Raw genomic sequence first — 57,671 nt, 5'->3', positions numbered from 1 at the left:
AAACTCGACCAGCTGATTGCAGAGATGCGCGACTCTAAGAAATCCGATCAAAAATCAGCTGACGAAGCAGCTCCTGGCCCAATTCAGCTAACCGTTCAGCAGGGTTTAACGACCCTCATGGGATTGGCAATGGGACGCACGGATCTCTCAGATTTAGATGTGCAAACCATCTTAAGTTCACTCTCCAAAGCTAAAAACAAAGTAACCGAGCAAACCGACAAACTAGCGACACAAGCAGGAGTTAAACCAGAACTCCCCTACAGCACCATTCGAGCCGATGTAGAAAACTATCTGCTCAACACCTACTCCTGGCAGATCACCCGACCAGGACTCAACCGGGAATTCAAAGAAGTTATCTACGATCCCCAAGCCGATCCGGGGACAATTCGCCGCGAATTAGAGCAAGTAGACAGGGGATATTTTGCCAACCTGCTGCAACAGCGGGGCGTATTTACCCAAGACAAAATCAACGACATTGCCGATCAATTAGAAGGTATCCGCCAAGAAGTTTTGGTGACAGTCCGAGCAGCTGAGGAAGAAGAAAAGACGCAGGATCTGCGTCGCCGAGTGGAAGAATATATCCAAACGGCTCCCACAACTGAACTGACTGCACAAGGCATCAACGACAATTTCAAACGGGTGCTGGAAGATTCAGATGCCGACCACGACACACTTGAGCGTCGCCTTGCTTTGTACGATCGCTATGCTTTAATGCAATTGCTCCGGGGACGTACAGACATTACCGAGGCACAAGCCGATCAAATCAGTACCAATTTGGAACAATCGCGCGATCGCGTCCTAATTGAATCCCAAGCCTTGCAAGACCGGGTAAAATCCGAAACAGAGGCGCTGTGGGTGAATTTAGAGTCCTATCTGCGGAACACAGGTAAAGACGAACTGAATCCGGAAGGCATCCAGCGGGATCTAAAAACTCTCCTTTCCGACCCGCAAGCCGGACTATCGGCGCTACAGGCAAGGGGTTCTCGCTTTGACCGCGATACCTTAGTCCAGCTACTAAGTCAGCGGCAAGACTTGAGTGAAGATCAGGTAAATCAAATCATCGATCAGGTACAAAATTCTTGGAGCAACGTTGTCCATGCACCGCAAATGGTCATGGATAAAGCCAAACAGCAGGTAGACAAAACCAGCACTGCTCTAACAGAATACCTGCGAAACACAGGCAAGGATGAACTGAATCCCGAAGGCATCCAGCGGGATTTGACCAGACTGCTCTCTGATCCCAAACAAGGTGCGACCGCACTGCGGCAACGTCTCTCTCAAGTAGACCGCGATACCTTGGTGAAGCTACTGAGTCAGCGGCAAGACCTCAGCGAAGATCAGGTAAATCAGATCATCGATCAGGTGCAGGGTACGATCAAAAGCATCGTCAGAGCGCCCCGTCGCCTTGCCACCCGGACGCAGACACAAATTCAGGATTTCCAAAGCACCCTGGAAGACTACCTGCGGAATACTGGCAAAGACGAACTCAACCCAGAAGCAATTAAGCGCGATTTGCAGTTGTTGCTGCACGATCCGCGCACCGGAGTTGAGAGCATTACAGATCGTCTATCCCACATCGATCGCGATACGATGATCTCCTTGCTGTCGCAACGCCAGGATATCTCCGAGGAAGAAGCTGCTCGAATTGTGGATCAAGTCCTCTCGGTACGCGACCAATTTGTTGAGCAAATTCGCAGCATTCAGCGGCGAATTCAAAGCACGATTGACGGCATTTTTGCCCAAATTCGCAACTACCTCAACTCCTTGGATCGCCCGGAACTCAACTATGACAGCATCAAGAAAGATGTTCGCCAGTTGTTTGACGATCCGCAAGCTGGGTTTGATTCGCTTAAAGATCGGCTGTCCCATTTCGATCGCAACACTCTGGTTGCCATTATGTCTTCCCGCGAGGATATCTCCGAGGCAGATGCGAACCGACTTGTCGATCAAATTGAAGGCGCACGCAACAGCGTACTGCAACGAGTGGATCGCCTCCAACAGCAAGCTCAAAGCCGCTTAGACGAAGTGAAGTATCAAGCGCAGCGACAAGCGGAAGAAACCCGCAAAGCTGCTGCCTCTGCTGCTTGGTGGCTGTTTGGAACTGCGGCAGTTTCAGGTATTGTCAGCGCGATCGCTGGCGCTTTAGCCGTCGCCGGAGTCGATTAAAAGTTACCGATTTTCTTTGCTAATCCATAAACGTAGGGGCAGGATAACAATCCTGCCCCTACTGTTTTTTTTAGAATCCTAACATCCGATTCACTTGATCGGAGGTTAAGGGTTTAGGCGAAATTTTGGGATCGTAGTCAAGCTGTCGCAAGCGATCGCGCAGAGCTTTAAAACTCGTCGTCTCCAGCAATACCAAATTCTGATAGACAGATTCTTTTGGCATTTCCACTCTTAAAATCACGTCTTGTAGCTTCTCTTGTTCTATCGCGTGTAAAATTTGCTTGCAAAATAATTCACGCTTCGACACCTGAGTTAATGTCACTAAATACCAATTTTTTTGGACAGGAACATTCGGTGAATCATCTTGAGGTATGTTCTGCACGGGTATAGATTTAGGGATATTGGGTAACGGCAGATTGATGGAGTGCTAGGGACACGGCACAGCAGCGCCCCTACTAAGAAGAAACTCTGGCTTCACCCATTTATAAAAATGGTTTCAATTAGCTTAAGACGATTAATCACTTTTTGAAAGTTCTGAAAGTTATTATTAATAGTCACTCACTAATCCAGCATCCAGAAAATCTTTCATAGCTTCATTCCCCACAATAGTGTAGCAGGAGTCTGGGAAAGCTTCATTTTCTTCACTATCTTGAGATAAATGAAAATAATTTTTCTGTGCTTTCTAAAGGCGAGATCCCCGACTTCTTAGAGATCCGGAATCTGAAGCGCTGACATCTGACAACTCGGATAGGATAGCGATACCTACTCAACCAAGATACCTACCCAACCAGATTGATTTAGCGCTTGAGAATTTAGGCTTGAGAATTCAGGGCTTGAGAATTACAACCGCCGCAGCAATTCCGGCAAGAGCTTACCCGGAACCTTAGAAAGGGCGAGATTTTGCCCTTGTAAGCCACGTTCGCGGAAGAATGCCCGAATTGTCTGCACAACGTAAGACAGAGTGGATTCGTAGGCATCGGGTTGATGACTAAAGCCCCGCAACGCTTGCAAATGGTTGTGCAACGCTGCCTCTAGATGCTCTAACAGAGAACCCTGAGCCAAAGCGAACTGCTTATCCGTCGCCATCTGGTAATGAGCCAACCCCAAATTATTGTAGGTGGCAGAGGCATCAAACGTAACCGGCACTGGAGGACTGTTTTGGCTCAGCTGGTGGACAAGCGCGATCGCAGTTTCATAGGCTGTAATACACAACTGCAAATATTCTTGTCGCGCCTCCAGCTTAGTTTCTATCTGGCTTGCCAAATGCCAGTAAGCCGTACCCAAATTATTCTGCGTCGCCGCACAAGCTGCCGGGACGACATCCGGTGTCCGATATTTCAGCCCATTCAAGTAAGCTTCGATAGCAAATTTTAAATAGGTTGCGGGTTGTTCGTACTGAGCAAGATTCCAGTAGGCGGTGCCGATGTTGTTTTGCAGCATTGCCCAACTGAGCGACTCTTGCTCTGGATTGTAATACAACAGCGCTTCTGTATAAGATGCGATCGCTTGTTGTAAGTTTGTCACTGGCTGCTGCTGCTGCGCTAAATGCCAGTAAGCCGTACCCAAATTATTCTGCGTCGCCGCATATTTGAGCGGCTCCATCTGAGAGGAACGATAGCGCAAAGCTTCCTGATACGCACCAATCGAGTGTTGCAAGTTCTCGGCAGCATCTCGATAACGCGCCAAATCTCCGTATGCCGCCCCCAAGTTATTTTGAATCATCGCATAGGTGTGGGGCGATTCATCGGGATTGAAGGTGGTTAAAGCGGTTTGATACGCTTGAATCCCTTGCTCCAGATAGGCAAGCATCTCCTCAACTTTGCTTGGATAGCGAGCCAGCATCCAGTAGAGATTGCCCAAGTCATTGAGGGTATCAGCGACTAGGGGCGAATCTGCCTCCAACCAACTCAATGCCTGTTCGTAAGCTTGGATGGCAACGATCAGGTTTTCTTGTGAGGTATTAGATTGTTCGAGTTCAATGAGATCGCGGTAATGATTCCCCAGCCTCAGATAAGCTTCAGCAAGTGCCTCTGGCGGACAGGATTGCTGCTGTAATTGAGCAATTTCCTGCAACGATTGCACCTGCGGTAAACTCTCAATCGCCTGATGAGGGGCTTCGTGAGGGGAAGGATTAATGGATGCTGATTCATCACTCTTCTCTTTTGATTCTTGTAGGGGAGAAGCATGAGATTCCTCTCCCGGATACGTCGCTTCTACCTCTTCCTTGCCAGAATCATTTTCCTTGCCAGAACCATTGTCTGAAACTGACTTTTCCGAACGGGTTTCGCCATATTTCGCGAAGTCACGGTTCAGAATATGCCACAGATTTTCTTGGGGTACCGCCGTCTCTTGCTCAGCAGCTTGTTTGCGGGGTGCTGAGGATTGTAAGGACGGATACCACGTCTCTTCTGATACGGGCGTGGGTTCCCCTTCAAACTCAAAGAAGCCCGTGTGACACCGCCAAAACTCCGGTGCCGACTGCTGAATTGCTCGGAACCAAGGGCGAGGCATCCAGAGCAACAAGCTAGATTCCAAACGCGGCAAACTGCGCTCAATTCCCCTGAGAGAGCGCAGAAATAATCCCTGTACCGTTGCTGGGTGCTTGGTTAATAGCTCCACACCCAAAATCTGAAATCCGGGTGGGTTGTCGTCCGGGGGCGGGTGCTTGGCTAACCAGCGATTCATCTGAGCGATGGGATGCGGCTGGCTCAAGTTTAAGTTCAGGCTAACCAGTCGGGGATAGCCTTGGAAGGAGCCAGAATTCGGTAGGAAAGAGGAATGAATGCGATTAGATTTGTTTCTTTTTCCGTCTTCCGAAATCGCTAATTCTGCGTGTAATCGGGCAGCCAGACGATTTCTCAAGGTGAGATCGTCGCATACCGCCACAAAAATTTGGCGACGCAAACCAAGACTCAGCGCCTGTTTTAATCGCTGATAGATGATCCGGTTTCCATCGGAAATTCTTCGGTGAGCGGTATCCGTCACCGTCATGCTGGCAGGGTAGTGTCCGTTGGCTTGTGGCACCGACGTTTAGGAAGGATAAATAAGGGACTGAGGGCTGTTTGGGGGGTTTGATTCAACCATGTCATTTTGTCGGTTGGGGGGCGTGGAGGGGTGAGGTACGAAACCCAACACTGCAAATTGACTGCTGAAATTGACTGCTGAATCAGTAGCGATAAAAATTTTTGCCTGTCATCTTGAATCCGACTTCTGCCTTTTTTTGAAGTGGATACCCATTTCTTCCCTTTCCGGTTGCCTGGGTCAGGATTAAACGTAGCTTTTATCTATCAGTCAAAAGGATGATTTTAGATTTTATCTTTTTGAACGATCGCAATTTCGCATAACCGTAGCAATCTTGGCAATCACTGTATCTATCGTTACATCCTCTCCCCCAAGTTCCCTTATCTTCTGAAGATGTGGCAATTGGCAGCGATGGAAAAAGCCTAACTTAGACAATCATTGAGAGGCTCTTCCGCAACTGTTTTAAAAGCCTCGAATTTGCCAGAGAAAGCAGAAGAAAGCTTTGGGCACAAACAGACAGATATTCGCAATTATTTAGGTTTTTTAATTTGGATTTTCCATGAATTTTAGCTATATTGTTTATTATAATGACAATTGCTCTATTATTCTGCCGCTACAAATAAAATTGAAGTTTCGTAAAGCGGTTTCGACTAACTTGAGGCTAACTTGAGACACTGATATCGGGAAATGGCACCTAGAAAAGCAAATAGCGTCACGGTTCTCAGGGCGAACGTCATTTTCAATTTCGATACAATCGTGCATCCCAGCGATCCAGTGCTAATTTTCACTAAAAGGAATTCCCAAAAAAAATAGCGATGTGCCATCGTTAGGAGCCGGTGAATGGCTATGTTCCTAGAGCCATTGTTAAGATAATTTAGTGTTGGGAAGTCCTTTAGGATTAAAGGAAGCACAAGACGACAGTGGATGGCGAGAGTTGGCTGAATTCCGTCTGCAATCTTATTGGAACTATTTGACCGTACCGTGCCCACTACCATACCAGAGCTAGACCTCAAGACCTTATTTCCCTTTGAACTGGATCAGTTTCAGATGGAAGCGATCGCTGCGTTAGATGCCGATTGCTCCGTCGTGGTGTGTGCCCCAACCGGGTCGGGAAAAACGCTGATTGGGGAATACGCCATTTACCGCGCCCTGAGTCGCGGAAAGCGGGTATTTTACACCACACCCCTGAAAGCCCTATCGAACCAGAAATTACGAGATTTTCGCGATCGCTTTGGGGCTGACCGGGTAGGGTTATTGACCGGCGATACGTCCATCAACCGGGATGCTCCGATCCTGGTGATGACCACGGAAATTTTCCGGAATATGCTCTACGGCACCCGCATCGGCGAAGTCGGCACCTCCCTCACGGGTGTAGAAGCCGTGGTGCTAGATGAATGCCACTACATGAACGATCGACAGCGGGGCACGGTTTGGGAAGAATCCATTATTTATTGTCCCCGCGAAATTCAGCTGGTCGCGCTTTCGGCAACGGTCGCCAACAGCGATCAACTCACCGACTGGTTAAATCGGGTTCATGGCCCCACCAAGCTCATCTACTCCGATTTTCGTCCTGTTCCCTTGCAGTTTCACTTCTGCAATCCCAAAGGGCTGTTTCCTCTCCTGGATGACTCGCAAAAAAAACTAAATCCGCGACTCAAGCCCAAGCGCCCACAAACCAAAGAAAAAGGCAAAAGACAAGACAGCCCCAGCTTAGTTTATGTCCTGAGCCATCTGTGGAAACGGGATATGCTGCCAGCGATTTACTTTATCTTCAGCCGCCGGGGTTGTGACAAGGCGGTGGATGAATTGCGGGAAGTGACGCTGGTAAACGAACAAGAAGCAAAACTTTTAAAACAGAAAGTTGAAGCATTTTTAGCTCACAACCCAGAAGCAGCCCGTAGTGGTGGAGTTGAACCATTGCTGCGGGGGATTTCCTCGCACCACGCCGGAATTTTACCGGCATGGAAAGGTCTGGTAGAAGAACTGTTCCAGGACGGATTGGTAAAAGTGGTATTTGCCACCGAAACCCTGGCTGCGGGGATTAATATGCCTGCGCGAACAACCGTAGTTTCTAGCCTTTCCAAACGCACCGACCGAGGACACCGACTGCTGACGCCCAGCGAATTCATGCAAATGTCGGGTCGCGCCGGACGCCGGGGGATGGATACCACAGGTCATGTCGTGACCTTGCAGACGCCTTTTGAAGGCTCTAAAGAAGCAGCTTATTTGGCAACCAACGGCCCTGACCCGTTGGTGAGCCAATTTACACCCAGCTACGGCATGGTCTTGAACTTGCTGCAAACCCATAGTCTGGAAGAAGCGAGAGAATTAGTAGAACGCAGCTTTGGGCAGTATTTGGCGACCGTGCATCTCGAACCCACTCGGAAAGCGATCGCTGACTTATCCGAAGAACTGGCAAAAATCGAAGCGGATCTGGCATCAGTAGACAGTAAGAGCCTGCAACAGTACGAAAAGCTTCAGGAACGTCTCAGAGAAGAACGGCGATTACTGAAAATTTTACAAACTCAAGCCGAAGCCGAGCGATCGCGCGAAATTGCGATTGCGATCGCTTCTGTAGAACCCGGTACACTGCTGAGTTTAAAAGGGAAACATATCCCAGTGCCCTCTCCTGTACCCGCCGTCTTAATCGCCAAGACACGCGGTTCTGGTCAATCGCCCTACCTGATTTGCCTAGGTGCAGATAACCGCTGGTATGTCGTCACCACTGCCGATGTTGTTGCTTGCAGCCAACAACGCCGCGTGTCCAATGTCGAATCCGTACAGCCCCCGCCGGAAATGCCGATAAAGCCCGGTCATTGCAAGAAAGGCACGGAATCCACAGAGGTAATTGCCCGTCAAATTGGCTGGGCTTGTCGGAATGACGCTGGCGGTCGTCCAGACGCGGATCTAGAAGAAGAGACTGCCCCAGAAGTGGTCGCACAGCAGCAGCAGCTAGCCGCAGTGGAAGCGCAACTGCAAAATCACCCCGCCCATCAATGGGGCAATCCCGCCGCCCTCCTCAAGCGCCAGCAGCGCCGAGAGGGATTGCTAGACCAAATTTCCCAGCTTCAAAGCCTGTTCCAGGACAACTTGGCACGCCACTGGGAAGAATTTATGGATCTGATTGAAATTTTGCAACGGATGGGCGGACTGGAGGGAGTGATGCCGACCCCTCTAGGAGAAGCTGCCGCTGCGATTCGGGGTGATAACGAGCTTTGGATGGCTTTAGCCCTGCTGTCGGGGAAACTTGACGAGTTAGATCCTCACCATTTAGCCGCTGCTTGTGCCTCCTTTGTAACCGAAACAATGCGACCCGACAGCTGGACGCACTACGATGCACCGGCTGAGATGGACGAAGCCTTGGGAAGTTTGCGGGGCTTGCGGCGCAACCTCTTCCAGCTACAGCGGCGGTATCGCGTAGCGCTGCCAGTCTGGATGGAGTATGACTTAACAGGTTTGGTGGAACAGTGGGCGTTAGGGGTTCAATGGGATCAACTCTGCTCCAACACCAGCTTAGATGAAGGGGATGTCGTCCGAGTGTTGCGGCGGACAGTGGATTTCTTATCTCAAATTCCTCATGTGCCTCACATTTCAGATTCGTTGCAGCAGAATGCCTATCGGGCGATTCATTTAATTGACCGCTTTCCAGTTAACGAGGTCGTTGCTAGTTAACGAGGTCGTTTAGAACCAGCGGTTCGCTGTCAAAAGGTCATTGTGATTTGTCCTTAGCCATTCGTCATTAGTTTGTTGCGACTCACTGAAGTCGTTGCTTAGAATGAGCGATTAGCCATTCGCTGTTAAAAGAAAAGGTCATAGATGAATCGTCATGGGTCGTTAGTTTGTTACTAATGACTGATAACTGATGACTAAGGATGAAAAGCTAATCGCTAAAAGCTATTTCAGGAGTAGTCTGTGTTGAGGAGTGGTTTTAGTTTGAAACAGCAACGCTGGGGAAAGGAAAAATGCCAGACTTGGAACTTGGCGTTTTTAGTCTTAAATTTTTTCTGTTTAACTTTTAATTCTTTTCCTGCCGGTGCCGCACCGAGTGTACTGGGAGTCGTGAAAACCCAGGACAATGCCAACCAATGGGAGGGAATTACAACGCGCCTGGGACTCAGTGGTGTTGCCTACTGTGTGGTGGATTTACAGCAAGTCCGGCAGGCGGCAGATTTAGCAGGGACGCAGGTTTTATTTTTACCGAACGTTGAAACCCTAAGCGCGGTACAGGTACAAGCAATCCAAGAGTGGATGAGGAAAGGCGGACGTGCGATCGCGAGTGGTCCTTTGGGCACCCTTTCACAAGCGAACGTGCGATCGCAATTGCGATCGCTCTTTGGCGCTTATTGGGGATTCGGCTTGCAAAGCCCCTCCACCTTGGCACCCGCACCTGCCAACAATCAGGGCTGGGTACAACAGAACGGACTCGCTGGAACCGCCCAGGGAGGTGTGATCATTCCCGCCGGATTGACCAGTCAAACAGCTGCTGTTTGGAAGTCGGTTGAGAATCCACCGGCGGTCGTAACCACCGATCGCTCAGTCTTTCTGGGCTGGCGCTGGGGCGTCGATACTGCCTCTAGCCCAAACCTGGATAGCGCATGGCTGCGGGCATCCCTGAACCGCTACGGGGGAGTGAGAAAAGCCCAAAATTCAGCAACCGATGCGCCCCAGCAGTGCCCCTCCCCAGCCGGAACCACGGCGGCTGCCACACGACGCCCACCAACCGGGCAGCCAAGCTCTACAAATCCCGTTTCCCCAGGGACAGCGGCAGGTCGGACGCCTGCCACCTCCCCCACCCAACCGGGAAACACCCCTATCGTTTTCCCCCCTGCCCCAGCAGCCCAAGTTGCAGACGCCAACGCTGATGGTTTGGTGGCTCCACCTGGACTCGACGTAAAGCCAAGCTCCCTGCCCATCACAGGTGGACAAACAACCGTCATGCGTCAGGAGTTGGAAGCGCTCATCGGACGCTTTGAGAGTGCGATGTTAACTGCCAACGCCACAAACAAGGTGGGAACAGCAAACGGAAACAATTCCTCAACGCAAACCAAGCTCATCGCTGACACAACTTCACGCTCTAATCAGGAATCAGCCCTCAAAACTGCCCGGACAGGGTTGCAAAAATTTCTTCAGCTAGTTGTTCAACAAGACTACAGTGCTGCCCGACAGCAGTGGCTTCAGGCACGGCGAACTCTCTGGGACAACTATCCCATCGACCGGCCCCAAGGGCAGTCAGAAATTCGGGCGATGTGGTTAGATCGGGGCACCATTGTCAAGGCTGGTTCGGAGCAAAAATTAGCGAAAATTTTCGATCGACTGGCGGCGGCGGGGTTTAACACGGTTTTTTTTGAAACAGTCAACGCGGGATATCCCATTTATCCCAGCCGCGTCGCTCAGATTCAGAATCCCCTGGTGCGTGGCTGGGACCCCCTGGCTAGTGCAGTCAAACTCGCTCATGAGCGCGGCATGGAGTTGCACGCCTGGGTGTGGATTTTCGCCGTCGGCAACCAGCGTCATAATGCCTTAGTCAACCGTCCGAAAGAGTATCCCGGTCCGGTTCTCGATCTGCACCCGACTTGGGCAGGCTACGATAACCGGGGGCGTTTGTTCCACTTGGGTTCGGGGAAAACGTTTCTCGATCCGGCGAATCCGGAGGTACGACGCTACTTAATACAGATGTTGGGGGAAATTGCGACAAACTATAAAATAGATGGTATTCAGTTCGATTACATCCGCTATCCTTTCCAAGATCCTCGTGCGGGTTATGCTTTTGGCTACGGTACGGCGGCGCGTCAGCAATTTCAACAGTTACACGGAGTCGATCCGGCAAAGATTTCGCCAAAAGACCGCAATGTCTGGCAAAAGTGGACGCAATTTCGCACCAATGCGATCAACACTTTTGTAGCAGATGCATCGAGAAGCCTACGCGCCTTAAAACCGAACCTGATTTTGTCGGCGGCAGTGTTTCCTTATCCTGAAACGGAGCGTCTGCAAAAACTACAACAAAATTGGGAAGTTTGGGCGCAGCGAGGAGATGTGGATTTGCTGGTGCCGATGACTTACGCTTTGGATACGAACAAACTCCAGAGTTTGGCGCAGCCTTTACTGACTCAGGCTCTCCTCGGTTCAACTCTAGTTTTGCCCTCGATTCGCCTACTGAATCTGCCGGATGCTGTGGCAATCGATCAAATACAGGCGCTACGGGATTTCCCTGCCAGCGGTTACGCTCTATTTGCTGCCGAAAATCTCAACGAAAATCTGCAAGGAATCTTCCGCCGCGCTCAGGGGAGAGTCATTAAATCATCCACGGAACCGCTGCCTTATCGCCAGCCTTTCCAAGCTGCTGCCACTCGTTATGCGGCACTCCAAAAAGAATGGGATTTTCTGTTGGAAACGAACCAATTTGGGATTAAAGAACCAGCGCTCTCAGAATGGCACAAGCAATCAGATGCTCTCTCAAATGCACTGAATCAACTAGCTGCGAATCCTTCTGCAAATAACCTAACAAAGGCGAAAATTTCACTTCAATCTTTTAAATTTCAGTTCAATCAATGGATGAAACGGGAAGGTATAGAGCAGCCCTACCAAGTCCAAGTTTGGGACAACCGTTTGGCAACTTTAGAAAGGCTGCTGCGCTTTGGCGAGCGAGGGGTGAAGAATTAAAAAGTAAGAATTAAAAATTCAAAAATAGGAGTGATTTTTAATTCTCACTTCAACTGAAAATAAATTTCCCTTGCCCACAATTCGTTGTAGGCAAGAAGTCTTCTTGGGCTAAAATTGCCAAACTATCACCTATTGCTATCCAATTTTGAGGCGTATTGGATGGATTGCTGCTGTTTAGTTTATAGCAATCAGCTAAAAGAGAGAGGATGAAAGAGATAGCGATCGCGCAATATTTAAAAATGGATATATTGCTGATTCTTAAACTCATTCTCCATCCCCATGAACGAGCAAAAGTTCGTCATTGAGTAACCTGAAATACACCAAAAACTAGCGCCATAATGAGTGCAACAGCAACAAAAATGACCGCTATTAATATCAGCCAGTATTGCAGTGTATAAAGTTTTCTAAGTTCCCCAAGGGCACCTATCAAATTTTCCATGTCGCTTCCCTGAGTATTGACAATAAGCTGGAAAGAAGAAGCTGCTTTACTTGTCCAAAAACCAATAACGATTTGAACAACGCCACTGACAATGCCGCCTATTTCACCTTTCCGGATACTGACAATCCCATCTATAACCAGAAGCACCCCTAAAGCGATCAGAAAGTAGCTAACAAAGCGCATTTTCTGAGCAAGATCCCGAATCAGCTGGTTCTGCGTCTGGTCAAATTCGTATACTCGACTCTCCATTTCACGCTTTCTCCCACACGATTTCACTCAGATTCTACGATATTGCTGCCAGATTGAAATCACTTTAGATACAAATTTGTAATCTGCTGATGCAGGTTTCGTTTGTATGCTTCCTGTCGCTGTGCGGTTCCAACCGCTTAGTACCTTCTCCGAGCGGAAAATTTTGTAGATAATTAAAATACAAATTTATGATTGCACAACGGGTCGAGGAAGCCGAAACCAAAATCGTGAACCTCTTTCAGTACGGGGTGAATAACCAATACTGCCACCCCAGCGTTCAACCGTAATCCGACAAAAATAAAGTCCTAAACCCGCTTTGCCAGCTTTCTCTCTTCCTTGAGAAAATTTTTGAAATAAATTTTTAGAAAGCTCCGGCGGTACACCAAAACCCTCATCGTCCACGCTTACCAGAATAAATTCTCCATCTTCTTGGAGATTAACAGTCACAGTAGAACTAGCCGGACTATGTCTAAGAGCATTTTCCACTAAGTTAAAAAGAACCCTCTCCAAACGCGAGGTTTCCCCAACCACCTTCCAATCTTTCGACCGATTAATATCGGCAGCCAATTGCAACTGCTTTTTATTGAAGGTAAAAGTCGGTAATAAAGCATCCACAACTTCCATTGCACAAAGAATTGCATCCGGAGCGTGAACAGGATCAAGTGAAAAAGCTTCTAATGATTTTACTTCGGCAGAAAATGCCTTCAATATATCCTGAATCAACATCTGTTGCTTGGTACATTGCTTCCTTCCAATTTCTAGACGTTCTCTGCCTTTTGGTGTCAAACTTTCTAAAGCAAGAAGTGCGAAACAGCAGTTAAGTCCCGTTAGTTGTCCTGCTATATCGTGGACAAAGCAATGAAGTAAAATTTCTTTTTTCTGTATCTCTTTAATAAGATGTTGATAAGTTAAATTATTTTGCCTTGCCTTTTGGATTAGAGATTGTTTCTCTTCATAAGCAATCCCTAAACACTCAATCAAAAGTATTTTCTTGCCTTTCAGAAAAACGGCTGATGCCTCAAGATGGCATTCGTTTCCTAATATATTAATTTCAGTCCACAGCCCCGATTTTAGGGGTTCTGTACCTTTTCCCATCCAGAAATCTTCAGCGTCGATGAGAAAGTTGTCGAGAAAAGGGAATTGCTGACCTAAATCTAATCTATCCGGTTCCTGTGTAGTATCTCTATAGACATTATTAAACCAATCTGGCATCAGCCCAACGATTGAAAAAAAACCATTATCTAGACGTTCTAAAACTACAATATTCAGGGCTGCAAAAAGCTCGCTTGTAATAGATTCACTCATTATTTCAACCGCCAAGAATAAGTTGATATAGGTTCAACAAGTCCTTTCAACAGAAGGGGGTTTTTGGAAAACTTTTTTTTCATCTCATCAAGCTTTTGGAATGTATTGTCGTCGATGAGAATCTCGCTGGGACGCGCCTGACTTTCTAGGTGAGTCGCTAAATTAACATAGTAGCCGATAGCGCTAAATATCCTGCTACCTTTGCCACCCAAAACGCCCAAAGCAACCGCTCCAGAAGCAATACCAATACCAACTTCGAGCAGTGAACCAAGCTCTCCTTGTCTCGCTTTACCAATCTCTGCGATCGCCTCAATCATAGCTCGTGCAGCCTTGATTGCCTGACTTTTGGGACATCCCGTTGAGGGAATAACCCCAAAGAAAGCCGTTATTACATCTCCAGTTATTTTATTCACCATACCAGCTTCATCAACAAGTGCCTGGAGCATCGTAGGGATGTATAAATTCAGGGTTTTAAAAACCGCTTCCGGAGGATTGTTTTCACTGTAGGAAGTAAGTCCGCAAATATGGACAGAAAGAATGGTTACATCCCGCCGTTCTCCTCTCTCTTGAAGAATAGGAATCGCTTGTGGTGATTGGGTAACACCCTTTCCAAAATAGTGATTTAATATCTTACAGTGTTCCTCTCGCAGAAGGTTCAATTCGTTTCCTTGTTGTTGCATCAGGCGGTGCTGGCTTTCTTCTAAAGTTGCATCTAATAGCAACACCCAGTCCTTCTCTTCCCCAGGTACAAGATGGACATCTGCGGAAAGCCCATATTCTGTTTTCATGCAAGGGATACAGATAGGAGAACCGTTTAGAGGAAAAAGACCTTCTAGAAAAAAGACTTGTTTCCCGACGTATTCCCCTTTTTGCAAATCATTCAATCCATAGGCTTCCAGTTTCCCTCCCCAATCGGACAAGCAACCATCTTTTTCTACCAGTAGATAGGCTGGAGAACGATTTTCGACTGCCAAAGTGTGAATATAATTCAGAATTGGCGAAGGGAGGTCAAGCATCTATGCCTCCATCATTTTCTTCGCAAGCGTTAGAAAAGCTTCCTCTACACCTAAACCTGTTTTTGCGCTGCTTTTAATGACCAGCCAACCCCTTTCCGCCATTTCATCCATCGCCGTCTCATCAATATCCCATTCCTCCGTTAAATCCCATTTGTTAAGTACCAAAATGAAGGGAAGAGTGCCAATTGTATCTTCTACTCTTTTTTGCAGAGTAAAAGCTTTATCTAAGGTGGTGCGACGGGTTCCATCAGCTACTAAGAAATAGCCTGACGAACCCCGCAGATACGACATCCGAACCTTTTGGAATTCGTCTTCTCCGTAAAGATCCCAAAGGATGAGATTTAATTCTTTTCCTCCTACACTGAGCGATTTTTTGTCAATTTTTACTCCTACAGTGGTCTGATAAGTGTCCGAGTAAATACTTCTAACAAAACGCGCGACCAAACTTGTTTTTCCGGTGGCGAAGGCACCTACCATACACATTTTTTTCTGGATCATCGCCGGTTTATCTCTCTACTGGGGGTATCAGTTAAAATTACCTTGAAAGAGACGCTGCGGCTCAATGCTCGATCCTGTGGGCGTTTCTTATCCACAGTTTCTCCAGTACCCACACCTACGGCAGAAAGATTGGTTTTTTTGATTCCTTGCGAAACTAGAGTAGCAAGGATGGCATTAGCACGCCCTTGGCTTAGGATCAGATTTCTCTCTTCTGAGCCTATTTTGTTAGCGTGTCCTAAAATTTTAATCTGGATGTTTTTACTTAAATAGGGCGCGGTATTCGTAAGCTTTTGAACTTCTTTAATAAGGTTTTGTATCCTTGCCTCCTGTCCGGGTTGAAGTTGTGTTCTTCCCTCTGTAAAAAGAAGTAATTGTTTTTCAATCTCGTTTTTGCTGCGCTCAAGTTCTTTGAGTTCCATCTCAACAAGATTATTTTCGTCGAATTTATTAATTCCGGGAATGGCTCGCACCAGTTTTCTAGTTTCAACAATCCATTGATAAGGCGCAGAACCTTTAGCATGTAGAATTCCGCTTTCATCAACAATTAAAGATACAGTTACCGGAGGTTGGAGCAAGTCTTTAGCTCTGGTTTCGGTAAACTTTGGATAAAAAGATAAGTAAGGCTCCCAGCGGCTAATAACTGTTTTGGGATTAATATTTGATTTTTTCATTATCTGAATTGGATCTGCCGCTAAGGGATCTCGAAGCCCAGAAATAAAATATTTTCCCTGACGTTTTTCGGAAGTAACTACGGTCATTCCTGGCTGGGCATTTAATTTTTCCAAATACGCTGCCCAGCGCTGTTTGTCTGTGAAGTCAAAAAAGAACCAGCTACCCAAAGCTATTAATATAGAGCTTAATAAAATCCAGATAACAGGGGAAGGTTTTGTTTTTTTGGGTTGATACTGAGCCTGAAAGCAATCTTCAAGATAAAGCGTGCTGCCTTCAAAAGGAGCAGTATCTCCCTCAAACGAATTAAATTTCTGGTCGTATTTGAGGTGAATCTTCTCTATTATTTCTTGAAACACTAACTTTAATTCCTTAGGTGCAGTTCCCCGGATAATCCCTGCTAATATTGCCTGCGGACCAGGTTCAATCCAAATGGTGAGTTCACCAAACTGCAACGTTTCTAGAGAATCGCCGGTTTGGACGCTAAAAGAGTCTTGGACAAAATCCCGGATCGCTGTTAACATCGCTGAAACTAGGTCTGCATCCTGAGCGGCTACGTTTGGCGCTACTACGTGCTGAAGTAACAATCCAGTTTTTTTGTGAATCAAAAAAACTTGTTCAACTCGATAGAGAAGAGTACGGAGAAGAACAACTTCGGCAAATGATTTGCCTGTCTGTAAAGCTTCCAATCGCCACTTAAAGCTTTGTGGAGACAAGCTATGTTCCACTGTTTGATTGAGAGACTGGACTGTGGTTTCTAGAGCAGTTGCGATCGCTTTGCGAATGGCTGGACCGATTACAGGAAAAATCGCCTCTGAGAGGATATTCAGGTCTTTTTTGACCGATAAATGAATGGCTTCTTCGACTGTGGGCACGATTGCCTCGCTTAGCTGCTTATCTTGCAGTGTCCGTAGAATAATCGCTTCTGGAAGCAGTCGGCTGATATCCTCTGCGTGAATATCGGGATTATTCAGTCGCTCATGCAATTTATCAAGTTCGCTTTGCTCAAAACCAAGGAGCAGACTCCGAAGCTCAGAGAGATCTTCGTTAGTTGAAAGATTATTCTCTGGAGAATTGCTAGATAAATTATGGGCGGAATAGTCAGCCATTGCTCAAATCCCCCTATTCAACAACTAAATTTTTATGCGGACATTAGATGAGGGAGCTAGAGCGATTTAGTAACCTAGGGACGGATAATTCTGAATTCCCTCCTTAAAAACTTCTCTTCTAGAAGAATTATTCCTTGCCAGAAGTTCCCACTTGATTGTTCAGTCTCATCGCTAGTTCTGCAAACAGAGATGCCAGAGTAGAACGGTCTGTCTTATCATTACGAAGTTCTTGGGCTTCTCGTTCCAATGCAGCCAAAAGTTCTTCATATTTTTGTCGAATCTCATCGTCTAGATTTTTAGATTGCTCTAAAATCTGCTGACGCAAGTCTCGCTCTTTTGTTGTACTTTCTTCATCTAGTTGGGCAAGCTTTCTTTCCAAAGAACTGATTAAGTTTTTCAGTTCCAGTGAAAGTCCTTTTACGGACTCGTCTCGTTCTGATTGCTCAGTTTTTAATCGAGCTGTTATTGATTCAAGTTCTTTTCGGAGATAGTTTTCAATACTATCTAAGCGTTTTCTCGTATCATCGCGTAAGTTAGTGGATTCTTTCACTAAACGTTCTTCTAAACGAGCAAACCTTTTTTCGTATTCCCGCGTCTGGTTCCCGAAAAGAATATCTCTAACTTTATCGAGATTTCCACTTTCCGTCCCATTCATGCTAGTAAGCTGAGAATTATTTCTAGTCTGGATTGGGTTCGTTTGTTCTGATTCCAATTCCATGTATGTAATGTGTTTGTCTTCAGAGGGATTCATAAATTTAATCCTTTATTCAAGAGCTTTGTTGCTGTCTTGCTTCTTAGTCTTTCAGCAAGAAAGAAGTGATTCATGGCAGCGAACAAGTCAATCGGACTGGTTTCTAGCACGCAAAATATTCGCGTGTTCGTACATTACGACTTTACCCTAAAGGTCAGTCTCAGTAAATGCAAGGGCTAAAAGCACTGCCACAGGTATAAATAAATCTATATGGGCAGCGAACGGAAGGCTAACGTTTTGCATCTTCCGTCACCATTTCCACTGGGGGTAGACAAAGCCCAAGCTAAAGTTGTTTCTGCCTTTACTGCTATCTTGCCTAACAAAGTCAATACTTATGAGAAAGTTGTAACAAACAAAAACATATACTGATAGCCTCTGCGCCTAAGAAAACTCACCTGATAAATCGCAGCAAAGTCTCCCAGAATACATTATTTTTGTCTGTTGTTCTTCTTTCCTTTTGCACCCACTAGAGAAGCAAAGCCTTGGTAAACGCCAATCATTAACGCGAGGAGTGTTACCATCGGGTGTCTGGACTTTGGCGGCTCTACTTGCTGTATGGTGCTGGTAGACGTTCCAGAGGCGCGATCGCGTTGATCTTGTGCGCCAGATGCTTTGATGTCATCAGTGCGCGGCATTCCCTGCTGTGCCCTTGCTTCGTCGGTAAGGGGTACGGCATTTTTAGAGGGGACAATTCGAGAGCCGTACTTGTTGGCATAGACTTGGGTAAATTCGGCACCGAAAAAGAGAATCTGGGCGGAATAATTCACCCACAACAGCAGCACTACAAACGATCCCGCAGCACCGTAGGTTGAGCCGACGCTGCCATTCCCAAGATACAACCCCAGTAAGTACTTACCAACGGTAAAGAGTAAAGAAGTGATGGCAGCACCGATCCAAACGTCACCCCAGGCAATTTTGGCATCTGGCAAAATTCTAAACATCAACGCGAACAGCACCGTCACGACGCCGAAGGAAAGGAGAAAGTTTAGGACTTGCAGGAAGGGCAAGCCGGGTATCAAATGACCGAAATAATCGCCGACTGCTGTTAAACCAGCGCTCAAGATGAGGGAAACCAAGAGCAAAAAGCCGATGCCCAGTACCATCGAGAAGGACAAAAATCGGTCTTTGATAAAGCCTTTGATGCCGCGTCCAGGCTTGGGAGCGACTTCCCAGATGGTGTTTAGTGAATCTTGCAGCTGACCAAAAACGCCGGAAGCACCGAACAGGAGTAGACCAACGCTAATCAGGGTGGCAATTGTGCCTTGCTCTGCCTTGCGAGAATTCGCGATCATTTCTTCGACGGCTTCGGCACCCTGCATACCGAGTAAGCCTCGAAGTTGCTCTTCTATTCCGCCTTGAGCAGCTTCTTGCCCAAATACTAAGGCAGCGATCGCGATCGCAATAATGACTAGCGGTGCTAGAGAAAACACGGTGTAATACGCTAGCGCCGCCGCTAACCGCGATGCCTTATCTTCTTGCCATTCTGAAAATGTGTCTTTAAGCAGTCCTACTATATCTTTTGGCTTCATAACTAACTTCTAGTCTGCGCTACCACTCTTCTTTGAGTTTGCAGCGCCTTGTCAAGAAGTTAAAAGACCCGAAAGTTAGAGTTTTTCCAGAATTCCAGCTTACACCAGCCCTCGTTTTTTCAGTTTGGACAGTGCATCTTCAGCAGCAGCTTTCTCAGCATCTTTTTTGCTGCGTCCTTTACCTTCCCCGTAGGCTTTATCACCTACAAACACTGTGGCGATGAACTCTGGAGCATGGGGTGTTCCTCCTGCTTGTTTTGTGACATATTTTGGTGGCGCTGAGCCAAGATCGGGGTCTGCTTGCACCCATTGCTGAAACCGATTTTTTGAGTCCACATTGGAGAGAGACACTACAATATCTTCCGGAACGGAATCAAATAGCGGTTCTACAAAATCGCGGACTTTCTCAACATCTAAATTGTTATCTAGATAATAAGCGCCGACGACGGCTTCAAAGGTGCTACTTAGTAGATTTGGATTGTAGTAGCCTCCCTCGCGAATGGCTCCTTGACCTAACCGCATTTTGAAGTTTAAACCAATCTCGGTAGCGAACTTTGCTAGCTGCTTTTCATCTACCAACGCGGAACGCCTACGAGTCATTTGGTCTTCTCCCATTTTTGGATGACGACGATAGAGATATTCGCCACTTAAGAAAGTTAGCAAAGCATCACCCAAAAATTCTAGACGCTCGTTGTTTTCGCACTCTCCCGGGTTTTCATTGGCATAAGAACGGTGAGTAAGCGCATGAAGCAAAATTTTTTCATTCTGAAATGTTGGCAATTTCATTTTTATCTCTCCTGTTTTTGGGTAAATTAATTGCATGGAACTATCAGTACCAGTAATTGATGGTTGTTAATTAGGCGAACACGAAAAAGCCGCTAGTGGGCGGCTTTTGGATAAACTCGATTTCTGTCCAAACCGAGTTTTTGATAAGTAGCGATCGCTTGATTCTCAACCTTTCAGTAATCGGCTTAACTATACTAACAATATTTCATCATTTTGTAATTTTATTTTGCCCTGTTTTACGACAGCCGCAACAAAATTTTTGAAGCTTGAAAATTTCGTCCCATCAGGTTTATGAATCGTGGAAACCCCTTTATAGTTAGGAAACCGCTGACTTTGACACATCAGGCTGGCAATGATGGAATATGTTGTACTCCTACCCTCTCGAACCGCAGTTTTGATAGCTTCAATAAAGCAGTTAACAGCATCATCGTAGGTGATATAAGGCAACTTGCCATCTTTCTGAATCACTGCCTTGTTGCTAACTAAGTTAGGTAGTTCATCTACAAAGTGAAAGTCATCAGCAACAATTTTTAGATTTTGCTTCACATTACCTCGTTGAGCGACAACTATCGCCTTTTTACTCAACTTTTTCTGATTCAAAACTAACTTTTTGAAATCCCCATCTCCCGATACAATAATAGCCACATCGGGAGGCTGGTTGCCGTGAATATCTTCAAGATAGTCACTCATTAATCGATCATCAGCAGCGTTCTTTAAAGGACAAGGGACATCAATCCCAGTGAAACCAATACTTCCTAGATTTTTTTCGGTAAAAAAATGGTTTCCGGACTTTGAATTGTAGTAAACCTTTCCACTAATCAAACGCCCTTTTGAATTGGCAAAAGCCGCCATTAACTTTGCTTTTTCTTCTGTAAAGGGGACATTTTGAGAATCCCAGTAAATTGAAACTAACGGTTTCTGCTTGTTGATTTTTGTTTGGGAAGATCCAAAAATGCTTTTCATTTTGATACGTCCAAAATACGGGTTGAATGGACAGCATCAACAAATCGCGCATCTAACCTTAGAAAAAAGCCGAGTGAAGGATTTAAAAAAAAGATAATAAACCCCGACTAAGTTAATAGCCTGAATCAACTCTTTTGCCTGAGGAGTATTGAAGTTGCAGTCTCAGGTACAGAACTTTTAGCTTCCTGCTAAGCGTGCAGTCAACCATTTGAACGGACATACTGTTCAGCCAAATGGTTGACTAGACGCTCAGTAGGAAACAAAAAAACCGTGTACCTGAGACAGCATTCAAAACTTCTTTAATGCGAGATTTTTGTACTGTCTGCAATGTATGGGCTAAATCTAGCATTGGAAAAACTTGGATGTCAAGGTTAATTAGGTGGATTTTAAGCGGAGGGCTTAGTTGAAGGCGACAAACTTTGCGCTATGCTGAAAAATTGGACTTGCATCGCTTTTAAACTATGCCTGCATCTGTAGCTAACCCCGCCTTCCCCCTCGCTGCTGTTGTGGGGCAAGAAGCAATAAAAATGGCGCTGCTATTGGCAGCAATTGATCCCGGACTGGGAGGGGTAGCGATCGCGGGTCGTCGCGGGACTGCTAAATCGGTCATGGCACGCGCCTTGCACTCCCTTTTGCCCCCCATTGAAGTCGTCAAAGGATCGATTAGCAATTGCGACCCCGATTCCCCCAGCGAGTGGGATGACAAATTATTGGTAGAAGCGGGTGCCCAGCCGGATGCTCAGATTGACGCGCAGGTGATTCCGGCTCCATTCGTGCAAATTCCTTTGGGAATCACAGAAGATCGACTGCTAGGTTCTGTGGATGTCGAGCAATCCGTTAAACAGGGGGACACGATATTTCAGCCTGGGTTACTGGCGGCAGCACACCGGGGCGTCCTCTATGTAGACGAAATTAATCTACTTGATGAGCAAATTGCTAACCAACTGCTGACCGTTTTATCTGAAGGGCGCAACCAGATTGAGCGGGAGGGGATTAGCTTTCAGCATCCTTGTAAGCCTTTATTTATTGCCACCTATAACCCGGAAGAAGGGCCACTGCGAGAACATTTGCTCGATAGAATTGCGATCGCGCTTTCCGCTGATGGTGTCCTCGGCTTAGATGAACGAGTGCAAGCAGTAGAACAAGCTCTCGCCTACGCCAAATCCCCAGAAAAATTTCTAGAACAGTACACCGAAGACATCGACAACCTGAAAACTCAGATCGTCTTGGCGCGGGAATGGCTGAAGGATGTTCGCATCACCCGCGAACAAATTGCTTATCTAGTAGATGAAGCAATTCGAGGCGGAGTGCAGGGACATCGAGCCGAACTCTTTGCGGTGCGAGTTGCTAAGGCGGCTGCTGCTTTAGAAGGACGCACTAACGTGACGGCGGAAGACTTACGCCGTGCGGTGGAATTAGTGATCGTGCCTCGCGCAACAGTAGTGCAGACGCCACCAGAAGAAACACCTCCGCCGCCTCCCCCACCGCCTCCCCCCCAAGATGAATCTCAGCAAGAGCAGGATGAGCAGGATGAAGAGGAACCAGAGGAACCGGAAGAACCCCAGGACGATCAGCCTAGCATTCCAGAAGAATTTGTCTTTGATCCAGAGGGTGTCATCCTCGACCCCACCGTGCTTTACTTTGCTCAGATGGCGCAACGTCACGGCAAGTCGGGCAGTCGCAGTCTGATCATCTCAGAAGATCGAGGGCGCTACGTCAAGCCAATGTTGCCGAAAGGCAAGGTGCGGCGAATTGCTGTTGATGCAACGCTCAGAGCCGCTGCACCCTACCAAAAGGCGAGGCGGGAGCGAAACGATGCCGCGATCGCCCAATCCCCTCTAGGTCAGGGAGAACAAAGAGGAGATCGGCGGGTATTCGTCGAGCAGGGGGATGTTCGCTCCAAGCGCTTAGTCCGGAAAGCCGGGGCGCTAGTCGTTTTCGTCGTTGATGCCTCTGGTTCGATGGCGTTGAACCGGATGCAGTCAGCAAAGGGTGCAGTGATGCGCCTGCTGACGGAAGCCTATCAGAACCGCGACCAAGTGGCGTTGATTCCCTTCCGGGGAGAACAAGCTGATGTGCTGCTACCGCCCACCCGTTCGATTGCCTTAGCGCGGCGGCGTCTGGAGCTATTGCCTTGTGGCGGCGGCTCCCCTCTGGCTCATGGTTTGACTCAGGCAGTGCGCGTCGGGATGAATGCTCAGATGTCTGGAGATATCGGTCAGGTGGTGATTGTGGCGATTACCGATGGGCGGGGCAATATTCCTTTAGCTCGTTCTTTGGGCGAACCGATGCAGGAAGGGGAAAAGCCAGATATTAAAGCTGAATTGTTGGATATTGCTGCCAGAATTCGCGCTTTGGGGATTCAGTTGTTAGTGATTGATACGGAAAATAAATTTATTTCCACTGGCTTCGCGAAGGAATTGGCAAAGCAATCAGGGGGTAAATATTATCACTTACCCAAGGCAACGGAGCAAGCGATCGCTGGAGTGACCAGAGGCGCGATCGCAGATATGAAATCTCGCTAGGGCAAAAATCTCCGGAAACCCCACCCCCAACCCCTTCCCGCAAGCAGAGAGGGGAGCCGGAGCCGTAGGTGATGGCGGGGTGGGGTTCTTTTATTACGGGTAATCAACCAAAGTTAATATCACTTCTCCCAATTACCCATTACCTATTACCCACCTCAAAAACTCTTCACCGCCCAATATTTCGCTTCAACTGCTCAAGCTCGTCGTCCGCTTCCCAGTGCTTAAATTTAGCCTCTAATGGATCGGGACCACTGTTGATCGGGCGGTGGTAATTCTGATTCCAGCCAACCGTCTCCGCACGCTGCTGAGTTTGAGAACTTGCACGGGCTGCTTGCGCTTGAACGGCTTTCGTATGGACTTCCTGTCGGCGAACCTGAATTTGACGCTGTAGCTGTTTTGCTTGCTCAGTTCGCTGTTTAATCCCTTGCATCTGCCCCCAAAGTTGATTCCCTTGGCGCAGCAGGGCGGCTTCTCGCTCTTGGGCAGGCTGGACTAAATCGAACCTGTTGGCAGCTTTTGCCTTTTCAATCCGAATATGCCAACGCTGAATTTCTTGAGCGGTTGAGAGAATTTCATCCTGTAATTTTTTCTCTTGCAGTTGCAGGTCTGCAATCAGCTTGAGGGCGTCGTCTTCTTGTTCCCGTAGCTGCTCTTCTAGCGCCTGTAATTCCAAATGAGGATTATTCCGCAAGAATTCTTCTAATCGGGTTTCTAAAAACCGGCTGAAATCGTCAAATAGACCCACTGCAAGAACTCCGACTACAGGTTTGTCATCATGTTAGCAATTAGGAGCGATCGCTCATCCGCCATTAGTCATTGGTCATTAGTAATAGACTCATCACTAAATTACTAATGACTTATTCAAAACTTCTGCCCAACATAAACAGAACGGACTTCTCCATTGCGTCGAATCACCGCTTCCTGATTGGAGACGGAAACCAAAGTCCATCCACTAGAGCCAATATTTTCGCCCACGCGGATGCGGTTGGCAACACCGCCAAAGTCAAATAGAGCCGCAGAGCGATCGCCCAACTCTAGAACTCCCACAAGCGTATGTATCGCTGTCGGAGCTGGATCGGGGATGGGTGCAGGTGCTGCGGCTGGGGGTGCTGGGGGTGCTGGGGGTGCGAGGGGTGGTAAGGCAGGGATAGGAAGTCGGGGCATTGTGGCAGCCATCGGAGGCAGTGTCAGAGGTTTGGAACCCAATGGAAGTGCTGCGGGACGAACCGACGGTGCCGGACGGCTGACTGGAGGTTTGGGACGTACTGGCGGCAGCATCGAACTAACTGGAGGTTTGGGACGTACTGGCAGCATCGAACTGACTGAGGGCGCGGGACGCACTGGCGGTACCGGACGCCTTGGCAGTGACGGAAGCAAGGGAGGACGTACTAAGGGGGAAACGCCTTGCAGTCCTAAGGCAGATTGTGGAACTACAGACTGACTTTGGGGTGATGGATAGATGGGGATGTAAACTCTTTCCATAACACCCGATCCTCTCGCTGCCCCAGCCGCATTTCCAGGGACAGTTGTCACGGGTGGCGGATTAGTCCCTTGGGGCACGTTAGCACTTCCCGGACGTTTGTTCGCGTCGGCCTTGCGATCGATGACTTCGAGCGATCGCTCCATATAGTTCACAAACTGATCATCTGCTTTAGACTGAACCTCTTGGCTGACGGGCGGAACCGTTGCGGGGGGCGAAAAGAGCCAATTCAGCCTGCCCTGACTCACCATCCACAGCAGCAATGTCACTGCCGCCGATGCCAAAGCCAGCCCCAGCAGGAGCTTCTCGAATAGTTTGCCTTCCCCACGATGATTGCCGTCTACGGGTTGAATCTCCTCTGCGCTGATATCCAGCGCCAAAGGCGTTTGCACAATACTACGGGGTGTGTTGTCTGGTTGCTCCTGGAGTAGATCCTCTGGTGGCACCCAGGTCGGGGGCAATGTAACTTGCGAAACTTGGACAGGTTGCAAGGAGATATACTCTGACTGCGGCTGCTCTGGAGTTGAGATGCTGCCGCCCTCCAAAACCCGGTCGATGTCTGCAAACAAGTCGTCCATCAATTGATCGGCATATTTGTCAACCGACCAAGGTTGGATAGAAGTGGAATTTGCCAAGGGTGCTGAGTCCCTTTGGTTATTGCTAACATCCTGAGTCATCGATTGCTCACTCTCGTGGCTACACTGAATCAACGATAAGCCTTAAGGTATTTTATAGGGCTTATATCTGTGAATAAATTCCTAATTGGGGGACATTATTCCCTACGGCAATCAGTTGTCAATGCTCCCTGACTGATTGGTTCAAAGAAAGGCTTACTTCTAGCTTATATTTTCCCGTGGCGACCAAGCCAAATTTATCGTTAAATTGGGCTTGACCCAGTTAGCAAACCATGCTTTTTGTCCCTTGTCAATTGTCAGCGGGTAGAGAGACGAGATTCGTCGTCTCTCTTGTCAGTTGTTGACGTTTTCCTTGTTCCCTAAGATAAGGAGACGGCACCGAGGAAGCCCCTATGATGAGTGGCTGCTAACCAACGGGGCTTGCCGAGAGCGCAATTCTAGATATACCAGTAAAGCGTTGATATCAGCCGGATTGACGCCGCCAATTCGAGCCGCTTGCCCAATCGTGAGCGGTTGCACTTGCGCTAACTTTTCGCGAGACTCTTTCGAGAGCGTCTCGATCGCCGCATAATTTAGATCCGGTGGTAGTTGGCGGTTTGCATGACGGCTCACTTGGTCAATTTGGTGCTGTTGACGCTGAAGATACCCAGAGTATTTGAGATCGATTTCTGCGCCTTCCTTCTCCACGGAATCTAGGCTGGGGTTGCTCAGCCCGTAACGATCTAAATCAACGTAGTGGAAACCAGGGCGTCGTAGCAAATCAGCCAGAGTAATCGAGCCTTTGATGGCTTGTTGGGTGTCGGACGCGATCGCCTTCCCAATCTCATCATGCTCCTTAATCCGCGTTGAGTACAACCGTTCTTTCTCAGCGACAATATTCGCTTGCTTGTGTTGAAACAACTCCCAGCGGCGGTCATCAATTAAGCCGACTTCCCGACCCAAAGGCGTCAAGCGCTGATCTGCATTATCTGAACGCAGTAACAATCGATACTCAGAACGGCTAGTTAGCATCCGGTAAGGTTCCCGCAAATCTTTGGTACACAGATCGTCCATTAGCGTTCCGATGTAACTGTGTTCGCGCGAGAACACAATCATTTCTTGATTGCGGACAAATCGAGCTGCATTGATTCCCGCTACAATCCCTTGAGCAGAAGCTTCTTCATATCCGGTTGTGCCGTTAATTTGACCAGCACAAAATAGTCCCTCTACCTTTTTGGTCATCAGTGTCGGATAGCACTGGGTTGCAGGTAGATAATCATACTCCACCGCATAAGCTGGACGCAGCATCGTACAGTTTTCTAGGCCGGGGAGACTTCGCAACATTTGCAACTGCAAATTCTCCGGCAATCCCGTCGAAAACCCTTGGATATACAGTTCTGGAATCTCCCGTCCTTCCGGTTCAATAAAAATCTGGTGGCTTTCCTTATCGGCAAAGCGCACAATTTTATCTTCAATGCTAGGACAATAACGCGGCCCCTTTGCATCCACCCAACCGCCATAGACTGGCGACAGGTGCAGATTTTCTCGAATAATCCGATGAGTCTCCGGCGTTGTCCGGGTCAGATAACAAGGCATCTGTTCCCGTTCCACCCAAACGGAGGGGTCAAAGCTGAACCACCGCACCTCCGTATCACCCGGCTGGGGTTCCAAATTAGTATAGTCTAGCGATCGCTTATCAACCCGTGCTGGAGTTCCCGTCTTTAGCCGTCCCGTTTCAAACCCTAGCCGATTCAAAGTTTCTGTCAACCCAACTGCGGCAAATTCCCCCGCACGACCCGCTGACATCGACTTGTTACCAACCCAGATGCGACCCCCCAAAAAAGTGCCTGTTGTCAGGATGACTGCTTTGCACCCAAACGCCACACCAAAATAAGTCTCGACGCCAATCACTTCATCGTTAGCGCCGATTACCAAATCTGTGACCATGCTTTCGCGGATTGTCAAGTTTTCCTGGTTCTCGACAATCTCCTTCATCACCGCCGCATATTCCCGTTTATCCGTCTGCGCCCGCAATGCCCATACCGCAGGTCCTCGTGAGGAGTTCAGAATCCGCTTTTGTAGGTAGGTGCGATCCGCCATTTTCCCAATTTCCCCACCCAACGCATCGATTTCATGCGTCACCTGGGACTTGGCAGGACCACCTACTGCTGGGTTACACGGTTGCCAAGCAATTTTGTCCAGGTTAAGGGTTAGCAGCAAAGTACGACAGCCCAATCGTGCTGTAGCAAGGGCAGCTTCGCAACCGGCGTGTCCGGCTCCAACTACAACAACATCAAAAGCGTCTTGAAATTCTATGGGCGATCGCGCGGTCATGGTCATGGTAAGTGCCTGAGTAGCAAGGACTCATCCTTCATATTAGCGATTACACCAGTCTGGTTGGAGTTCCAGCTATTGAGTGGCAAAATAAACCCAATTTAGGCAGTATATAAACTTAATTCTATTGGTTGATTCTTTTCAAGTTAAAGCATATCACTCGGATTTTTCGGATGAGGTTTTGTATTCAAGATTTGTCGATTAAATACAAGGTTGGTTACTATGCCAAGACTCAAATTAATTTCTCTGTACTGCGAAACGTTTTAAAAAGACACGGGTACCCGTGTCTTTTTAATTCATTATTATCTAGCTAAAATATCTTTTTTGTAGGGTATTTTAATTTAAATTATACAAAGTGCGATCGCCTTCATCAACCAAGATGCGCTAGCCAAGGGACGCTTTGTTCGCTTCGCCTTGAATCCTTTTGCATTCCCTCAAGCTCACATAGGCGCGATCACAACTTTAGTCACGCTTCCTGAGAAAGGGTAACAAAATATACTCATAAGTTTAATTTATAGTTTCTAAGAGAGCAGATTTCGTTATAACCAGGACATCTGGGTGATAGAAGTGGTAGTTAATGGTGAACAACTTCCAAATCTAGCGCCTGTATAAAGAAAGTTGAAAGTTCGTGAAGTATTTTTTCCTTTCTGATGGATGGACTGTCGGTCGAGTATGGGAATTCGGCGGCTTGTGGAACGAAAACTCCTGGCGACGCAAACCCGAAATTCAGCAAATGAACCTTTGCATTTTCGAGCAAGGCGAAAAACTGTGGCTGTATCGAGTAGAAGACGCTATTCTCATGGTCGAAGTCAAACCCACAGCTCATGTCCCAACTGACTCAGGCAATCAGAATATTGGTCAAGTAGTGCTAAAACGCTTGATTGATGCTGAAGATGTCATCCAGAGAATGAACGAGTCAGCAGCGTTACCCCAACTCAGCAGTACCCAGGAATCGGGATGAAACGTTAAGAATGCGATCGCTACCTTAATCCCAACTGTCAACCCGCTTGCAATGGATTCTAACAATAGTTACACTTCTTTAAATGGTAACTCCCCTCGGTCTTCCGACCTAGGAATGGCGTGAACCTGGTGTGACGAGGCCAAAAACCTCATCGACGCGATAAATCGTGTCTGCAACATCTGCCGAGGTAAAACATCAAGTACGCAAAACTCTCACGCATAAAGCCTGCAATCGGCATGGATCTTGAAGCTAAGAGTAGGTAACATAATCTTTCATTTTCACTTTTGCCTTGTGAAACAGTCCCGCAGTCTTGCAAGAGAGCTTCTCTGGCTTAGATTATGGTAAACAACGGCAAATCGCACATAAAAAAAGAAGCGTCGAAGTAGACACTTATTCATCTGAGGAGGAGCGTAGTCAATGGGACTACCCTGGTACCGAGTACACACAGTCGTTCTGAACGATCCAGGTCGATTGATTTCTGTACACCTGATGCATACTGCCCTCGTGGCAGGCTGGGCCGGTTCAATGGCCCTGTACGAACTCGCAATTTTTGACCCCAGCGACCCAGTCCTGAACCCCATGTGGCGTCAAGGGATGTTTGTACTGCCATTCATGGCTCGCTTGGGTGTAACCGAATCCTGGGGTGGCTGGAGCATTACTGGCAGCTCAGGAAACTACCCTGGCGTATGGTCATTTGAAGGCGTTGCTGCCGCTCATATTGTCCTTTCCGGTCTGCTGTTCCTGGCTGCCGTTTGGCACTGGGTTTACTGGGATTTGGAACTGTTTAGAGACCCCCGCACCGGCGAACCAGCGCTCGACTTGCCAAAGATGTTTGGCATTCACCTGCTTTTGTCGGGTCTTTTGTGCTTTGGATTCGGTGCATTTCACCTATCGGGACTATTTGGCCCTGGTATGTGGGTTTCCGACCCCTACGGTATCACTGGCAGCGTCCAACCTGTCGCGCCAGAGTGGGGACCCGATGGCTTTAACCCGTTCAATCCTGGGGGTGTCGTCGCTCACCACATTGCAGCAGGTGTTGTCGGAATTATCGCTGGTTTGTTTCACCTAGCAGTTCGACCCCCAGAGCGGCTCTACAGAGCTTTGCGGATGGGGAACATCGAAACCGTGCTTTCCAGCAGTATTGCCGCTGTATTCTTTGCCGCCTTCGTTGTGGCAGGTACGATGTGGTACGGCAGTGCGACAACTCCAATTGAGCTGTTTGGCCCTACCCGTTATCAGTGGGATGGCGGTTACTTCCAACAGGAAATTGACCGGCGCATTCAAGCCAATATGGCTGATGGGATGAGCGCTACCGAAGCTTGGTCACAAATTCCAGAAAAACTGGCGTTTTATGACTATGTCGGAAACAGCCCTGCGAAGGGTGGTTTGTTCCGCGCAGGTCCAATGAATAAGGGAGATGGGATTGCTCAGGCTTGGTTAGGGCATCCGGTATTCACAGATGCTGAAGGTCGGCAATTGTCGGTACGTCGTCTTCCCAACTTCTTTGAAACCTTCCCCGTGATCTTGACCGATAAAGACGGGGTGATTCGCGCCGATATTCCGTTCCGTCGGGCAGAATCCAAAAATAGCTTTGAGCAAGCGGGTGTCACTGTAAGCTTATACGGCGGTGCTTTGGATGGGAAAACTTTTGATGATCCAGCTAAAGTGAAGCAATTTGCTCGTAAAGCTCAGCTAGGTGAGCCTTTTGCATTCGACCGCGAAACCTTGAATTCTGACGGGGTGTTCCGCACCAGCCCCCGCGGCTGGTTCACATTCGGACACGCTGTATTTGCCCTGTTGTTCTTCTTCGGGCACCTCTGGCATGGCTCTCGGACTCTGTTCCGGGATGTGTTTGCTGGGGTTGAGGCTGACTTGGAAGAGCAGGTTGAGTGGGGTCTGTTCCAGAAAGTGGGTGACAAGAGTACCCGCAAGAAGGAAGCTGTCTAGAAAGGTAATCGGGCAAAGGGCAAAAGTTAAAAATTTTTCTTCCGCCTTTTGCCTTTTTAGTTTTTCTTGACAAGGTAGACTGGTAGTAAAGCAAACAATCAGGAAATTCTGATATGGAAGCCGCTGCTTACATTTTGATTTTGACCCTCGCATTGGGTACTCTCTTCTTTGCGATCGCTTTCCGCGAACCTCCTCGGATTGAGAAGAAGTAATTCGCACCTAAAGCTCGCAGCACGACAACTTAATATTTAGGAAAAGCTACTGAGCCGCAACTGTCCGTACCCTTGTATTTCCACAAGGTACGGGCAATAACCGGCTCAGCTTTTCCAATTTTAGGTATTTATTTAGTAAAGTGGCAGATAATTCTAATCCTTCCTCACGCTCGTCTATCCAACAAGCGAGGACTTTTTAAAATGCAATGTCCTTTATGCCAGTACACCGATAGCCGTGTCCTTGAGTCCCGTTCTACAGAAGCCGGACAAAGTATCCGGCGACGCCGCGAGTGTTTGAAGTGCAATCATCGCTTTACCACCTACGAACGCATTGAATTTGTTCCGATTACAGTGATCAAGCGGGGGGGTCAGCGAGACTCCTTTGACCGTTCCAAGTTAATTCGTGGGATTGTTCGAGCCTGTGAAAAAACCGGCATCCCCCAAGGAACTCTGGAAATATTGGTTGATGAAATTGAAGCAGAATTACAGCAGCGAATCGTTAGAGAAGTTACCAGTCAAGAAATTGGGGAATTAGTCCTTCAACGTCTGCAATCTATCAGCGAAGTTGCATATATCCGTTTTGCCTCTGTATATCGCCAGTTTCAAGGAATTCGAGATTTTGTAGATACCTTGAATCATCTGCGAAGTCATGGCAGTGGAACACAGGAAGAAATAAGAGTAACAAATTCTCTTGAAAATCATCAACTTCCTTTGTTAGAGCCTGGTGAAACAGAAAACCAGGCTTCTTTGGTTATTGGTCATTAGCAACTAGCAGTTGACAAATATGCTATAGTATGCGTTAAAGATGTGGTAGTTACAGCCGAACATTTTTGAACTCAACTTTATCTAGCTTTTGTCCTGGCGACGTTGTAATTGGTAAAGCGATCGCTCTGGAGCCGGGAGGCGCTTTAATTGACATTGGCGCACCAACAGCTATTTTTCTCCCAATTTCGGAGATGTCAATTAATGAGATTGACTCTCCAGAAGAAGCCTTGCAACTAAATGAAACCCGCGAATTCTTGATCGTGAGAAAATACGATGAAGCCGGGAATTTGATGCTTTCCCTTTCCATTCGACAGCGAGAAGAAAAGCTGGCTTGGGAGAGAGTGCGTCAAATGCAAGCCGAAAACGTTACGTTGTCCGCTAAAGTTATTGATACTTATCGATACGGCGTATTAGTAGGGATTGAAGGTTTGCGTGGCAAGATTCTTAGTTCTTACCTCTCCACTCCTAAAGCCAAGGAAGAGTTAGTTGGAGAAGAACTGCCTTTAAAGATTCTGGAGGTGGATGAATACCGTGGGCATCTGGCACTCAGCCATCGTCTAGAAGTGGGTCAGGTCGTACTTGGTTTGGTAAGCGCAATTAAGCCCTATGGTGCATTCATTGATATCGGAGTAGTCAACGCCCTGCTACGCTATCCTGAAATTTCCCATGCTCATTTAGATACGCCTCATAGTGTTTTCAAGGTCAATGATGAAGTAAAGGCAATGATCCTTGACGTGGATCTTGAAAGAGGTCTGATCTCACTCTCCACAAAAGCACTCGAACCCGAACCAGGTGATATGCTGAAAAATCCTCAGAAAGTCTATGAAAAAGCTGAGGAAATGGCGGCAAAATACCGCAACCAGATGCAGAAATAGCAGCGATCGCCTCGGATGTAAGCTTTAGCTGAAAAACCGCTTACCCACTGCTGGGGAGCAATTTTAGCTAGACAGAGGACGAGCAAATTAAGTTATAATATCCTGTCTGGACAACTTCTCGCTTCTAGAAAATCTCATACAATAGGTTTGGCGAGAGAGCTATGTAGGTGTAAACTGCACGCGGTAAACGTGGGCGTACATCGACAGGAGGCACAGTTAAATACGGAGATAACACCAGGAAACGTATACGCATGGTCAATCAGAAAACAACCGCTACAGCAGATATTGGATTTTCTCACGAAGATTTTGCGGCCCTACTCGATAAGTACGACTATCACTTTAATCCCGGTGATATTGTCGCCGGTACCGTGTTCAGTTTGGAGCCTAGGGGCGCTCTGATTGACATTGGCGCTAAAACAGCGGCTTACATTCCGATTCAGGAGATGTCAATCAATCGGGTTGATGCTCCGGAAGAAGTGTTGCAGTCCAACGAGACGCGAGAATTTTTCATTCTGACCGACGAGAATGAAGATGGACAGCTAACCCTTTCCATCCGCCGCATTGAGTATATGCGAGCATGGGAGCGAGTCAGGCAGTTGCAGACAGAAGACGCTACAGTGCGATCGCTCGTCTTCGCTACCAATCGCGGTGGTGCATTGGTACGGATTGAAGGATTGCGCGGGTTTATTCCCGGTTCTCACATCAGCACTCGCAAACCCAAGGAAGATTTAGTTGGTGAAGAACTACCGCTAAAATTCTTAGAGGTAGACGAAGATCGCAACCGTCTAGTTCTTTCTCACAGACGGGCGCTAGTCGAGCGGAAGATGAATCGTCTGGAAGTGGGCGAGGTCGTCATTGGAACGGTACGAGGCATCAAGCCTTATGGTGCATTTATCGATATTGGCGGCGTCAGCGGACTGCTGCACATCTCCGAGATTTCCCACGACCACATCGACACACCTCACAGTGTCTTCAATGTCAATGATGAAGTGAAAGTGATGATCATTGACCTTGATGCTGAACGGGGACGGATTTCGCTCTCCACCAAGCAGCTAGAGCCAGAACCAGGCGACATGATCAAGAACCGCGATCGCGTCTATGACATGGCGGAAGAAATGGCGGCTAAGTATCGGGAGCAGATGCGAGCCAAGCTGCAAGGTAACGCTGGTGTACCTTCTATGGAAATCGGCGTTTCTGACGAAGACGTGCCACCTGCTATCGAAGATGAAGATGTGCCATCCGCTACAGAAGATGAAGATGTTCCATCCGCTGTAGAAGCTGAAGACGTGCCACCTGCTACAGAAGATGAAGATGTTCCATCCGCTGTAGAAGCTGAAGACGTGCCACCTGCTACAGAAGATGAAGATGTTCCATCCGCTGTAGAAGCTAAAGAGCTTTCACCCGCTATCGAACAAGAGTAATTTTGTTGCGGGACAGAGAAATTTCAGATTTGAAATTTGGAATTTGAAATTAGCGATCGCCAAAGAGGGAAATTCCCTCTTTTTTTATTGCAGTTTAATGAGTTGAGGGGGAAATTTTGGTAACAATTCGCTGTCGAGAGGTCACGTTTCCGAATATCCAGGCGGTAATTTTTGACAAGGACGGCACCCTAGAGGATTCGGAGTCATTTTTGAGAAATTTGGGGCAAAAGCGATCGCGCATCATCGACGCCCAAATCCCCGGAACTGGAGACCCTTTATTAATGGCGTTTGGTATCAATGGAGGGACTCTCGACCCTACGGGGTTACTAGCAGTAGGCAGTCACGGAGAGAATGAAATTGCTGCGGCTGCCTATATTGCTGAGACCGGACGGGGGTGGTTAGAATCAAGAGCGATCGCTCGTCGCGCCTTTAATGAAGCAGAGCAATTTCTAAAAGATGCTGCTCCTTCCCCCTTATTTGTCGGTTCTTTGGAAGTGCTGCAACTTCTCTTTCAAGCTGGCTTGAAATTAGGAATTTTATCAGCCGCTTCAACTTCACGAGTGGAAGCATTTGTCAAACGCCATCAACTCTCGTCCTATATTCAGCTAGAGATGGGAGTTGATGAAGGTCCCAGCAAACCCGATCCGGCTTTGTTTGTGCAAGCTTGCCAAAGACTGGGAGTATCACCCAGTAATACTCTGATGGTGGGTGATTCTGCCGGAGATATTCAGATGGCACGTCAGGCGGGTGCAGCGGGTTGTATTGGCATCTGCTGGGGAAAACCGGAGGCGGCGCATCTAGAGAGTGCAGATGTCGCGATCGCGCAACTCGACGAAATCCAAATTTTGGATGTGAATGGCTAATCGGGAGAACCTCTGAATGAGCAATTAGCCATCCGGCAAATTCCCAAAGCGATCGCGATAACGAGCTAACAGGTTTTCCATATCGGCAAGCTGTTGTTGAGCAAATTCCCGTTGCTGGCGTTCTTGTTCAGCTCGTTGGCGTTCTTGTTCAGCTTGTTCTTCTGCATGCTGTCGTCTCTGAGTTTCCTGCTTGAGCGCCTGCATTAGCTCATCGGCAATTAACAACTTTTCCCCAGTATCTTCTCGGTAAAAGCCAAGAAGTTTCCCTTCGACTGCTAAACGCAGATGTAATGGTTCGCTGCGGTTATCTGCGATCGCTTCATACTTTTCTCCCCGCAGGCGATACCCCCGTAATTTTTCCTCTATCCATTCTCCTTTAGGGTCAAATTGCCAGTATTCCTTTACTTCCAATTGCTCGTACAAAGTTTTTTTCAAACCTTGATCTTGTTCTTGCGTACCTTTGGAAGTCATTTCAAAAACCACCACAGGAACCTGATCTTCTTCCCAAATTTTATAGTTGTCCCTTCCCCCAGGAGCGACATCAAAAATGACCATCACATCAGGAGCAATTCGCAGCTTAGGAAAGCCTTGGGAATAATAAAGAAACTGGTTAGCAAGGACAGTTGCCTGACGCTCCGCCAAGTATTGTTTGAGGACTTCCAAAGTCGTCAAAATGGCATAGAGGTGGTCATAGGTTTCTGCTACTGGTTCACCATCGGCACTAGGGTAAAAAATATCTGCGGTTTGGGCTGTCGGTAAAATTGCTGTCATACTCGCACCGCCTCAGCGTTACCGATTTATTCTAATTGGCATGGGCGCGATCGCTCCCGCGTGCTTCACCAAAAGCGGATATTTCTATAGGAATTTTGGGAAATTTGCGGCTATAAGCAGATCCCAGATGTCTTCCCAGTGTAATCACTGTAACGCCAAATACTAGGGCAGCCGATTCGCTTCATCAAAGCTTTATCAAATAAATTGACGATTACAGCGATCGCATCTCAATGTTTTTATAATCGCAGGTTAAAATAGCTTAACTTAACCCAAATCACTTCCCTAGCAAGAGCCATCATCCCAGGAGGAATTGCCCTTGTCTCGTCGCTACCTATTTACCTCTGAATCTGTTACTGAAGGTCATCCCGATAAAATCTGCGATCAGATTTCTGACACAATTTTAGATGCGCTACTGACACAAGACCCCAAGAGCCGCGTCGCCGCAGAAGTCGTCGTCAACACCGGGTTAGTCCTAATCACGGGTGAAATCACCACCAAAGCTCAAGTAAATTTCGTTAATTTAGCCCGGAAAAAGATTGCAGAGATCGGCTACACCGATGCTGACAACGGCTTCTCTGCCAACAGCTGCTCAGTCTTAGTTGCCTTGGATGAACAATCTCCAGATATTGCCCAAGGCGTTACCACCGCGCAGGAAACCCGCGAACAAGCTAGCGACGACCAATTAGACGCCATTGGAGCTGGCGATCAAGGCATCATGTTTGGCTTCGCCTGCAACGAGACACCAGAAATGATGCCTTTGCCGATCAGTTTGGCACACCGGATTTCTCGCCGCCTTGGAGCCGTTCGGAAAACTGGACAATTGCCTTATCTGCGTCCGGATGGCAAAACTCAAGTCACGGTTATCTATGAAGATGGGAAACCCGTTGGGATTGACACCATCCTGATTTCCACCCAGCACACCGCCAATATTGGTGACATCACCGAGCAATCCGCAGTTCAAGCCAAGATTAAAGAAGATTTGTGGACGGCGGTTGTACAACCTGTTTTTGCGGATATGGCGATTCAGCCAGACGAAGAAACCCGCTTTCTGGTCAACCCCACTGGCAAATTTGTCATCGGGGGACCTCAAGGCGACTCTGGTCTCACCGGGCGGAAAATTATTGTTGATACCTATGGCGGCTACTCCCGTCATGGTGGAGGTGCCTTCTCCGGAAAAGACCCGACAAAAGTAGACCGCAGTGCGGCTTACGCTTGTCGCTATGTGGCTAAAAATATTGTGGCAGCTGGCTTGGCAGAAAAATGCGAAGTCCAGTTGAGCTATGCAATTGGCGTCGCTCGACCCGTCAGTATTTTGGTAGAAACCTTCGGTACCGGCAAGGTAGACGATGAGCGCTTACTAGAACTGGTGAAACAGCACTTTGAATTGCGTCCGGCGGGAATTCTCCAAGAATTCAAGTTATGTTACCTCCCAAGCGATCGCGGCGGTCGTTTCTACCAAGATGTCGCTGCTTATGGTCACTTTGGACGGACGGATTTAGATTTGCCTTGGGAACAAACTGACAAAGCAGACCTCCTGCGAGAAGCAATGACCCAGTGTGAAGCGACTGCTTAACCTTTTACTTCAAGCACCTAAATACCTCTAAAGTTAAAGCCGAAGAGATGCTTGCTTTCAAAAAAGCAGTTTCCTCTCGGCTTTTTTGTGAGGATCACCAAAAAAGCTTGGATGAAAAAACTTAAAATCTTCTCAGCTAATTTTTACCTGAAAATAATGACCGCTTGATGAGAAGTCAAATGCTTAAAAGCCCTCGTCTACAGGCATTATTGCCCTATTTGACCTTGTTGCTTTGGTTAGCCCCTTTATTGCTATTTAGTCACGAACAGCAAAGCCTGATGGCTCATGATGAGGGACTTTACTCTTGGCGAGCCAAATTGATGGTGGAGTCTGGCAACTGGTTAAAGCCCTCTATCACTAATTATGGTAAAACTCCCGGCTCCTATTGGTTGATTGCTAGTTCGTTCTGGCTATTCGGGATTAGTGAGGCAACTGCCCGACTACCAAGTATTATTGCTGGCATGATGAGTGTGCTACTGGTCTATGAAATTGGGACAATTTTGTTAAATAAACGAGCCGCGTGGTTAGCAGCAGCAATTCTAAGTGTTGAGTTTTTTTGGTTTCAATATAGTCGCTTAGCAGTTCCAGATGTGCCGATGGTTTGCATGGCACTTTTGGGGATTTGGTCTTTATTAAAAGCTGAATTACATCCAAAATATCGGGGGATTTGGAGCTTTATCGCTGGTGTGAGTTTGGGTCTGGGCTTCTTAATCAGAAGCTATATGATTTTTTTGCCAGCGATCGCTCTGTTGCCTTACCTGATTTGGGAGCATCGTCGTCACAGACATCTCTCGAATCCCATGCTCTATTTAGGCTTGGCAGTTGGCTTCAGCCTGACAATCATCTGGATTCTGAATGGCTGGCTGCACTATAAAGAAAATACTTTTCAGGAATTATTTTGGTTTATTTTTAGACTTAGCTCAGATGAAAGTGATGGAAATACTTGGTCTTACTATTTTTGGAATATTCCAGCCAAAGCGTTTCCCTGGCCTCTATTCAGTCTGTTAGGCATAGGCATTTGTTTACGAAATCTACTTCCTCGACAGCAGCTAATATTAGTTGTTCTCCCTCTGATTCTGTTTGTAGAACTCAGTTTTTTCTCAACTCGTTTGCCCCATTATGCCTTGGCTCTTTATCCTTTTGTAGCTTTGTTGGCAGGACTCGCTTTGGATTGGCTTGCCAGAATTTATGAGGACAAATCGCCGCGAAAATGGCTTCCTCAGAATCTCAGTTATGCCTTTGGGGGGTTAGCTTGTTTGCTGGTGTTAGCAGGTGTGGCGTTGTACAGTGGCGTCCCGATTCCTGGCGTAAAAGGGGACGCACAAATGCAAAAGTATGGAGCGATCGCTCTTGGTTTGGGGTTGGGTTGGCTAATGTTACCAGTCGTGTGGATGGGTCGTTATTACTTTGGCAAAAAGTTTTTAACGGCTCGTTATTGGTTGGCAGCTTGGTTGGTAGGGCCTTGGTTTGCTTTAACCGTAGCTGGAAGCACGGGTTTAATTGGAGATTACAACTCTGAGATCAAGGCATTATTGCAGCAGCCTGAAATTGCCACTGTGTTACAAACTCAGCCAGTGAATTGGATCAGAGGAACGGGAAAAACTGGAGTGCTACTATGCTTTTACACTCCCGATTTGGGGAAACAGGTTAAACAAGTTTCAGAGCTGCAACCGTCTAGCTACGCTTGGATTAGGTCAGAACAACTCGCCAATTTATCTTTGCCTTACCGACCAATCGGGAAAGTCCGAGAGTGGCAACTTATTCAAGTATTGTAGTCACCGATCGCTACAGCTTCATTAGCGTTTAACGTTCATTCAGGTCAACGCAGATGCAGGGATGGAAACAACAGCTCCATCGGTTGAAAAAAGAAACCTACGCAATTTACTTGGCTTGTAAAGATCCTAGAGTTCCTTGGTATGCGAGGATATTGGCTGGGTTTATCGTCGCTTATGCTTTCAGTCCGATCGATCTCATTCCAGATTTTATCCCAATCATTGGTTATCTAGACGATCTGATTATTGTGCCGTTGGGAATTTGGCTGGTACTGAAGATGATTCCTCCGGCAGTGATGGCGGATTGTCGGGAAAGAGCAACAAGCGCGATCGCTGAAGATAAACCCACAAACTGGATTGCTGCCATTATTGTGGTGGCTATCTGGTTTGGGTTAGGGATTTTAGCCGTGATTTGGATTGGACGCATCCTGAAACGTTAAGCTGCTCTTTAATAGTTAATAGCGAATTTGCAGCGTAACGGATGAAAGAACTTTCTGTTCGCCACCTACAACCGGCGTGTTAGCTGCTGCCTGATTTCGCACTGATAATAAAGCCTGCTCGGAGGCGATGACTGGCTGCGGCGGATTGACTCCATTGATTTGAATGCTGACAATTTCTCGCTGATTGAGAGCGAGTGCCCCCAAAGCGGCAGCCGCTTGCTTTTGGGCGTCTTCGGAGGCTTCTTTAATCGCTTCCTGTTGAGCCTGCGCGATCGCTTCATCCGCAGCAACAAGATTAACGCCATCAATTCGCGTTGCACCGGCTTTGATGGCTTCATCTAACAGCGCCCCAGCTTTTTCATGACCAGTCCGAAAACTTACAATGTTGGTGCCGATATATCCATTCAGGGTTTGCTTACCGTCTTTGAAACTATAGTTAGGGGCGAGAGTAATCCCAGTCGTTTTTAGTTCTTCCACCTGACGGGATTTCAGCAGTTTCACTACCGCAGAAGAGCGTTGGGCTACTTGCTGCTGAACTTCCTGAGAAGTTTTCCCCTGAACTTCAACACCCAAACGTGCTTCCATAATCGTTGTGGAAATGCTGACATCTCCTTTGCCGGAGACAGTGAGGGTTCTGGGTAGTTTCTCTAGCGTCGGGGCAGATTGGCAGGCACTCAAGCTGAGAATACTCAGCGTTAAAGAGATAATTTTTACACGATTCCAGCGATTCGACTTAGAACTATACCGGAGAGGGCGATTCATCTTTTAGAACACAAATTAGAACACAAATAATCTCGTGTTTCTAATCTGGCACTGTAGCTTTCGAGTAGTGCTTTAGGTTACAGTTTTGGAAACTTAACATCTTCCCTCGATCTTATTTCAAAGGCGATCTAAAGTAGATCGGGTCAACGGTGGTGCTGTTATAAAAGAAGTGGAGCTAAATGTCGATCGAGACTGAAACCGATTTGACTGGCTGGGCTGATTTGGTCATTTTTAGCGGTAAGGCAAGGAATTTCTGCTGATGCAACCTCAAGAGCCAACCGCTTCTGACGACAATACACAGAGCCAAAAAGTTTTAGCGCAGCAGCTCTCGACAGAGAGCCGCCTGCTAAAATATCTCTTACCTTGGAAGCCGAGAGCCGGTTCCTGGGGCATCCACCAAAAAATTGGCTACGGGTATTTCCTCGCAATTGCAATTGGCTTTTTCGGTTCCTTGACTGGGTTGGGAATCGCGGACTACTACCAGGATCAAGGCATCAAGCAACTCAATGATGCCCACGTACAAGCGCAACTGCTAGCAAATTTTAAGGATGCAGTCGTCGAAGTACAATTACATGGTTCACATTTAGCGGCTGTACTAGAGGATTCACAACAGCTGCAATCGGAAAAAGCCCAATTTTTTGACTGTGTTGCCAGGACTCAGAAGTTGAGGGGAGAAATTGAACGGTTCATCCAGAGCAACCCTGTCTGGTTAGCCGCAACCCCCGACACGTTACAGGGATTATTACAGGCTTACACGACTACTTTAGACTCCTACACTCAGCAAACTGAGTCCAGCTTGCAGCAAATTGACCGATCGCAATTGCAGTCAGAGGCGGTCGAGTCAGCGCGACGGCAACTACTCATGGCGATCCGTGGGGAGTCAGCAATGACCTTAGAGCGCTTCAACACCGAATTGAGCCGTATCCTTGACATTGCTCAAAAGCAGGAGCAGCAAGGGGCAGAAGTGATGGAGGATGCCCAACGACTAGGGAAACTAATTGTTATCCTGAGTATGCTGGTTTCGGTAGCGATCGCCGGGATAATGGCGTTGCGTACCAGTCGCGCGATCGCACAGCCCATCGTCACCGTTACTCAGGTGGCTCAGCAGGTGGCACAGGACTCAAATTTTGACCTGCGTGCCCCCGTCACAACTGACGATGAAATTGGGTCATTAGCCACTTCTCTCAATCATCTCATCGCACGGGTAGCCGAACGTACCCAAGAATTGGAACAAGCGAAAGAATTCGCTGAAGCTGCGAATAGCTCTAAAAGCCAGTTTCTGGCAAAGATCAGCCACGAGATGCGTATGTCATTGAATGCCATCATTAACTTGAGCCAACTTCTCGAAGAAGATGCCCAGGATATCGGCTTAAGCGATGAGGCTTTTGTTAGCGATCTTCAATCAATTAACTCTTCTGGCAAACATCTGTTGGCACTGATTAATGACATCCTTGACTTGTCGAAGGTTGAAGCCGGGAAAATGACTTTCTACCCGGAGACGTTTGATATCAAAACGTTGATTATTGGCGTTGTTATTACAGTAAAACCGTTGGTAGAGAAGAATAGAAATGTCTTAGAGGTTCATTGTGACGAGAATCTGGGCACCATGTACGCTGACCAGATTAAGGTACGGCAGATATTGTTTAATTTGCTCTCCAATGCTGCAAAGTTTACCGAACAAGGTAAAGTGACGCTGACGGTGCAGAAAGATGAAAGCGCGATCGCCCAGAGTCAACTATCAGCAGCAAACCTAAAAACCCGAAACTCTGATTCATCCTTGACCCTAAATCCTTCATCCTTAAAAACGTCCTTCATCCTTTTTCGGGTTGCCGATACTGGGATTGGGATCTCGGATGAACAACAACAGCAATTGTTTCAAGCCTTCATACAAGGAGATGCCTCGACTACGAAAAAGTATGGGGGTACTGGACTAGGGTTGGCGATTAGCCGCCACTTCTGCCAGATGATGGGGGGTGACATTACTGTAGAAAGTCAGGAAGGGATGGGGTCTAGTTTCACAGTTCGTCTACCCGTTAGCTTATAAGGAAGTTGGAAGTGCGATCGCTCTCATTCATTCGCTGAGCAAGTACCGACACAAACGATGACCACATCAAGCCTTACGGCAGCGATCGCTTTAATATTTCGAGGAATCTGAGCAGGCAAAGGTTATATCCGTTGCGGCAACTGTATTTATGTTAAAAATGATAGCTGTACCCCTTATTTAGTCAGAGTTTTAGCTTTATCGTTGAGAACTGTTATCTTCCTAAATAAAGACGTTTCCACCGCGAATGTTTCTTGGGCAAACTTAATTTTTTCTGGAATTCCCGATAGTTTTGGCAAAGCACAGTCAATTGTTTCAAGTCGCCCAATCAGTCCCTCTCGATTGGCAATTTGGATTGCCAGTCCGGGGCGTGCGTTTATCTCCAGTAACAGCGGTCCTTTTTCTCGATCCAGAACAATATCAACGCCGAGATAGCCAAATTCTGTTTTATCGCCTAACTTGGCAGCCATCTCCAAGATAGTTTGCCAATGAGGGATTTTGCGATCGCGCAACGAATGCCCTGTTTCAGGATGGTTGTCGATATAGCGGTCTTTCTGGATACCAGCCAGTGTCGTGCCCGTTGCTAGATCGATACCGACACCCACACCCCCTCTATGTAAATTAGCTTTACCATCAGAAGCCCGCGTGGGAAGACGCAACATTCCCATTGCTGGGACACCTCGGTAAACAATTACCCGAATATCAGGGACACCTTGATAGGCAATTTCATCAAAAATTGGATCGAACTGCACGGTATATTCAACAATTGCCCGATCGCTTTGTCCTCCTAGGGAAAACATTCCACTGAGGATGTTGTAAATGTGATATTGCAAGTCTCCCGCTTCAAGAATTGAACCACTAGCTTTGCGGTAGCCTTTTTCCGTTACGTCGCTAATCACGACAATGCCATCGCCGCCACTTCCTTGAGCCGGTTTAATCACAAAAGATTTGTGTTCTCCAACGATGTTTGATAACTTCTTTACCTCATGTTGGAATGTAATAACTCCATAGGTTTCTGGAACAGGCACACCAATGGATTGAGCAAGTTTTTTTGTTTCTAGCTTACAGTCAGCATAACGATAGAGCCGACGTGGATTATTAGGGAAGAGATAGTCTAAATTGCGAGCGTTGATTCCTAGGATGCCGTGACGCCGCAGTGAAAATGGAAACATAGTTTACCCCTGTGTTTGATTCAACTGCCGCTGTAATGACAAAAATCGGAAATATTCAATGAGCTTGTAGCCGTTGTAGCGCCCGACGAGGATATTTACGCCTAAAACCAACAGCAACAGTTCCGGGAAGACAAATGCCCAATGCTGCACATAGTCATTAATCATGCAGAAATACCCGATCGAAGCTGCTAAAACGGTGCCCAGTCCGGCAACGATCGTTTCCTTTGCACCGTTTTCTTCCCACATCAAAGCTGCTCGCTCGATCGTCATAGCCAGAATCACAATCGGAAACAAAGCAACGGATAAGCCTAAATTAATACCGAGATTTTGCATGATGACGGCTAGCAAGCCGACTATCAACACGGTTGCGGTTAAAATTGCGGCGAGTCTAGGCACGATCAACAGTTGCAATCGATTCAGGTAGCCGCGAATCAAAAGCCCGATAATCACAACCAGAATGAACATTGGAATGCCGACAAACAATCCAGTCTGCCGAAAGGCGAGAGAAATCAGGATCGGTGTGAATGTACCGAAGGTTTTCAACCCAAACATCTGGTGCAAAATGGAGATGATTAGAGCGCCGATAGGAACTAGAACAAGGACTTGAAAAACTCGTTGGCTCGTCAGGGGTAACTTAAGGAAGGAGTACTCTAAAAATAGATTTGATACTCTCCTGCCTCGCCAAACCGCTCGTGTAAGCCCATTGTCAGTATTGGGTTGGACAACGACTTCTAAAGCGATATCGTCTGCTCCTTTTGCTTGTATAACCCGATCTGAACCGTACCACCAAGTGAGATAGCGGTCTTGCTCTCCGAAACCGTAGTTTATCGGATCGAAGGCTAGCCAGCGATCGCCATCCTTGACCTCTAACCACCGAACAAAATCGGTCGAATAGACCTCTTCACTCCTCAAGTAAATGCCATTCCCAACCCGCGCCGGAACCTTCTCTTGGTTCAACAGAAATGCCACTAATTGTGTGATCGATTCCTCCTTTCTCAAATTTCTGCGGATAGCTTGAACTCTGATGTCATCTGTATTCAGAGCTAGTTGATAGATTTTCTTTGCGAAAGTCAGGGGATCGCTCGACTCCTTTTTAGCCTCGTTCAAGAGAGAGTTAATCTCCGCAGTTGGCAGATTCTCTTTCCGATTGTCCCGAACTCTATCGGTATTTTCGCCAAATGCAACCAGTTGTTTATCCACCAACCGTCGCCCTGAAATGGGAACTTCCTCAATTCCAGGTTTAACGTTATCTCGCCTACGAATAACGGCTCGATAAAATATAGATTTGTTGCCAGTATCATCTTGTCTTGTGAAGATAGCCACTCGGTCTGATGAATCCTTCAAAGTCCCGATCTGGCGCTCGAAGCCCTCATTAACAAAATCTTCCTTTACAATCTCATAGCGCTGAGATGCTTGAGGAAGATGAAACTGAAGGGTACTTGGTAGCGCTTCCTCTGACTCCAGCCCGAATTGTTCTGAATTCAAAGATAGCTTTGCCTCAACATACCAACTGTTGTAGGTTTGGTTGGGAAACAGTGGCACATCTGAGTTCATCACCTTATGGAAAAAAATAGCGAGTCCGATTGCTGTTAAAAACAACGCTAAGAGGACGGCGCGAAAGGTACGATTCACTGCTGTTCTTCCTTTGCTGGACATGATGGCTCTGCGGTGAAAGTCACAGAAGAATTCACAACCAGTTTTCCTTGCTTCAACATATTGCGTCCAATTAAGATTGGATAGTTGAAATCGTCTCGATCTGCAAGGTTGACCTCTTCTTCAATCCACCGACCCGCAACACACAATTTCATTCGCACCACAGGGCGGCGTATATCAGCACCTTCACGACTCTTGATGCGAACCCACCGCACAATTGGACGCTCGAAAATTTCTTTGTTTCCTTCTCCATCTAGAAATCGGAATTTAATCATTCCGCCAGATTCGGTCTCTTCATCTGGAGCTTCTAAGATTTCGGCATTAATAGAGGTAGTTGTCGCGCCTGTATCGAGCTTTGCTTTGATCTCTTTTTCAACGCCAGGAATTTTTGCTTTCTCTACCCAGCCAACCGTCTGAGTCTGTTGTTTTGATAAGTCAACAGCTTGAGTCTTTTGTACACTGCATCCCGTTCCAGACACCAAACTAATCAACATGGCAACTAAAATTTTTTTAGTTGTAAGTGGTTTATACCGACTACATACGATCCTCATAGACGGCAACTCTTCATAATAAAAAGGTTTTCTCGTATCTAGCATATAAGTAAAAATACTTTGTAATCCTTGTAACAATATCCGCCTGAGGGCGGATTTAGTAGAGTATTTGACAAAAAACAGACTGTCGGTATAGTTTATATCCAAAAAACTGATAAAATCTATAGAAGGATATTTCTTACCCTGTTCAGATGAGCAGACAATGTGTTGAAGGTGGACAATGTTCAACTTCATCAAAATTACCTCAGAACACATTGATAACTTAGTGCTGCTACTTTACCTAGGTTGATGAAGTTTTGGGTAGAACGGATTTTGGCGATCGCGATTATTCTGTTATTTCCACTCGCCTTGCAGCACGAAAGCTGCCCAGTAATAGGGTGCTTTCCATTCCGTTTTTTGCCACATTTCTATCTGTGCTGCTCGCAATGCGGCTGCTGGCTGTAGGTTTTTTCCCAGCATTCCTTTATAAAATTTGGTCATCAACTCGGATGTTGCGCGATCGCTAACACTCCACAAACTCACTACCACTCGCGGCGCACCTGCATACATAAAGCCGCGTGTCAAGCCCACTAATCCTTCGCCTTTGACTTCTTCACCTAATCCCGTTTCGCAGGCACTCAGCACTACCAGTTCTGCTGGCAAGTTGAGATTGAAAACATCGTGCAGTCGCAAGAAACCATTCTGCGATTCGCCTTTTTCATCTAGCAGGGACAGCACCACCCCTGATAACTCTGGATGCACGCTGTTGAGGATACCATGAGTGGCAAAATGCACGATCTGGTATTGGCTGAGTTCTGGGTTGGTTGCAGAGGCGCGATTGGCAGCAAAATCGAAGGCTTGCCTGCGTTCTGCGGCTGGTACGAGGGATAGAATTTGCTCAGCTTCTTGCCGGGTAAAGGGTAGGCGCTTAAAAGTGACATCCGATTCTCTAGCGGATCTTGCTAAAGCGCGGAGTGCAAGGTTTTCTCCTCTATTCTGTTCGTCTGCCTGCCCCTTTACTTTATTGACTCGCTCATCGTCACTGCCAAAGACGGGATCGGCTAGCACCGCCACAGCTTTAGCAGCGGGTTTGCGCCCAGCTTGTTCTTGTCTTAAAACGGCTAGCGTGGAGGCTGAGGGCAGGTTGACGATTTCGTAATTGACTAACAGGGGAGTCGGTGAGGTGGAAGAACTTGCTTTGTTTTCTGTGCTTGCCTGCGTTGGTAATGGTAGCGCTGCAAAGGGGACATACTGCAATGCACCGTCACTGACAATGAGTAATCGTTTCTTATCCAGTTTCCCAGCCACTTGCCCCAAGAGCATCTGGCTGAGTTTGGTTACGACTTCGGTGCTAGCGGGAGCGAGTTCAACCTCAATTCCTCCTCGCTTATCGGTCGGCTTTCGGGTTTCCAGGCTATAGCCAGGGGTGTTCAAAAGTTCATAGAAACCCCGTGCCGCTAACTCAATTTCGGCGCGTATGGGGAGTTCGTAGCTGGTGATGCCAGTCTTGGTGACAGCCCAAAGATAGCTGCGTTCTTCGCCTAGCGAGTATTCCAAAAGCAGCGTATCGTCATCAAGAACCTGCTGCTGAATCTCAGCCAAGGTGAGGGGTTTTGGCTGAGTAAGGGCGGCATAGCGGGGGCTGGTGGCTCGGATTTGTGCCTGGACTTGCCGATACTCTTCTAAGAGATTTTCTCGTTCTCGTTCAATTTTCTCTACCTGTTCTTTGGTGGGGTTGCCGCTGTATAACTCAACTCGGCGTTTTTCAAGGGCATCAAGTTTTTGCTGCAAGGTGCGCTCTTGTTCCAGCAGTTTTGGCTCGGCTCCTTGCCGAATATTAGCGTTAGCTTCGGTGAGGAGTTCCAAAAGACTGCGGGCGCGGGCGCGTTCCGAGGCTTGCAGTGCCAGAGCATCATACCCTTGAGATGGGTCTTTTTTGTGCAACTGCATCAGCACGTCGATGTAGAACTGGTAGTAATTCTGCACGGAGGCAAAGTAGGAAGTACGCAGTTCCTGGCTGGTGACTCTAATGCGGATGTCCTCAACAATTTTGATGGCGGCTTCGATTTGGGTACGCGCTTCGTTGAGATTGCCCTTATCGCGTTGTGTAATCGCAACGTTATAGAGTGTATCCGCTTCTCCTGTGCGATCGCCCAACAACTGCCGCAGTTCTAGATCGCGATCGTAAGTTGAGAGCGCTTTTTCGTACTGCTTCAATGAATTGTATATCTTACCCAAGTTTCGCAGGGCGTTGGCTTCTCCTAAACGAAACCTTGCCTTCCGGTGTCTAGCCACTGCCTTTTCCGTGGCTTCCAGTGCTTTGGGATAATCTCCCGATGCCAGATATATCCTGCCCCTCATAACAAAGTACGCAGCTTCCAACTCGCTGTTAGTCTGTTGGCGCGAGAGTAAAAGGATTTGGTTCGCGGCATCAAACGCTTTGGGATAATCCTTCAATAACTCGTAGGGTACAACCATAGAAGCAAGTACAGTGGCTTGCAGCGAGAAATTGTTAGTTTGTTTTGCCAAAGCTAGCGCTTGATTGTGATAGTCCAGCGACTTCTGATAATCTTTCGCTTTTTGATAGACGCTGCCAATTTCCATAAGGGTCATAGCTCGCCTAGTGCGCTCGCCAATGCTTTTGAATATTTCCAGCGCTTGGTTGTATGTATCGATACTGAGCTGATTATCCCCTAATGAACTGTAGACTCTAGCAATCTTGTAAAGCGTGACGGCTTGATTATAATGATCGTTCACCCGGTGCTGGATATCCAGGGCTTGGTTGTAAAAGTCGAGCGCCTGCTGCGGCTCACCCATTGAATTATAGATATCAGCAATTTGACGGAGGGTAGAAGCTTCCCCTTCGGCATAGGACATGGCACGGTGCAGCACAAGCGCTTGATTCAAAAAGTTGAGGGCTTTCTGCGTTTCCCCCAATTGATCGTAGACAAAGCTGATGTAGTAGAGAAGCAACGCTTCCTTAGGTCGGTTTCCCGCCTTTTGGTAAAGCGATCGCGCTTGGTTGTATAAGTTCAGGACTTTGGCAGGATCGCCCAATCCATCTAAGTAGGCGGTGTCAGCAATACCCGTAAGAATCTCAGCTTGCTGAGAGAGGTTGAAGGTTAAAGCTGTTCCTGATAAATTTCTCTGTGCTGTTTGTTGGAGTTCCAACGCTAGGTTATAGGAATCCCGCGCCTTCTGATACTGACCCAACCCGTAGTAGAGGGAGCCAATACTGCTGAGGATATCCGCTTGCTCAGCCAAATCCTTCCTTTCTCGCTGGAGTTCCAGTGCTTGATTGTAGGCGGCAAGCGCCTGTTGCGATTCGCCCAAGTTACGGTAGCGCAGACCGATATGCTGGAGTGTCTTAGCCTGTGCGTCGGTATCCTTCTCGGCACGTTGGATCTCCAGCGCTTGATTGTAGAAGTCGAGTCCCTTTTGAGTCTCGCCTAAATTAAAGTAGACATCACCGATGTTTTTCAGCGTAATAGCTTCAGGCAAGGCTTGTTTCTCAGCTCGAAACAGCGATAGGGCTTGATTGTGATATTCGAGCGCTTTTTGCATTTCGCGCAAATTGAAATAAGCATGACCCAGGAGATCGAGCAGGGTAGCTTCCCCAATGCTTGTACTTACAAGTGCTTGCTTGTATGAATCGAGTAGCTTTTGTTGGTCGTCCGAGTTGGAGCCAGCATTATCGGTAGAGGCGCGAGCGATCGCGGCCTGAAGGCGGTTTTTCAACTCGCGCCTGACAGCTAACCCCCGCTCGAAATAGTCCAGCGCCTTCTGAGGCTCGTCTTGGTCAACATTGTAGATGGTACCGATGAGAGAAAGAGTCAGTGCTTCCCAACTGCGAGCCTCATACGGCGGAGCTTCGTTAACCGCCAATTGCTGCCAAATAGAGAGTGCTTCTTCGTATTTGGCAAGCGCTTGTTGCCTCTGTTCTACCGTTCCTTGTTTCTCTAGTTGTTGTCCTTGCTTTATCAGTTGCAGTCCCTGTTCGTAAGTTTGTTGCTCATCAGTAGTCGTTGCATTTGGTGAGGAAGTCGCTGGCTGCTGGGCAATTGAAACGTTGGTTGCCTGTGCCCTCACTGATGACAACAATAGAACAGCTACAAATAAAGCCAAACTACGATAGATAGAAGCTGAAAACGATATAGGAAGTAAAAATGAGAGCGATCGCCACCCAATCAACTGCCGTTTACTGCGCTTAACCATGCCTACACCCTCACGCTCGAAATCGCCACTACTTTAACCGATGGTGAATAGCTGTCAAAATCTACACTTAGAGACGCGATATATCGCGTCTCTACAAGTCCGCTCTCGTCAGGCTTTGTTTGTCTAGCGCCATTTAGGCTGAGTGCGATAAGAGCGATCGCGAAAGCTCACTCATTCTCTGTTAGCTTGAAGTCATGCTGCTAACTGTTAATATGTTGCGGCACTACCAACGTTGTAGTCGCCGGTCTTTTCTCGATTTATATGGAGATCCTACCCAGCAGGATTTTCAAAGTGATTTTCGCGCCAAATTGCAACAGGATCGGAATGCTCTCCAGCAAACCATTCTGGCGGGACAGACTTATCACAAACCCAATTATGCTTGGGGAGATTGGCACGCCGGTGCAAATGCCACCATTGCCTTGATGCAAGAGGGCGTTGAGCTAATTTACCGAGGCGTGCTTCTGAAAGAGGAAGAAGTAAGGATAGAGGATGAATCCTTCTTGCACCTTCCAAAGACAGTGACCCTCGTGAGTTGTCCCGATTTTTTGGTTAAACAACCCGGACAATCAAACTTTGGCGATTGGATTTACGTTCCCAGTGACATTCATTTAGGTCGGCGTCCTAAGCTGGAATATCAAACGGTTGCAGCTTTTCACGCTCATCTGCTGGCATCTGTTCAGGGGGTTTTGCCGGATACGGTTTGGCTGCGATTACGGGAAAAAAAGGCTTATGCAGTCAATTTGAGTAAATGGGTGCCGATGATGCAGGCACTTGTAGAGGAGTGTATCGAAATGCTCCTGTCTCGGCAAGAGCCAGAGGTGTTCATTACCCGTCAGCGGTGCAATCTTTGCCCTTGGTTAAATCACTGCTATGCGATCGCTCAAGAACAGCAACATCTCTCTTTGATTCCGGGTGTAACACCAAGTCGCTATCAGCATTTGCAGACGCTTGAACTGACGAGTCGGGAGTCTTTGGCGAGTGTCAGTCCGGCTTTTTTGGAGCCAGCTTTGGGAGAGGAGGTAGCGCAACAGCTAGTACAGCAAGCGCAATCGGTGGTACAGAATCGGGCGATGCTTCTGGAGAAACCCTTTGCGATCGCTAAAACCACTAAAACAGCAGAATGGTTGATGGACAATCCATCTTCTCTCCTTTCACCTATCGAACTTTACTTTGATATTGAAGCAGAACCGTCGCTAGAACTGGATTATCTGCTGGGAGTTTTAGTGGTTGATCGTCAAGCCAACACAGAAACGTTTTATCCTTTCTTAGCAGAAGAACCCAACGACGAAGAATTGGTTTGGCAGCAATTTTTAGATTTGGTTTGGACTTATCCTCTTGCTCCCATTTTCCATTTCTGCGACTACGAAATCTTGACGATGAAGCGACTGGCTAAATGCTACAACACTCCGCCGGAGAGGCTACGTCCGGTGCTATCGCGGTTTGTGGATATCCACGACTGGGTGACAGGAATGGTGACACTACCAGTCGAAAGTTATGCTTTAAAAGCGATCGCCCATTGGTTGGGCTTTGAGTGGCGCGATGCGGGGGCGAATGGGCAAGTGTGTATCTATTGGTACGACCAATGGTTAAAAACACGCGATCGCACTTTCCTCGATGCCATTCTGCGCTACAACGAGGACGATTGCCGCGCTACCCGTCACCTGAAAGACTGGCTGGTAGACTTTATGCAGGATGCGTCTCAGTTGGAAACTGCGCGGGAATGACCCTTCCAACCCCCAAATTTTCCAAGTTCAATGTTCTAATAACCTTTTCTTAAAAATTTCTTATTTTTATGATGATACGGTGCTGGTGTGAATGGCTTAACTTAACACTGGCAATCATGAGTAAGATCGATAAATTTTTTACATCTTTCTGTTTTATTGGTGGATTAACTACAGCAGTTTTGATAGCGCATCCCGCTCAGGCATTCAAAATTACCGGCGTGGATTACTTAGGGCAATCCACTTTTCCGACTGGTTTTTCATTTCAGGGAACTGAATTGGGAGGGCTATCAGGAATTACTTACGATGCCAGTAAAAACGTCTATTACAGTATTTCCGATGACCGGAGTGAAAAGGCACTGGCTCGGTTTTATACCCTCAAAATTGATATTTCTCAGGGTTCTTTAAAGCAGGGGGGAGTGACGCCTGTAGATGTGACGACCTTGTTAAATAATAATGGTCAACCTTTTGCTCCTTTAAGTCTCGATCCAGAAGGGATTGCCTTAACTAGCAGGGGAAGTCTATTTATCTCTTCTGAAGGAGATGCTAACCAATTAATTAATCCTTTTGTTAATGAATTTTCTTTGGCAGGTCAGCAACTGCAAACCCTGCCAGTTCCTCAGAAATTTTTACCAACAGCGGCTAAAGATAGCGGAATTCGCAATAACTTAGCCTTTGAAAGCTTGACGCTTACAACTGACCAAAACTATTTGTTTACAGCTACAGAAAATGCCTTGGCTCAGGATGGTTCGGTTGCCGACATCAAGGTGGCAAGTCCTTCGCGAATATTGAAATATAACCTCGTAACTGGGAAGCCGGAACAGGAATTTTTATACGTTACCGATCCAGTTGCCGCAGTACCAAATCCTGCTGATAGTTTCAAGACCAACGGTTTAGTAGATTTGCTAGCAGTGGATGAGGATACTTTTCTTAGTTTAGAACGGTCTTTTTCTACTGGAGTGGGGAACACGATCAAGCTATTTGAGGTGTCTTTAGAAAAGGCAAGCGATATTAGCAGTATTAACAGTCTCAGTGGAATCAACCTCAACACTATCAAACCAGCTCAGAAAAAACTGCTGCTTGATTTCGACAAGTTAAGTCTGGCTCTAGATAATATTGAAGGGTTGACTTTTGGCCCTGATTTGGCAGATGGACGAAAGTCGCTGATTGTAGTTAGCGATAACAATTTTAGTCCGACTCAGTTTACCCAGGTACTCGCCTTTGGCATTGGCGCTAAGTCAGCGGCGCATCGTTCTGTTCCGGAACCTTCGGCACTCGCAGGTTTGGCATTTGCTGCACTTATGAGCATTAAAGTCAAGCGCCGCATTCATAGTTAATCCGCACAATATCGCGCTAAGATGCAAAGACGCCAAATGAAGCAAAGTTTTAACGTCTTTGCGCCTTGGCACGAGACCGAAAAAGCCGTGTCTACCCCACCACTCGAAAGGGAATTAAAAAAAGGGGTTGACAAAGCCAACGATAATCGACATAATCGTTAATGGCTCGGAAAACAAGGGACTGTAGTTCAATTGGTTAGAGCACCGCCCTGTCACGGCGGAAGTTGCGGGTTCGAGCCCCGTCAGTCCCGTAAAAAGTAGAAGAGAAAGTAGTAGGGGTTAGGTGTTGAAACCTGCCCCTACAATTGTTAGCAGCTACAACAAAGATAGAAACCTTTTGAGAGAATCTGCTGTGACCGTTAGAGTTCGGATTGCACCAAGTCCTACTGGGAACTTACATATTGGGACGGCGAGAACCGCTGTATTTAACTGGTTGTTTGCTCGCCATCATGGCGGCGAGTTCATCCTGCGAATTGAAGACACAGATGAAGCGCGATCGCGCCCCGAATATACTCAAAACATCCTTGATGGTCTGAAATGGATGGGAATGACCTGGGATGAGGGGCCGTTTTTTCAATCTAAGCGCCTCGACCTCTACCGCAAAGCCATTCAAACTTTAGTAGATAAGGGCTATGCTTATCGCTGCTATACCAGCGAAGCCGAACTAGACGAATTGCGGACGGCTCAAGCGGCGAGAAAAGAGGCTCCCCGTTATGACAACCGCCACCGGAATTTGACGCCAGAACAACAAGCAGCTTTTGAAGCCGAAGGGCGTCGTCCGGTGCTTCGCTTTAAAATTGATGATGACCGGGAGATTTCCTGGAACGATCTGGTAAGAGGCAAAGTTAGCTGGAAAGCCAGCGACCTCGGCGGCGATATGGTGATTGCCCGTGCCTCAGACGATCCAGTTGGTCAGCCGCTGTACAATTTGGCAGTGGTGGTGGATGACATTGATATGCGGATCACCCATGTCATCCGGGGAGAAGACCATATTGCGAATACAGCTAAGCAAATTTTGCTCTATGAGGCACTGGGAAGTGCAATCCCCGAATTTGCCCATACGCCCTTGATTTTGAATAAGGAAGGCAAAAAGCTCTCGAAGCGGGATGGCGTTACTTCCATTTCCGACTTCCAACAAATGGGCTACACACCTGAAGCCTTGGCGAATTACATGACATTACTGGGCTGGACGCCCCCAGATTCCACAAAGGAAATCTTTACTTTGCCAGAAGCGGCTCAACAGTTCGGCTTTGAGCGAGTCAATAAGGCAGGGGCAAAGTTTGACTGGGATAAGCTGAATTGGCTCAACAGTCAGTATTTGCACAAGATGCCGATAGATGAGCTATTAAATCAGCTGATTCCCTACTGGCAGGCGGCTGGATACGAATTTGACCCGATAAGCGATCGCTCATGGTTAGAACCGCTCACCAGCCTGCTGAGTGCCAGCCTGACCCGCTTGCAGGATGCAGTCGAGATGAGTCGGATATTCTTTAGCCAGACTGTAGCCTACAGCGAAGAAGGATTGACTCAGTTGCAGCAGGAAGGCACTGAAACCGCTTTGCAAGCGATTCTGGACGCCCTGGAAAATTATCAAACCTTGACAGCAGAGGGTGCCCAAGACATCATCAAACAGCTGACCAAGGAGAAGAATCTGAAGAAAGGATTAGTGATGCGAAGTTTTCGCGCGGCTCTAACCGGCGATTTGCATGGTCCTGATTTGATTCAATCTTGGTTGATCCTGAATCATCGGGGTCTGGACAAGCTACGTTTACAGCAAGCCCTAGAAAAGTAACCTGATCTTCTTTCTTTTTCACTTTTGCAAGCCTTCTCAAGCTCAGCCTGAGAAGGCTTTTGGCTTCTTCTTTGGAACTTCTTGTGGGATACTATCGTCACTGCTACAACTAGAGCCGTTACATAATCGGTAACAAGGTGCCGTTTTTGGAAGTGAGGATGTACAAACCCGTACCCAATTTAGGGGAAAAATCGGTAGGAAAGTCCCTCTGGGCAGGCATCACAACCATAGCCCTGATGGCGGTTGGAGTGTTGAGCCTTTCGAGGGTGCAAGCCCAATCCGTACAATCCCCGCCCATATTCGAGAATGTCACCCTCGGTCCCCGGTTTTCGCCCGATCCGTTGACGATTCGGGGTATCAGTGGCGGCGAAATAGCGGCCCAAAAAATTGCAGGTCGCGGGGAAACCGCTACTGGGCCATGTGTTGGTTTTACGGACGATAAGCCCGATCACACCGTAGTTTTAACTTCGTTTTTCAACTTTCTATCCATCCAAGTGCAAAGCCCAGAAGACACTACCCTCGTGATCAAAGGGCCTGGTGGCAGCTGGTGCAATGATGAGTATGAAGGCAAAAACCCTGGCATTGCTGGTCAGTGGCAACCTGGAACTTATGGAGTTTGGGTGGGATCTTACGACAAAAGCAAATTCCACCCCTACATTATCAAAATTACCGAAGTCAACTTACTCAATCCTGGTCCCTTCCGGCGCTAATTAGCGCGTTTTTTACTTGCGTTCAATGCACTTCACACTGAATGAAGGGCGACTCTAGTTGCGGTTGCAATTGTGTTGGAATACCGGGACTTAAACAAATATCAAGCCCAAACAAGCTTTATAAGCTAAGAATACGTCCCGCTTATGGTTCAACCACTCAATAAAGCGGAAAGACATCGCTGTACGAAATGCCTCCAACGCTTCAGGAAATGTGTTTAAAGGTTTGTTAGCCCACCTGCGTCTGAGTCCTCCTGTTAAGGTGTGCCATAAAATGAAAGTATAGGCACAGAAGACAAGAATAAAATGCCTATATAGACTGCGTTTATCTCTAACTTGGTATTCCTTAAGTCCTAACTATCCTTTTGCTTCCCGGTAAAAAACTTCGGTTTTTCAGTACTTAGTATGCTAAATCAACAATTAATGTGCCAACTAAGCAAGCACCTAATTCGGTAATTCTCAAAGTTTCTAAAACTATAGGCAGAGCGTTTAATCAACTTGAGCTTATTGTTGATGCCCTCAACAACACCACTCGTAGTCTTGTTGTCAAAGTAAGCAATAATTTCATCAAGCCAACGGATAATAGTTTTCTGACTACTGGGAAAATACTTTTTCGCACTGGCTAGCCATATCCCCAGTTTTAATAACCCCGTTAACCAATTCTCACTCTGCTTAAATATCTTTCTTATCTCCTCTTTTAACTCATGCATTATTTTAAGTTCAGAAGATACCGCTTTAACTTGAACAAGTTTACTTTCTTGCTCTTCACTCAGGTCTTTCTCGTTCTTTAGTAAGGCATACTTACTTTTCTTTAATCCCGCTAATACTTGTTCATGTTCTGCTTTCTCTTCTAACCTTTTAGCTGTTTTAATTAAGTCTTCTACCTTTCTTTTCTCTCTCTTCCTCTGAATATCTAACTCCTTGTTGATTTGTGCCATCACATGAAATCTGTCGGCAACTACCTGAGCCTTTGGCATTAATTCTATTACTAGATTTTTGTAGCCTTTCCATAAATCTATAGTTACTTCTTCTATTGACTCTAAGACCTCTCTCCCCCATCCCCTGATGACTTGACTAATTTCTGCTTGTGTCCTTCCATCGATAATCCCGATTAATTTAGACTTCTCTAAATCTATCAATACTGCACAGTAATTTCCTTTTCCTTTGGTTAGCGCTATTTCATCAATCCCTAATCTCTTCAACTCGGTCGGTTTTGATTCTAATAGTTCTGAAGCCGCATCTTTTAACATCCTTTCTATTTCTTCTGTTGTCACCACACTTTTTTTTGCGACATTGTGGATATCGTTCTCCAGAACTTCTTGTAAGATTTGGGTAGCTAGCCTTTTTGTGTAAGTCCTTCTTTTTTTAATAAAATCTAACTCTTCACTAAACGGCTTTCGACATTTTTCACATTTGAATTGTCGCCTGTTAATTTCTAGAAATACTGGCTTTTCTCCCCAAGGTAAATCTTTAACTAGATATCGATGATTTTGATGGACTCTCTGACTTTTTGTTCGACAACGTGGACATACACTTTCTTTCCAGATTGGCTGAAGCTGCAAAATTATCCCAATCCCTTCAGGCTGGCGCTGCGAAATTACTTTGATTCCCTCTAGATTCAGCAGCTCTGTTAGATGTTTGCTCCCCTTTTTCACGGTCATGACTGTAAATGTGTCTGAACAGCTTTTTCCTTCTGCTTACAGTCAATAATAATTGTGCCTCGCCTGTCAATCCTACTCAGGCTTCTAGTCGCTATTAATTTTACTTATTTTCTCTTTTTTCCCTTCTCTGCTGTCTGTTTAGCATACTAAGTACTGAAGAACCAAAACTTCTACCCAATTCCTTTGAGAATAGGTGGTTACTATCCACTCAGGTGTTGCTATTGAGCCGACAACATTGGTAATAAAATAATCAATGTCGCTGGCTTCATCAAAGGTTGAGGCATTCATGACGATAGCAGTTGTTCTCTTCCCTTCGAGGTGTGACAGTTCAACTTCAATAGATGCCACCCACACAGTTTTTTTGTT

General features: G+C 47.1%; 40 protein-coding genes, 1 tRNA gene and 2 pseudogenes (1 of these 43 running past the window's edge). 20 read left to right on the top strand and 23 right to left on the bottom strand.

Annotated features, from left to right (window positions below; translation table 11 throughout):
* Positions 1-2,166 carry the 3' portion of an MFS transporter gene (locus H6H02_RS14670; protein WP_190818957.1) on the top strand. Its footprint begins 978 nt before the window's first position, so the window shows 2,166 of its 3,144 coding nt (coding positions 979-3,144); the start codon falls outside the window, past its left edge; its stop codon occupies positions 2,164-2,166.
* A gap of 70 nt (positions 2,167-2,236) precedes the next feature.
* On the opposite strand, the gene H6H02_RS14665 is transcribed toward H6H02_RS14670, so the two are convergent.
* Entirely contained in the window at positions 2,237-2,548 is a 312-nt protein-coding gene (locus H6H02_RS14665) for a chromosome segregation ATPase (protein ID WP_190818955.1), read from the bottom strand.
* 458 nt (positions 2,549-3,006) lie between these two features.
* Positions 3,007-5,157 (bottom strand): tetratricopeptide repeat protein, encoded by a 2,151-nt coding sequence (locus H6H02_RS14660; protein WP_190819059.1) that lies wholly within the window; start codon positions 5,155-5,157, stop codon positions 3,007-3,009.
* Between the two features lie 1,011 nt (positions 5,158-6,168).
* On the opposite strand from H6H02_RS14660, the gene H6H02_RS14655 reads away from it, so the two are divergent.
* Both H6H02_RS14655 and H6H02_RS14650 read left to right on the top strand, forming a co-directional pair.
* Positions 6,169-8,859 (top strand): RNA helicase, encoded by a 2,691-nt coding sequence (locus tag H6H02_RS14655; RefSeq protein ID WP_347342611.1) that lies wholly within the window; start codon positions 6,169-6,171, stop codon positions 8,857-8,859.
* 261 nt (positions 8,860-9,120) lie between these two features.
* Entirely contained in the window at positions 9,121-11,847 is a 2,727-nt protein-coding gene (locus H6H02_RS14650) for a family 10 glycosylhydrolase (protein ID WP_199329199.1), read from the top strand.
* 298 nt (positions 11,848-12,145) lie between these two features.
* Here H6H02_RS14650 and H6H02_RS14645 read toward each other — a convergent pair whose 3' ends face one another.
* From H6H02_RS14645 to H6H02_RS14605, 9 genes are all read right to left on the bottom strand, one after another.
* Positions 12,146-12,535, bottom strand: a complete 390-nt coding sequence (locus H6H02_RS14645) for a hypothetical protein (RefSeq protein ID WP_190818951.1) — start codon at positions 12,533-12,535, stop codon at positions 12,146-12,148.
* 186 nt (positions 12,536-12,721) lie between these two features.
* Positions 12,722-13,840: a HAMP domain-containing sensor histidine kinase gene (locus tag H6H02_RS14640; protein WP_190818949.1), complete on the bottom strand. Its 1,119-nt coding sequence runs from the start codon at positions 13,838-13,840 to the stop codon at positions 12,722-12,724.
* The gene (locus tag H6H02_RS14635; protein ID WP_190818947.1) at positions 13,840-14,856 is read right to left on the bottom strand and encodes an adenylate/guanylate cyclase domain-containing protein; all 1,017 of its coding nucleotides are present in this window, start codon (positions 14,854-14,856) and stop codon (positions 13,840-13,842) included. Before H6H02_RS14635 ends, H6H02_RS14640 begins: the two co-directional genes overlap by 1 nt.
* A complete protein-coding gene (locus H6H02_RS14630; RefSeq protein ID WP_190818945.1) occupies positions 14,857-15,354 on the bottom strand; it encodes a Rab family GTPase in 498 nt (165 codons plus the stop codon).
* Positions 15,351-16,739, bottom strand: coding sequence for an OmpA family protein (locus H6H02_RS14625; RefSeq protein WP_199329182.1), 1,389 nt, complete (start codon positions 16,737-16,739; stop codon positions 15,351-15,353). Before H6H02_RS14625 ends, H6H02_RS14630 begins: the two co-directional genes overlap by 4 nt.
* Positions 16,740-17,259: 520 nt before the next feature.
* A complete protein-coding gene (locus tag H6H02_RS14620) occupies positions 17,260-17,883 on the bottom strand; it encodes an OmpH family outer membrane protein (RefSeq protein ID WP_190818941.1) in 624 nt (207 codons plus the stop codon).
* A gap of 428 nt (positions 17,884-18,311) precedes the next feature.
* Entirely contained in the window at positions 18,312-19,412 is a 1,101-nt protein-coding gene (locus tag H6H02_RS14615) for a YihY/virulence factor BrkB family protein (RefSeq protein ID WP_190818939.1), read from the bottom strand.
* 99 nt (positions 19,413-19,511) lie between these two features.
* Complete coding sequence (gene rnc / locus H6H02_RS14610) at positions 19,512-20,198, bottom strand: ribonuclease III (protein ID WP_242040711.1); 687 nt, start codon at positions 20,196-20,198, stop codon at positions 19,512-19,514.
* A 189-nt stretch (positions 20,199-20,387) separates the two neighbouring features.
* A complete protein-coding gene (locus H6H02_RS14605; protein WP_190818935.1) occupies positions 20,388-21,161 on the bottom strand; it encodes an NYN domain-containing protein in 774 nt (257 codons plus the stop codon).
* A 461-nt stretch (positions 21,162-21,622) separates the two neighbouring features.
* Here H6H02_RS14605 and bchD point away from each other — a divergent pair, with 461 nt between their 5' ends.
* The gene (gene bchD / locus H6H02_RS14600; protein ID WP_190818933.1) at positions 21,623-23,686 is read left to right on the top strand and encodes a magnesium chelatase ATPase subunit D; all 2,064 of its coding nucleotides are present in this window, start codon (positions 21,623-21,625) and stop codon (positions 23,684-23,686) included.
* Positions 23,687-23,852: 166 nt separating this feature from the next.
* Here the strand turns inward: bchD and H6H02_RS14595 are convergent, their stop codons facing one another.
* The 3 genes from H6H02_RS14595 to mnmG form a co-directional block, all read right to left on the bottom strand.
* The gene (locus H6H02_RS14595; RefSeq protein ID WP_190818931.1) at positions 23,853-24,431 is read right to left on the bottom strand and encodes a TIGR04376 family protein; all 579 of its coding nucleotides are present in this window, start codon (positions 24,429-24,431) and stop codon (positions 23,853-23,855) included.
* Between the two features lie 116 nt (positions 24,432-24,547).
* A complete protein-coding gene (locus H6H02_RS14590) occupies positions 24,548-25,843 on the bottom strand; it encodes a hypothetical protein (RefSeq protein ID WP_190818928.1) in 1,296 nt (431 codons plus the stop codon).
* A 348-nt stretch (positions 25,844-26,191) separates the two neighbouring features.
* Positions 26,192-28,114, bottom strand: coding sequence for a tRNA uridine-5-carboxymethylaminomethyl(34) synthesis enzyme MnmG (gene mnmG, locus H6H02_RS14585; RefSeq protein ID WP_190819055.1), 1,923 nt, complete (start codon positions 28,112-28,114; stop codon positions 26,192-26,194).
* A gap of 628 nt (positions 28,115-28,742) precedes the next feature.
* Between mnmG and H6H02_RS14580 the strand changes: the two genes are divergently transcribed.
* The 7 genes from H6H02_RS14580 (at position 28,743) to H6H02_RS14550 (ending at position 35,158) form a co-directional block, all read left to right on the top strand.
* Positions 28,743-29,075 (top strand): hypothetical protein, encoded by a 333-nt coding sequence (locus H6H02_RS14580; protein ID WP_190818926.1) that lies wholly within the window; start codon positions 28,743-28,745, stop codon positions 29,073-29,075.
* Between the two features lie 417 nt (positions 29,076-29,492).
* The gene (gene psbB, locus H6H02_RS14575) at positions 29,493-31,022 is read left to right on the top strand and encodes a photosystem II chlorophyll-binding protein CP47 (protein WP_190818923.1); all 1,530 of its coding nucleotides are present in this window, start codon (positions 29,493-29,495) and stop codon (positions 31,020-31,022) included.
* Between the two features lie 113 nt (positions 31,023-31,135).
* Complete coding sequence (locus H6H02_RS14570; protein WP_190411294.1) at positions 31,136-31,234, top strand: photosystem II reaction center protein T; 99 nt, start codon at positions 31,136-31,138, stop codon at positions 31,232-31,234.
* 201 nt (positions 31,235-31,435) lie between these two features.
* Positions 31,436-31,999 (top strand): transcriptional regulator NrdR, encoded by a 564-nt coding sequence (gene nrdR / locus H6H02_RS14565; protein ID WP_190818921.1) that lies wholly within the window; start codon positions 31,436-31,438, stop codon positions 31,997-31,999.
* A gap of 65 nt (positions 32,000-32,064) precedes the next feature.
* The gene (locus H6H02_RS14560; RefSeq protein ID WP_190818919.1) at positions 32,065-32,874 is read left to right on the top strand and encodes a S1 RNA-binding domain-containing protein; all 810 of its coding nucleotides are present in this window, start codon (positions 32,065-32,067) and stop codon (positions 32,872-32,874) included.
* A 251-nt stretch (positions 32,875-33,125) separates the two neighbouring features.
* Positions 33,126-34,295 carry a 30S ribosomal protein S1 gene (locus tag H6H02_RS14555; RefSeq protein WP_190818917.1) on the top strand — a complete coding sequence of 390 codons (1,170 nt, stop codon included), beginning with the start codon at positions 33,126-33,128 and terminating at the stop codon, positions 34,293-34,295.
* Positions 34,296-34,411: 116 nt separating this feature from the next.
* The gene (locus H6H02_RS14550; protein ID WP_190818915.1) at positions 34,412-35,158 is read left to right on the top strand and encodes an HAD family hydrolase; all 747 of its coding nucleotides are present in this window, start codon (positions 34,412-34,414) and stop codon (positions 35,156-35,158) included.
* A gap of 24 nt (positions 35,159-35,182) precedes the next feature.
* On the opposite strand, the gene H6H02_RS14545 is transcribed toward H6H02_RS14550, so the two are convergent.
* Positions 35,183-35,929, bottom strand: coding sequence for a Uma2 family endonuclease (locus tag H6H02_RS14545; RefSeq protein ID WP_190818913.1), 747 nt, complete (start codon positions 35,927-35,929; stop codon positions 35,183-35,185).
* A 316-nt stretch (positions 35,930-36,245) separates the two neighbouring features.
* Between H6H02_RS14545 and metK the strand changes: the two genes are divergently transcribed.
* The 3 genes from metK (at position 36,246) to H6H02_RS14530 (ending at position 39,714) form a co-directional block, all read left to right on the top strand.
* Positions 36,246-37,502: a methionine adenosyltransferase gene (gene metK / locus H6H02_RS14540; RefSeq protein WP_190818910.1), complete on the top strand. Its 1,257-nt coding sequence runs from the start codon at positions 36,246-36,248 to the stop codon at positions 37,500-37,502.
* 179 nt (positions 37,503-37,681) lie between these two features.
* Positions 37,682-39,277 (top strand): glycosyltransferase family 39 protein, encoded by a 1,596-nt coding sequence (locus H6H02_RS14535; protein WP_199329181.1) that lies wholly within the window; start codon positions 37,682-37,684, stop codon positions 39,275-39,277.
* A 53-nt stretch (positions 39,278-39,330) separates the two neighbouring features.
* Positions 39,331-39,714 carry a YkvA family protein gene (locus H6H02_RS14530; protein WP_190818906.1) on the top strand — a complete coding sequence of 128 codons (384 nt, stop codon included), beginning with the start codon at positions 39,331-39,333 and terminating at the stop codon, positions 39,712-39,714.
* A gap of 15 nt (positions 39,715-39,729) precedes the next feature.
* Here the strand turns inward: H6H02_RS14530 and H6H02_RS14525 are convergent, their stop codons facing one another.
* Positions 39,730-40,476, bottom strand: coding sequence for an SIMPL domain-containing protein (locus H6H02_RS14525; RefSeq protein WP_190818904.1), 747 nt, complete (start codon positions 40,474-40,476; stop codon positions 39,730-39,732).
* A gap of 259 nt (positions 40,477-40,735) precedes the next feature.
* Between H6H02_RS14525 and H6H02_RS14520 the strand changes: the two genes are divergently transcribed.
* Positions 40,736-42,520: an ATP-binding protein gene (locus tag H6H02_RS14520; RefSeq protein ID WP_190818902.1), complete on the top strand. Its 1,785-nt coding sequence runs from the start codon at positions 40,736-40,738 to the stop codon at positions 42,518-42,520.
* A 173-nt stretch (positions 42,521-42,693) separates the two neighbouring features.
* Here H6H02_RS14520 and H6H02_RS14515 read toward each other — a convergent pair whose 3' ends face one another.
* The 4 genes from H6H02_RS14515 to H6H02_RS14500 form a co-directional block, all read right to left on the bottom strand.
* Positions 42,694-43,689, bottom strand: a complete 996-nt coding sequence (locus tag H6H02_RS14515) for an alpha-L-glutamate ligase-like protein (RefSeq protein ID WP_190818901.1) — start codon at positions 43,687-43,689, stop codon at positions 42,694-42,696.
* Between the two features lie 3 nt (positions 43,690-43,692).
* The gene (locus H6H02_RS14510; protein WP_206757285.1) at positions 43,693-45,345 is read right to left on the bottom strand and encodes a UUP1 family membrane protein; all 1,653 of its coding nucleotides are present in this window, start codon (positions 45,343-45,345) and stop codon (positions 43,693-43,695) included.
* The gene (locus H6H02_RS14505; protein ID WP_199329180.1) at positions 45,318-46,127 is read right to left on the bottom strand and encodes a RimK/LysX family protein; all 810 of its coding nucleotides are present in this window, start codon (positions 46,125-46,127) and stop codon (positions 45,318-45,320) included. Before H6H02_RS14505 ends, H6H02_RS14510 begins: the two co-directional genes overlap by 28 nt.
* 99 nt (positions 46,128-46,226) lie before the next feature.
* Positions 46,227-50,087, bottom strand: coding sequence for a CHAT domain-containing protein (locus H6H02_RS14500; RefSeq protein ID WP_190818897.1), 3,861 nt, complete (start codon positions 50,085-50,087; stop codon positions 46,227-46,229).
* 194 nt (positions 50,088-50,281) lie between these two features.
* Between H6H02_RS14500 and H6H02_RS14495 the strand changes: the two genes are divergently transcribed.
* From H6H02_RS14495 to H6H02_RS14475, 5 genes are all read left to right on the top strand, one after another.
* On the top strand, positions 50,282-51,811 hold the full coding sequence (locus tag H6H02_RS14495) for a TM0106 family RecB-like putative nuclease (protein ID WP_190818895.1): 1,530 nt from the start codon (positions 50,282-50,284) through the stop codon (positions 51,809-51,811).
* 116 nt (positions 51,812-51,927) lie between these two features.
* Positions 51,928-53,145, top strand: a complete 1,218-nt coding sequence (locus H6H02_RS14490; RefSeq protein WP_190818893.1) for an esterase-like activity of phytase family protein — start codon at positions 51,928-51,930, stop codon at positions 53,143-53,145.
* A 177-nt stretch (positions 53,146-53,322) separates the two neighbouring features.
* A tRNA-Asp gene (locus tag H6H02_RS14485) sits at positions 53,323-53,396 on the top strand.
* A gap of 101 nt (positions 53,397-53,497) precedes the next feature.
* Positions 53,498-54,937, top strand: a complete 1,440-nt coding sequence (gene gltX, locus H6H02_RS14480) for a glutamate--tRNA ligase (RefSeq protein ID WP_190818891.1) — start codon at positions 53,498-53,500, stop codon at positions 54,935-54,937.
* A 236-nt stretch (positions 54,938-55,173) separates the two neighbouring features.
* The gene (locus H6H02_RS14475; protein ID WP_242040715.1) at positions 55,174-55,647 is read left to right on the top strand and encodes a hypothetical protein; all 474 of its coding nucleotides are present in this window, start codon (positions 55,174-55,176) and stop codon (positions 55,645-55,647) included.
* A gap of 90 nt (positions 55,648-55,737) precedes the next feature.
* On the opposite strand, the pseudogene H6H02_RS14470 reads toward H6H02_RS14475, so the two are convergent.
* The 3 genes and pseudogenes from H6H02_RS14470 to H6H02_RS14460 form a co-directional block, all read right to left on the bottom strand.
* Positions 55,738-56,031 (bottom strand): annotated as a pseudogene (locus H6H02_RS14470) (IS701 family transposase); the annotation flags it as partial.
* Between the two features lie 26 nt (positions 56,032-56,057).
* Positions 56,058-57,305, bottom strand: coding sequence for an ISL3 family transposase (locus tag H6H02_RS14465; RefSeq protein WP_242040710.1), 1,248 nt, complete (start codon positions 57,303-57,305; stop codon positions 56,058-56,060).
* Between the two features lie 165 nt (positions 57,306-57,470).
* Positions 57,471-57,671: pseudogene (locus H6H02_RS14460) on the bottom strand (IS701 family transposase); the annotation flags it as partial.

Origin of the sequence: Coleofasciculus sp. FACHB-1120, assembly GCF_014698845.1 — a bacterium.
GTDB lineage: Bacteria > Cyanobacteriota > Cyanobacteriia > Cyanobacteriales > FACHB-T130 > FACHB-T130.
Note: the sequence above shows the minus strand (reverse complement) of the source record. Positions and strands in the feature narration are given on the sequence as shown.

What these genes read in the sequence shown, in the direction of transcription:
- H6H02_RS14660 (WP_190819059.1), bottom strand. Translation starts at nt 5,157, where the DNA reads ATGACGGTGACGGATACCGCTCACCGAAGAATTTCCGATGGAAACCGG.
- H6H02_RS14645 (WP_190818951.1), bottom strand. Translation starts at nt 12,535, where the DNA reads ATGGAGAGTCGAGTATACGAATTTGACCAGACGCAGAACCAGCTGATT.
- H6H02_RS14640 (WP_190818949.1), bottom strand. Translation starts at nt 13,840, where the DNA reads ATGAGTGAATCTATTACAAGCGAGCTTTTTGCAGCCCTGAATATTGTA.
- H6H02_RS14635 (WP_190818947.1), bottom strand. Translation starts at nt 14,856, where the DNA reads ATGCTTGACCTCCCTTCGCCAATTCTGAATTATATTCACACTTTGGCA.
- H6H02_RS14630 (WP_190818945.1), bottom strand. Translation starts at nt 15,354, where the DNA reads ATGATCCAGAAAAAAATGTGTATGGTAGGTGCCTTCGCCACCGGAAAA.
- H6H02_RS14620 (WP_190818941.1), bottom strand. Translation starts at nt 17,883, where the DNA reads ATGAATCCCTCTGAAGACAAACACATTACATACATGGAATTGGAATCA.
- H6H02_RS14615 (WP_190818939.1), bottom strand. Translation starts at nt 19,412, where the DNA reads ATGAAGCCAAAAGATATAGTAGGACTGCTTAAAGACACATTTTCAGAA.
- rnc (WP_242040711.1), bottom strand. Translation starts at nt 20,198, where the DNA reads ATGAAATTGCCAACATTTCAGAATGAAAAAATTTTGCTTCATGCGCTT.
- H6H02_RS14605 (WP_190818935.1), bottom strand. Translation starts at nt 21,161, where the DNA reads ATGAAAAGCATTTTTGGATCTTCCCAAACAAAAATCAACAAGCAGAAA.
- bchD (WP_190818933.1), top strand. Translation starts at nt 21,623, where the DNA reads ATGCCTGCATCTGTAGCTAACCCCGCCTTCCCCCTCGCTGCTGTTGTG.
- H6H02_RS14590 (WP_190818928.1), bottom strand. Translation starts at nt 25,843, where the DNA reads ATGACTCAGGATGTTAGCAATAACCAAAGGGACTCAGCACCCTTGGCA.
- mnmG (WP_190819055.1), bottom strand. Translation starts at nt 28,114, where the DNA reads ATGACCGCGCGATCGCCCATAGAATTTCAAGACGCTTTTGATGTTGTT.
- psbB (WP_190818923.1), top strand. Translation starts at nt 29,493, where the DNA reads ATGGGACTACCCTGGTACCGAGTACACACAGTCGTTCTGAACGATCCA.
- H6H02_RS14570 (WP_190411294.1), top strand. Translation starts at nt 31,136, where the DNA reads ATGGAAGCCGCTGCTTACATTTTGATTTTGACCCTCGCATTGGGTACT.
- nrdR (WP_190818921.1), top strand. Translation starts at nt 31,436, where the DNA reads ATGCAATGTCCTTTATGCCAGTACACCGATAGCCGTGTCCTTGAGTCC.
- H6H02_RS14555 (WP_190818917.1), top strand. Translation starts at nt 33,126, where the DNA reads ATGGTCAATCAGAAAACAACCGCTACAGCAGATATTGGATTTTCTCAC.
- H6H02_RS14545 (WP_190818913.1), bottom strand. Translation starts at nt 35,929, where the DNA reads ATGACAGCAATTTTACCGACAGCCCAAACCGCAGATATTTTTTACCCT.
- H6H02_RS14535 (WP_199329181.1), top strand. Translation starts at nt 37,682, where the DNA reads ATGCTTAAAAGCCCTCGTCTACAGGCATTATTGCCCTATTTGACCTTG.
- H6H02_RS14530 (WP_190818906.1), top strand. Translation starts at nt 39,331, where the DNA reads ATGCAGGGATGGAAACAACAGCTCCATCGGTTGAAAAAAGAAACCTAC.
- H6H02_RS14525 (WP_190818904.1), bottom strand. Translation starts at nt 40,476, where the DNA reads ATGAATCGCCCTCTCCGGTATAGTTCTAAGTCGAATCGCTGGAATCGT.
- H6H02_RS14520 (WP_190818902.1), top strand. Translation starts at nt 40,736, where the DNA reads ATGCAACCTCAAGAGCCAACCGCTTCTGACGACAATACACAGAGCCAA.
- H6H02_RS14515 (WP_190818901.1), bottom strand. Translation starts at nt 43,689, where the DNA reads ATGTTTCCATTTTCACTGCGGCGTCACGGCATCCTAGGAATCAACGCT.
- H6H02_RS14510 (WP_206757285.1), bottom strand. Translation starts at nt 45,345, where the DNA reads ATGTCCAGCAAAGGAAGAACAGCAGTGAATCGTACCTTTCGCGCCGTC.
- H6H02_RS14505 (WP_199329180.1), bottom strand. Translation starts at nt 46,127, where the DNA reads ATGAAGTTGAACATTGTCCACCTTCAACACATTGTCTGCTCATCTGAA.
- H6H02_RS14500 (WP_190818897.1), bottom strand. Translation starts at nt 50,087, where the DNA reads ATGGTTAAGCGCAGTAAACGGCAGTTGATTGGGTGGCGATCGCTCTCA.
- H6H02_RS14495 (WP_190818895.1), top strand. Translation starts at nt 50,282, where the DNA reads ATGCTGCTAACTGTTAATATGTTGCGGCACTACCAACGTTGTAGTCGC.
- H6H02_RS14490 (WP_190818893.1), top strand. Translation starts at nt 51,928, where the DNA reads ATGAGTAAGATCGATAAATTTTTTACATCTTTCTGTTTTATTGGTGGA.
- H6H02_RS14475 (WP_242040715.1), top strand. Translation starts at nt 55,174, where the DNA reads ATGGCGGTTGGAGTGTTGAGCCTTTCGAGGGTGCAAGCCCAATCCGTA.
- H6H02_RS14465 (WP_242040710.1), bottom strand. Translation starts at nt 57,305, where the DNA reads ATGACCGTGAAAAAGGGGAGCAAACATCTAACAGAGCTGCTGAATCTA.